Raw genomic sequence first — 55,514 nt, 5'->3', positions numbered from 1 at the left:
GCTGATGATGATGCTTCGTGGAGTTGAGCTTCGGCTGCTTCGCGCGCCCCTGTCCGCTCCCAACTTCCTCTGCCTGGTGTCGCCTACTCCTGCAGAAGGCCCGTATGCTCGCCGCGCCCAGCGTCTTCTTCTGCCCAGCTCTCCCGCTCCCGGAGGTTCTCCACCGCGTGCTCCACGTCTGTCCTGATCAGGTCGGCGTTGATGTCTTGCGCCACGAGCGCACCGTGCGCCGCCGCCCATCCGACTTGGGCGGAGAGATTCGCGCAGTTGCCCGCAGCCCAGACGCCGTGAACGGCCGTGCGACCGGCTGCGTCGGTTTCGATGAAGCGGCCGAGGGGGTGCGTTTCCCAATGCACTCCGAGGTCTTCGAGCATGTCGAGGTGCGCGTCGGAGCTCGGCGACACACCTAAGGCGTCACATTCGATTTCGCTGCCATCCTCGAGTCGCATCGATCGAATTCCCTCACTGTCGATAATTGCCTCTGCGAGGGCGTCATCAACAATCGAGATTCCCACTGCACGCAGGCGAAGGCGATCCTCAGCATCGACTGTTCGCCCGTTCGCGAGAAAAGTCACGTCGTCACTCCACTGGTGAAAGGTCAGTGCCTGCTTGATGGAGTCCTCACAGCTTGCGACGATACCGATGCGGCGACCTCGAACTTCCCAGCCGTGGCAGTAGGGGCAGTGGAGCACGTCGCGTCCCCATCGCTCCCGAAGACCGGGGATGTGTGGCAGCTGGTCGCTGATTCCAGTTGCGATGATGAGGCGTCGGGCTCTGAACTCTTCGGCGGTGTCCGTGGCAACGGTGAAGCTCTCGTCGTCCCGCCGTCCGATGTTCCTGGCACGACCGAAGATGATTTCGGCTCCGTGGGCCGTCACCTCCCGGCGGCCTCGCTCGAGGAATTCATGCGGGGCGATGTCTTCGAATCCGAGCATGCCGTGTATATGTTCGGCCGCAGCGTTGCGGGGTTCGCCGGCGTCAATCACGGTGGTACTTCGGCGTGCGCGCGCCAGGGTGAGCGCAGCGCTGAGTCCGGCTGGTCCTCCGCCGCTGATGATGACATCTTGGCAATCTTCGGCAGTGCTGAAAGCTGTGGTTCGCGGGTCAGGCTGCTGGGCTTCGGTCATGCAGCCGATCGTTTCAAGACGAGGAAGCCAATCACAATCCCTTGCGCGGGCTGGTTTTCAGACAATTCCGGCGTGAAGGTCGTGCTTTGGCTACTGCCACGCGGAGCACCGTAGCAGCCGACTCAGCGCCGTGTCGCCCGATAGGGGATCCCTCGCAGGGCATCTTGCGGCCACGTGTTTGTTCCGCCGTTTCGGCCAGAAATCACCCCGTTTCAGCGAGGCCGCTCGCGGGTCACCCTGACTCGCTCAACGGTCGTTTATGAGACAGCAGAATGATTGCCAGGGTTTCGCTGCGCAAAGCGTCTCATGACTCGTGTCTGAAATCTATGTTTCGTGAGCTGCGTTTGCGATACGATTCAGAAATGGAGCTTATCGGATATGCCCGAGTTTCGACTCGTGATCAAAATGCGGAGGGTCAAACCGATGCCCTTACGTCGGCTGGGTGTGAGAAGTTGTTCGTTGACCACGCTTCCGGAACGCTCGCGAAACGGCCAGCGCTTACAGACGCTCTCGAATATCTCCGTGCAGGCGACACTCTCATTGTGACGAAGCTTGATCGACTCGGCAGGTCGGTAAAGAACTTGAAAGAGATCTCCGACCAGTTACAAGAGCGGGGGATCGGCTTGAAAGCACTCTCGCAGGGCATCGACACCACCACTCCTGGGGGTCGCCTGTTCTTCCACATGCTCGCTGCGATCGCCGAGTTCGAGCACGACCTCATCGTCGAGCGCACTCAGGACGGGCTCGCCGCCGCCCGAGCTCGAGGCCGTAAAGGGGGTCGCCGCCCGAAAATGACGGACAACCGGATTAAGCAGGCGCGAGCGATGTACGACGCTGGCGGTCACACTGTGCAGGAAATCGCCGATACGTTTGGCGTCGGGCGAGCGACGATCTACCGTCACCTTGAGCGTCACGCATGAGTAAGGGCGGATGTTCCTTACTTCTTCGCTGATTCCCTCGGTGTAAGCGTCCAGAGGAATCCGCGCAGCTTCTCTTCGAGCGTCTCGCTTGATGACGATTCAGGGTAGAGCGCGCAGTGGATCCCTAATCCGTCAACGAAGACGGACAGATGGTGCGCGATCGTTTCGACGGGTATATCGCTGCGAAGTTCGCCAGCTTCCACTGCGAGGTGAACATACGAACGAACCCTTAGTTCGTATTCTCTATGGTCTTCGCTGAGGGCTGATGCGAGTTCAGGGCGATCAGCAAGCCGACCGACCAAGCCCAGAAAGATCCGAAAATCGAGAGAACTCACTTCGTCTATCGGGAGGGCGCGAAGTAAAAGAGAGATAAGGCGATCGGTGGGGGACTCGACTTGCGAGTAAAACACGACTTCGGCTTCGCGCTTCAATGCGAGCCGATATGCGAAGAGGAGCAGATCGTCGCGGTCGGCAAAATAGTGCTCGATAACTCCCCGGGTCCAACCAGCCTCAGCGGCGACACTGCGAATCGAAACCTGTTGCACCCCGTCCCGCGCTAGCACTCGTAGTAGCGCTTCGCCGATCTCTACGCGTCGCTGTTCGTGGTCGACGATTTTTGGCACAACGCCTCCCAATCTTTCCTCAACTTTAGTCGGTGGGACATCGAGGGTTTGCAGGATGCGACCGACTATGCTTAATTATGACAGTGTCACACATAGAGAGGCTTTGGGGTCAATGACGACAGCATTCACTGCGGATGAGCTCACGCAGATACCTTGGTTACCCCTGGAACGAGTTCCAGCAGGCACTAATGCGATTCGAAGTAATCGTGGTGTGGAAGTGATTTCGTACGAGACCTGCGCTTCGACGCTTCGCGATCTCGACTACTCCACAGGGCTTGTAGAACTCTTCGAGGAATCCGGCGTCGACGTTCAAGAGTTCAAAGAAATCGCTTCAAAAAGTGTGAATTACGTCGAGGGGCCAGACCATGCTCGTCTTCGATCAGCGCTGGGTACTTTTTTCACGCCTCAAAAGGTCCAGTCCATGCGGTCAGAGGTTCGCGAGTGGATAGAAGCAGCTCTCGATGCGACAGGGGAGCAGACTGAAATCGAACTCGTAGGGGACATGATCCGGGACATCCCAGCCCGCGTCTTCAGTGAGTTGCTGGGAGTGGATGCGGAGAAGCATGCCGCCTTCATTAGTCGCATCTCCGAAGAATCCGTGCGTATTTTCGAAATGGACCCAGAACTTGCGGGTCCGTCAACTGCAGCTTGGTCTGAACTCACTCGTTGGGTGGATGAACTCCTCGAAATCCACGAGCCGGGAACCCCAGACGCGAATGTACTTGATCACATGCTTGCCCAGAAGGCGATGGGCAAGATGTCGGACGAAGACATCCGCGTGTCTCTCGTAACACTGTTGGCGGCGAGCACTGACACCACCCAGATTCTGGCGGGGCTCATGTTCACCTCATTCTTAGATAATCCGGATCAGTGGCAGCGGCTACGAGAAGACCCGTCTCTCGTGCCGAGCGCAGTCACGGAGGCGGCTCGATATCGTCCAGGAGACGCGTGGATCTTCCGAGTCGCAACGGTCGACAAAGAAATAGCAGGAGTACCTGTTTACGCCGGAGACCACGTGTTCGCTCTCATCGGCGCCGCACACCGAGACCCTGCCGTTTTTACCAATCCAGAAATTTTCGACATCGGGCGAACCGGAGAACGACTTCCCCTGAACTGGGGTGTAGGACGCCATTTCTGCCTTGGGCGTATGTTCGCCGTCATGGAATTGGAGGAAATGCTCCGCGCCACCTCGGCACGTTGGGTCACCATAGAGCACTCAGACCCCGCCGCCGCGCGGGAAGCTTCCTATCTCGACGCGGGCACCAGCGTCCACATCCGCGTCACCCCCGCTAACTGACCGAAAGGAAAATCAGCATGTCAGTGCTCAGCACCAACGTTTCGGCCTGCATTGGAGCAGGAATTTGCGCAAACACCGCACCCGAGGTCTTCGAGCTCGATGCCAACGGTCTCGTCGTCATTAAGACTGTAGAAGTCGAAGCCGCACAGGTCGATTCGACAGACGCCGCCATCGCCATGTGTCCCGCAGCTGCCTTGGCCTGGGCGAATAAAGACGCCTAGAACAGATGAAAACCACTGTCATCGTCGGCGCCGGAGCCGCAGGCCTTGCCTGCGCTAAACGACTCCGAGAACTTGATCATCACCGCAAAATCGTCATCATCGATAAAGACTCTGACTCGCCTTACGAGCGTCCACCCCTGTCGAAAGCGCTGGTCGGGCCGAGCCTCTCCACCAGCGGAAGGGCTGATCTTGAGGCGGCCGACATTTGCCTCGTTACCGCCGAAGCGAAGGCCCTCGACACGGAAAAACGTCTCGTTGAGACCTCAAAGTTCAACATACATTTCGATGAGCTCGTCCTCGCGCCGGGATCAACTCCGCGAACGGCATCCTGGAGCAACCCAGACGTCTTCAACGTGCACAGCCTCAAAGATAACTCTCGACTTCGCACGGCACTCACTACTGCCTCATCAGCTCTCGTCATTGGCGGAGGGTTCATTGGCGCGGAAGTTGCAGCATCACTGAAAAAGGCAGGACTTGATGCCAAACTCTTGTTCCGAGACGAGCAACTGTTCCTAAAACGGCTTGGGCCAGAAGCTGCATCCGTTATCGAACAAGTGCACCGGGAAGCAGGAGTAGATCTCGTTCCTAATGCGCAAGTGCAGAGCGTGACCGCTACTGACTCTCAACAACTTGTTGCCCTCGAAAACGGGCAAAACTACAAAGCAGACCTAGTAGTTTCCGGAATCGGCTCGGCGCCGGACACAGCATGGCTACATATGAAAGTCGGGATCAATGCCTCCGGAATGGTCACCGCAGACAGCGCGCTTAGAACGAATCGCTCCGGAATCTGGGCTGCGGGAGACAGTGTCTCGTGGATAACGCCGGACGGAATCTCCGCCCAGTCGGGCCATTGGACGACCGCGAAAGATCAAGGAATTCACATCGCAGAGGACATAGTCCGCGGCTCTCATTCTCCCTTCATTGATGCTCCTTACTTCTGGTCCATGCAACACAACAATCTGCTGCAAGGAGTCGGTTCGTTCGACGCAGGCGCGTGCGAACGAGAAGTAGTCATCGCGGAGGGGCCACGAACAAACATTTTCGTCACGTATAAGCGACAGGGCGCCCTTCACGGCGCTTTTGGATTGAACAGCCCACAAGGCGTCCTCGCCGTCCGAAATGAACTGAATCAACCCGAGAACATCGCAAGCGTCGCGTAGCTGCAGCAACTTCCCCGCCCTTCCATACAAAGGAGTATGTCAATGACCATTACCGACCCACCCAACAAACCTGACGAACTCAAATCTGGAGTACTCGGCGCCGGCTCGATTGCGTTGATTGTCATCGCCGCCGCCGCACCTCTCGCCCTCATCGCGGGATACGGCCCTATTGGATTCCTCGTCGCGGGCATAGGTGCACCAGCCGGGTTCCTCATCGCTGGCATCGTAGTAGCACTTTTCATCGTGGGTGTCGTATCCATGACCCGGTACATTAAGCGTCCCGGTGCGTTCTACACATATATCGGACAGACGCTGGGGCGGCCCTCCGGGAACGCATCAGCGACTCTCGCTATTTCTGCCTATCTGTTGGTCCAAGTCGGTGGCATGGGCATCATTAGCGCAACCACCCAAAACCTCATACAAATACTGACCGGCATTTCGATCCCATGGTGGATTATCGGTGCCGTTCTCGTTCTACTGATCTGGCTCGTTTGTCGCCGAGGCATCGACGTAGGTGTGAAACTCATTCTCGTCCTGCTAACGGCGGAAGTAGCCCTCCTACTCCTTGTTGCAATCGCCGTCATCGCCAACATCGCTCCCGCGCAAGGGATCAGCGGGGCCTCATTCGCTCCTGAGAACGTATTCGTCCCAGGCATGGCAGCGGCCTCGCTCGTCTGGTTCGGGGCATTCTTCGGTATTGAATCCACGACGCTGTACCGTGCGGAATCCAAAGACCCCAAGCGCTCCGTGCCTCGCGCTACAGCGATCTCGCTAGTGTTCCTCGCACTGTTCTACTGCTTCGTCGCTTGGTCGATTGCACAGGCATTCACTGTTCCAGAACTTGCTGCACAGATTGCGGACGATCCAACAGCAATGCTCTATATCGTCAGCGAGTATTACGTCGGAACCTGGTCCGGCATTGTCGCGCAAATCCTGCTCGTGACCAGTTCCTTCAGCTCAGCGATCGCCTATTTCAACGCCATCAATAGGTATGGACACTCTATGGCCACTGAAGGGATTCTGCCGCGAGCTGCCGCACGCGTGCACCCGAAATACAAGTCGCCCTCATTTGGGAACTTCCAAGCACTTCTGACCGGAGCAATCGTCGTCCTTTTCGGTCTTATGGGTCTCGACCCGTACCGCCAACTGACTGTCTGGTTTAGCAGCCCTGGCACGATCGGGATTATGGCGCTTATGGCTCTCACTTCAGTCGCGGTGGTCGTATTCTTCGCTTCAAAGAAAGAGCATCCGCGGGGACCACGCATGGCGATCATCGGTGCTTCTACGCTCGCGACGCTCCTGATCATTGGCGCAATAGTGTCAATGATCGCCAACATTCAACTTCTCACCGACGCCGACGGCGTCATCAATCTCTTCGTGGTCCTGACTCCGGCAATCATTTTTCTAGCAGTATTCGTCACAAGCGCCTTTCGTAGGTCAAAATACCCAGATTCTGATCAGCGCAACCAGCTCACTGACATGGAACCGATGAAAGAAACGTCCTAATGCCAGCTTTTTCAAACGACGCCTTCGACCTTGCAATCACGGGTGAATATTGGACCCCAGGTCTAAAACACCCACAGTTCGCGACTATCGGCGTTCGGGATGGCGCGATCAGAGCGGTCGAGCAGGACCTCATTGCTGCACATGAAATTCGTACTCGAGCTCGTTCTCGAGTGGATGTCGACTCAGGGTTCATTCTGCCGGGACTTCACGATTCACATGTTCACCCCATATTTGCCGGACTCAATGCGCAAAGTTGCGACCTCAGCGCCGTCGAGACTACAGAAGAAGTACTTGCCGCGATCTTCGAGTACGCACAAGCCCACCCAGAACGCGACTGGATCACGGGTGGGGGATGGGGATTTCATACCTTCGGCCCGGAGGGCCCGCATCGAAAACAACTCGACGCCGTCTGCCCACATAGGCCGGCTGCGTTGGCCGTGCGAGACGTGCACGCACTCTGGGTCAATTCCGAAGCCCTGCGGCGCGCCGGGATCGACCGTGACACTCCCGATCCTGAAGGTGGTTACATACAGCGAGACCAAGACGGGCACGCGACGGGCGTTCTCCACGAAGCTGCAATGGCGCTGGTCTACGACGTGCAAGCAGCACCGTCAAGTGAGACACTCGACCGGGCGCTTCGAATCGGACAGGAACGACTCCACGCTTCCGGCATCACGTCGTGGCAGGACGCGCTCATCGGGTCCTTCGGCGGAAATCCCGACATTTTTGACACCTACATCCGTGCAGACGCCGCCGGAACACTTACGGGGCGGGTCAACGGCGCGTTGTTCTGGGATCCCAACAAAGGCTTCGACCAAATAGATGAACTGCAGCGTCGCCGCGCGCAAGCGAAGGGTCCTAAGTTTAGGGCGCACGCGATCAAGCTGATGCAGGATGGAATTCCCGAAAACCATACCGCTGCGCTTCACGAACCGTATTGCTCGGCAACTGGTGCGCCTTTAACAGAGAGAGGCGCCTCTCTTCTGGAACCGGCCGAACTTACCGAAGTGGTCCACCTCTTGCAGGATGCCCAGTTCGATATGCATTTCCACGCGATGGGGGATCGCGCAACAACAGAGATACTTGATGCCCTCTCCACCTGCGAACCAGTGCGGGGATTCACACCTCGTCACCAAATAGCGCATCTGCAGTCCGTCCTACCTGCAGATATTCCTCGCCTTGCGCAACTAGATGTGACCGCGAACATACAGGCTCTCTGGGCTGCACACGGGGAGCAAATGGACGACCTATGTATACCCCTCTTGGGGGCTGAACGGGCCGAGCAACAGTTCCCGTTCAAAGAAATCGTTGATGCTGGAGGTCGCTTGGCTGCGGGTAGTGACTGGCCTGTAAGCGGCGTTTCGCCATTCGAAGCGATGTTCGTTGCGATACATCGCCAAATGCCAGGCGCAGAAACAAACACACCCGTCTTTACCCCTCACCAACGAATCGATCTCATACACATTCTGGAGGCATACACGTCCGGTGGTGCTTGGGTAAATCGCCAGCCGCGCACCGGGCAAATCGCCGTAGGAAGTGCCGCTGACCTCACTGTCATTGATAGAAACCCGTTCGAAAACGACCGACAGACCTTCGCCCAATCGCAAACAACGGCAGTGTACGTGCAGGGACAAATTGTCTGGGAGTAGACACTGTGAAGAGAAGGAGTTGCGGGAAGAGAAGTGCTCATCCTTCTCGGAATGAGTGTGAGTGACGACGCTGTCGGATTCGCCCGAGTCGCTGGAACATTCTTCCTTGAAGCTACGCTCTGTTCTCGTTCCTGTGGTATTCGCGAACGCCTGCCACCCACGTCTCTTCGACTTCGATATCTCGAATGCGGCCGCGGCCGAAGGGGTCGCCTGCGAGCACAACAAAGTCCGCGAGCTTTCCTGCTTCGAGGCTGCCGACGGAATTCTCCCGATTGAGCGCACGTGCTCCATGCAACGTGTGCCCTTGAAGGGCAGCCTCCGGGGAAACTCGAAGGTCTTCCGATCCCAGCGTTAAACCTGATCGGGTTTCGCGCGTAACCGCCGCATCTATTGCTTGGAGCGGGTTTGGGTAGGCAACAGGAGCGTCGCTCGAGAGTGTGATCGGCAAATCAGCGCGCAAGAAATCTCCAAGGGGGTTGAAACGTTCGCCATCGTCGCCAATCGCTTCGACTACACCTTCACCCCAGTTATGGCCATGCATTGGCTGATTAACGGGAAGCATGCCCAGCGCTCTCATCTCACTGATCTGCTCCAGCGCAGGTAACCCGCAATGCTCCACGCGGTGTCGCTGCTGCACCCCATCTACTTGCTGCGCATTTCGCACGGCAGTGATCACCATGCCAACCGCGTCGGGAGACTGAGCATGGCTCGCCGTTTGCAGACCCGCGAGGTGTGCCCGCCGGACCAGGCCGTCGTACTCTGTCGGATCGTGATACAGCTGTCCCGTTCGACACGGATCTCCCGGATAGCCGTCAGGGAAGTACGCAGTCCAGCCGCCAAGGGAACCATCGACATACAGTTTGATACCCGCGACCTCAAGAATTTCATCTCCGAAGCCAGATTTCAGGCCCACCTCAAGAACACTGTCGAGCATGTGAGAGAGGAGATACAAAGAGAAGCGCGCACGAAGCTTCCCGCTCACGCGAAGTCTTTGATAAGTGCCAAATTCTCGAGATGACACCTGTGCATCCCCGATTGAAGTGACACCGTTGCGTAGGAAAACTGATTGGGCGGCCTCCAAGTAGCTGTTGAGGTGCTCGTCGGTTTCTGGCAGATGAAAATTCGGACCATGAGCCCCGACCTTTACTCCCATCGGCCCAGTGAGGACATTGCAGGCGGCATCTACGATCTCACCGGTCAGACGGCCGGCCTCGTCGCGAACGAATGCCCCACCATCAGGGTCTGGAGTTGTATCAGTGATGCCGTATTTCTCGAGAGCGTAGTGATTCACGATCACACTGTGACCAGAAGCATTCATCAGGTAGATTTCCTGACTGGTTGAAGCTTGATCGAGCTCGTCGCAGCTTGGATGGCGCTTCTCTCGAAGATTTCGCTGTTCATACCCGTAGCCGCGGATGGTGACGCCAGGCTCGGCACGACGGGCTGCTTCTGTGAGCAGACCGACCATCTCGTCTATGGAACCAGCTTGACCAGGTGAGCAGTCCACCCACGTGAGGAACTGGCCCATTGATACCGGGTGCGCATGTGGATCAACAAAACCCGGCACAACAGTTTGCCCTGGAAATGAGATCACTTCGGGGGCTTTCACGAAACGTTCAGCGCTCGCAGCTTCACATTCTTCGAGGGAGCCCACCATGAGAATTTCTCTTCCGCAGATGAGCATTCCCTGCGCTTCGGGCTGTAGCGGGTTCGCGGTCCGAATGATATCGGCCGTCACGATGATCGGCTCAGGAGACAAGTTGATCGCCATGGGTTGCACCTCTCGAGTTCTCAGTAATGACGGACATTCCGCTGCCTGCCAGCGCGGCGGACACCTGCATCTTTAAAGCTCGGCGCGTCGGAACCGACGTGCTGCGATCACGCTGACGAGTGAGAGCGCTGCGAGCAGGACCAGTAGCGACCCCGTCCACCACACCGATCCATCGCTTGCGTTCATCACGAGCGTGGCGATGAAAGGAATAAAACCGGCGACGGCCCCCGTAAGTCCGTAAGCCACCCCAATTGCGCTTTGGCGTACCTCCGTAGGGAAGATCTCATTTACGATCTGTCCGTACGCCGCGTAAGCGATTGACACCATCGACCCGCCGAGTACCATCGCCGAACCCACAGAGAATGCGGTGCCGATTCCCACGAGAGCGAACATCGGATACGCCAACACCAGCGAGATGATCGATCCGATTATTGCAACTTTGAATCCACCTAGCCGGTTCGCGAGGACACCCCAGAGTAAGAAGAGTGGAATGTTGAGTGCCGCCGTGATCAGAGAGGCATTCAACAAGGACGTGTAGTCGATACCCAGGGTCTGAGACCCGTAGTTGAGCATGAATGTATCGGCAAAGTAGTAACCAGCCGTGCCAAGAAGACCAGCGCCGAGTCCGAGGAGCACAGGCAGTTTGTATGAACGAAGGATCTGCACAATAGGCGCTGGCGCATTACGCGCACGGATTGCTTGGGTTTTTTTGAAGCTCGTCGATTCATCAATCGAGGAGCGAATCCACAACGCAATAAGTGCGAACGGAACGGCGAGCAAGAACGGAATGCGCCAAGCCCACGCAATGAACTCGTCCTCCGGCACAACGGAGCTGATGCCAGTGAACAGCAATACTCCAAGCAGAATGCCCAACGGGTTCCCCATTTGCGGGAGCATCGCGTAGAACCCTCGCCGCGTTGAATCGGCGTGTTCCGTGATGAGCGCCGAAGCGCCACTCCACTCGCCCCCCATCGCGAGTCCCTGGAACAATCGGAGGACTACCAAAATGATGGGTGCCCAAACGCCGATCTGTGTGTAATCAGGAAGAACACCGATCGTGCCCGTGACGACTCCCATCAGAATGACGGTCATGATCAAGCTGCGCTTGCGGCCCCAACGATCACCGATGTGCCCAAACAAAACAGCGCCTAGAGGTCGCACCACGAAGCCGACTGCAAAGGTAGCAAAGGCGGCAAGAGTGCCCGTGATGGGATCATCCGCGACAAAGAAGGTGTGACCGAAGACCAACGCTGCTGCCGTGCCGAACAAGTAATAGTCGTACCACTCGAGAGTGGTCCCCACGAAAGCTGCCGCCGCAACTCGCCGCATTGAGTGTGGCTTGGGCTTTCGCTCATGCAATGTCTTCGTTGTCATTATCCAACCTCCGTGTTGACTTTGACCAGTGTAAGTTCGACTGGACGCACACTTACGTGTGAAAAAAGCCCCCATTTTAGGGAAGAGATGTCGCCTAATGCACAACGATGACGAAACGCTTTGCGAAAGACATATCGCGGAAGTGTGCGCACAGATCCTGGCCGATCTTGAAGAGCTAGCTCACTCTGCGGCAGCGCGTCGGACGGACCTTCCGACGTATCGGACTGGAGTGCTGAGTGAATCTGCGCTCGAGGAGGCCGGCAGACAAAGCGTGGAGTACATCGTCCACTACATTCGATCGCGTTCGATTCCTTCGTCCCTCCAGAGTCTTGCTGCGCATCTCGGGAGGAGCCGTGCTGACATCGGAATCCCCTCTGGAGAATTGCACCGCGCCCTGAGCATCGATTTCGGAGTTGTCTGGGCAGCTGCAGCAGCGCACGCCAGCGGATATGGACCCGACGTTTTGCACGAGATTGGACTGAGGCTGTGGGAAGGGGTCGATTACTACACTCGACGAGTTCTCGCCAGCTATCTGTCACGAGAGCAAGAACTTGATCGCGCAAACGCGATTCGAACACAGGCCATTCTCGCGAGACTGCTCAACGAAGAGCCGCTGTCAGTCGCGGAAGTCACTCACATGTGCTCAGAAATCGGTTTCAACCCGTTCGAGCCGCTCGACGTGATCATCGCTCCGCTGTCAACTGAGATCATGACGCAGGTTGCAACGGCGTCACCGAAGGGTCGAGTGCAACATTTTCTAGGCCCATCATTCCAACTTATTCTCCATCAAGAAGGAACGGCGCCGCTCGTCGATCAACTCCTGCAAGGGTCAGTAATGGATTCCCGGGTCCATGTTCGCAATCTGCAGCAGTCGTGCCGTTTATTGTCAGAACTGTATTCAGCTTTAGGCTCCGAACACCGACCGACTCGACTGCGCGATCAGTGGCTCACGCTTGCGCGCTCCCGCATGGGCGAGCTGGGCGAGTATTTCGAAAGCACAGTGCTCGGCCCTGTTCTGGATCTTCCAGCGTCTCACCAGAGCGTACTTCTTACCACGATCGACGCGTACTCCGTTTCCGGAACGCTTCGTGGTGCTGCGGAACGCGTTTTCAGCCATCGCAACACGGTTAAGAACCGGCTTCAAATCGTCAAGGAGCTCACTGGATTTGATCCAGAAGTCCCCAAAGACCTCGCCGTCATTCTCCTCGCAATGAGCGCTCAAGCAGTGTCGGCGTCGGACGCGACGTGAAACGCCGAAACCGGAGCTTCCGGTTTGGCGTTCGCTCTTGCTCGGATGATTCCGCCGGGGTCTGCCTGATCAGAAGCGGCAGGCTCCGCTCTAGTCGCGTTTTTCGTTCGAAACAGGCTCTTCCCGTCCATGGTGGGCCGCTTGAGCGGCGTCGATCTCAGCACGCGACAATAGCGGAACTGTCATCTCTGCGAGTTTGAGGAGTTGAGCCTGGTTCTCTTCCGCAGTCCCTACGCTGCTTCTACGGAGGAACCCGTCAAAGAGCCAGAGCGATGCATATGCAACCGCGGCCATGATGCCGAAGACCACAATGTCCGTGAAACTGATCAGCGGAGCCCGATCGCGGAGGCGAGCGATGCGGCGGCGAGAGGGGAAAGTACCGCGATAATTCCGGCGGTGAGGGCAAGTTGACGACTACGGTTTTCGATGACCGGTTTCAGGCAGAGAAGCAACGCCATCAGCGCACTCAGAACTCCGAACGCGTACCCAAGCGTCGTAATGAGGATCGCGGCAGAGTCGCCACTTTCGGCACTTTCTGCGAGGCCCGAAGTCCCCGCCACTGTGCTCGCGAGAGCAGTAAACGTAACTGTTGCCGCGATGGCGAGTGCCATGCACAGCCACGCCCGTGGCCGCCGTGACGAAGCCTGCACGGCTTCGATGTCCTCAGTATGCGTCATGGTTGGTGTCCTTATCGGTTGATTTCATGAGCTTTTGTTCGCAACGTTCAGCATGAGTCCGCGATGAACAGCAGCCGAAATGAGATTCTGTTCATCGGCTGAAACCTCGCTGCGGACCAAAGCAAAGGCGGCACCGGGCCTCGCCCAGGCGGCATAGGCGGCTCTCAGGGCCGTAGACGGCGCGTTGTAAGTCCCCGTTGATCGCTGCGTCACGAACGATCGTTCTTCAACATGGCCACTGAGCCCGGTCTGAACGTCGAGAGTTTGGCTTCAGGCTTCGGAGAGCGCGAACAAGTGTTGCCGGAGCGCCTCGCGTTCGACGCTATCGAGGTACGCGGTCCCCAGGCAGGCGACTGCTCCCTCGGCAGCGAGCCGAACGGTCAGCCAGACGTGCGATTCAATGCCGTCTTGGTTGAAAGTGTTTCGCCACTGCTGTGCGTCTTCCTCGAAGACCTTCTGCGCCTCCTCGAAGTCGCGGTACACCGTCAGTGCCACGAAGTGCATGATTGCGGTCGCTGCCTCGGAATCCTCACCGAGGAGTGCACGGACGTATGCGCGGAGCAGACGTCCGGGTCGCTGGTCGGCGGGTGTGAGTTGGCGGATCACGCTCTCGCGCAATCGCACAGCGCTGTCTTCGCACATGGCGACGGCGAGGTCCTTCTGTGAGCGGAAGTGGTACAACAAGCCACCTTTGGACACTCCGGCGGCTTCGGCCACAGCGTCCATTGACGCTGGCCTGCCGTTCCTTGCGAGGAGTGTCACGGCCGCGCCGACGATCGTTCTCCGGGTTTGGTTGGAATCGCTCCGAATTGATTCGTCGTCTGATCGTCTCATGCGTCAACTATACCGTCTAGACGGTTATGCTATACCGTCTAGACGGTTGTTTCTTTCTGATTGGAGTATTCTTGCCTGAACTCAGCACACGCCACCGCTGGGTCATCCTGGTTCTGGTGTCGCTCGGCCTGCTGATGGTGGCTCTCGATAACTCCGTGCTGTACACGGCGTTGCCAAAGTTGACGGAGGACCTGAGAGCGTCCTCGTCCGAGGGCTTGTGGATCATCAACGCGTATCCGCTTGTAATGGCCGGCCTGCTGCTCGGAGCCGGCACGCTAGGTGATAAGTACGGCCATAAGCCGATGTTCATCTGGGGTCTTATCGTGTTTGGGATCGCCTCGCTGGTCGCTGCCTTCGCGCCGACCGCTGCGATCCTGATCACTGGGCGTGCGCTGCTTGCGGTTGGAGCGGCGATGATCATGCCGGCAACGTTGGCACTGATCAGACAGACGTTTGCCGACGCCCGCGAACGCAACATGGCTATCGGGGTTTGGGCGAGCGTGTCGCTCGTTGGGCCTCAGTCGGCCCGGTGGTCGCCGGCCTCTTGCTCGAGCACTTTCACTGGGGCGCGGTGTTCCTTATCAATATTCCAGTTGTCGTGACCGGGCTCATCGGCGGAGCACTCGTCGTACCCGCATCGACCGCTCACCAGGAAACCCCTTGGGACGCGCTGTCATCACTGCTCTCGCTCGCCGGGCTCGCCGCCCTAGTCTTCTGTATCAAGGAAGTCGCGAAAGCCGATCGCAACTGGGTGGTCGTCGCTGTGACGCTCGTAATAGCCGTCAGCAGTCTCGCCCTCTTCGCGCGACGGCAAGGCAAGCTTGCGCATCCGCTGCTCGACTTCACGATCTTCCGCTCACGCGCGCTCAGTAGCGGTGCACTGGCCGCAGGTCTTGCTATGTTTGCGATCGCCGGGCTTCAGCTCATTACGACGCAGCGCTTCCAGCTTGCCGAGGACTACACGCCCCTGCAGGCTGGCCTGCTCGTGACCTGCATTCTCATTGGCGCGTTGCCGGCAAGCCTCATCGGCGGCGCGGTCATGCACCGTACTGGCCCCACCCCTCTCATCGTGGGAGGACTCACCACCGGCACCCTCGGTCTGATCGGAGCACTTTTCGCGCTGCCGCACGGAGTTGTCATGTTCGGTAGTGCGCTCGGCGTCACCGGAATAGGCCTCGGCGCAGCAATGACCGCAGCTTCATCGGCAGTGATGGGCAACGTGAACGCGAACCGAGCTGGAATGGCGTCGTCGCTCGAGGAAGTTTCCTATGAATTCGGTTCCCTCACGGCGGTCGCAGTAGTCGGGAGTGTCTTCACGACTCTCACCGCCTTGATGGGCATGAGTGACGCATACAACGTTGCTGCCATCATCTGCTGCGCCGTGATCGGCGTTGGCGCGATCGTCACAGGTCTGCTGCTTCGCGGCGTTAATGTGAAGCAGGAGCGTTAGATGTACTGGTCGGGAACGTTGATCAATCGTGAGAATGGCGGTCGGTGGTCGCAAGATGTGTGAAGACGATGCTGATTGTGCCGGTGTTCGGGTTTCGAGCGGCGCACCGCTTAGTCTGGCTGTGAAAACAGCGAGATCTGCAGATCGCTCTTGGAGGATTTGCACGTAGCCCCGAAAAGGTCAATCTCCTTCTCGCGCTGCCAGGACGCCGACCTCATCATTGACACGTCACAGGGTGGGGTTGACCTGTACGGGCGTCTGCTGTGCCACCCCAGCACCGGCCCCGGAAATGTGTCCGAGCAGCTCCTGGAAACAAGGGCGGGAGGTAAGTGCACGTACTCGAAGCCCTGCAGTGTCTAGGCAGAGCACTGCAGCGCTGAGAGCACGACGCGTTGCTGGGGGAGCCCGCGCTTGACCAGTGAGGGCGGCTTGCTGTCAGTGATGCGTGTGGGTACGCGGGTTTTCGAACGACATCTATATGTTTCTGCAAGATGGAGCTCTCAGAGCAGGCACCGACTGCGGCTTCGCAGTTGACTATCGCAGCGAGGCAGCCATCTTCCAGACGGGCGGGCGCCCGGCACTTTCCGTGTTCTGGGTGATCCTGAAGCCGTGCCGTTCGTAGAGGCGCACGTTTCGCCGGTCGGAGGTTTCGAGCGCGATGATGGATCCGCCACGGGCTCGGACCGCGTCTAAGCCGAACGCGAGTAGCGCTGATGCTCGTCCCTGTCCTTGCTGCTCTGGCCTCACGCCCAGTGTTTCGAGTCGCCACGCGCCCGCAGGGGGCTCCGACTGAATGAGTCGGTCGAGGCGGTCACCGTGTAAGGCAATGATCTGCTCGACCGTGTGCTCTTCGGGTGCTGGCGCCGATGGTGGGATGAGCGCGATGACCCCGTCACCAGTAGCGGTCACTCCAACAATGCCGTGCTGATGGGCGTAGTCGAGGTACAACCGTTGGAGCGTGAGCAAACGCGCAGCGTAGTCGGTGGTTGGGATCACGTATCTCGTCCAGGCGTAGTCCTCGAACGCGGCAGCGAGGGTTTCTGACGCGGCCTCAAGGTCCCCCGCGCCCGCATGCAGGATCGGAATCTTCATGGCTTACTCCTTTGCGATCCACCGTCGTGTTGCTGACCGCCGGCCTCGATGATGGCTTGCAGGGTGGCTAAGTGTTGGGCGAATGCTGCTCGTCCAGCATCCGTGATGGCAACCCATGTTTTCGTGCGCCTACCGGATGGTTCTTTGCGCACCGTCACGAGGTGCGCGGCCTCAAGTGTGGTGAGGGTCTGGGAGAGCGTGGAATCGCTCACCTCGAGAAGATTCGCGAGATACCGAAAGTCCGCGTCTTCCAGCTTTGCCAGTGCTGCGAGCAACGAGAACCTTACGGGGGAGTGGATGAGCGCGTCGATGTCTTTTCGTGGGTGGCTCATCGTCGTGAGCTCGGGAGTAGGCACGCGAGCATGGGGGTGATTGCAATCATGCCGACCGCTACCCACCACCACGGTGAAGACAACCCGAAGAGTTGCAGCGCCGGGTCGAGCATCAAGGTGTACAGCGCGAACCAGGTGGCCAACGCGATCCCCATGTTGCGCAGCCCATTGCGGGGCACTGACTGGCGGTAGCGGAACGCGATCATCCATATCGAGATGGTCGCCACGGCGAGGGGGGCGAACGCTGGCCAGTAGGGCACTCCAGCAATATCGATCGACAGCGTGAAAGCCAGCGCATATGCAGCCTGAAGGAAAACGAAAACTCGGAACCAGAGCGTTGCTCGCCGCGCATCTCGTGCAGCCTTCTCGCTGGCGATCACCATCTTGCGTGCGTCATCTATAGAGATATGATTCGTGGACATGAAAACACTTTATCATACGTAAAGTTAAGCGCTGTCCCTCCGGTATTGCTCCCGCGTTGGCGGTCCAGATTGCATTGAACGAGGGCGCTTCGCGCGAGCTGAGTGCTGGATGCAAGGCGGTCCCCTGGTGGGAAGTGGCTTCTCTGCTCACGTTTGAGCGAAATAACACGTGGTCCCGCGGGAGGTCAATCTCCTTCATGCACTGCATCGAATGTTCCAGAATTCTGGTGTCGTCCCGGCCCACCGTGTACCCCATACATAAGCCTGGGAACGACGAAGCCGCCCCTCTCAGAACTTCGGGAGGGGCGGCCTGTTTTGCCGTTTAGATCAAGTCGGGGTTGTTCTTCGCGAACCGCTCCGCGATCTGGAGTATCTGCAGCGTTTCCCGCTGTCACGACGTGGGGTGCAGTGTTGCGAACTCTCTCACTCCGGCACGCTGGGGTCCTTACATGCTCGACTCGATGCCCGAGATGAACGGCAATAGTGTGCGTTCGATGAGCGGCCGGCGTTCTGATTGGGGCAGCATGAGGCATTGCACCGTGACTCCGTCGATCATTGCGAAGAGCTGCGACGCCGCATGGTCTGAGAGGCTACGGCTGATGAACCATCGCCGAAGTTCTTCATCGAGTTCAGCCGAGGCGGCAGCGAGCTCCGGGTCGGCAGCTGAGATCGCGGCGTAGGCGAGCCAGACTCGAGCGCGGCGCTCGCGTCGATCGTCCAGGGGGAGCCACTGCTGCACGAAGTCCATGAGTGTGACGGGCTGCGCGGCGACCACGTCCGCGAGAAACTGCTCTCCCGCGTAATCGAAACCGGCCCGCACCAATTCGCTTTTCGTTCGGTAGTAATACTGCACTTGTGCTGGGGATACACCCGCCGCCGCGGCAACCGTACGGACGCTGAGGGCTCCGACGCCTTGCTCGGCGAGCACAGTCAGCACGCCGTCGAGTAAGTGGGGGACTGTCATCAGTCTCGTGTTCGTCGCGACCCGACCATCGACCACGTGGTCGCCACGATCTCGATCAAGCCGAGCACTGCGAGTACCAGGCCGACTTGTCGCAAGCCGATGACAGGGGTTTCGACGTCAAGAAAAGCGAAGAACATCACCAGCCCCCCGACGATCATGACTACACCGACAACGAATGCCCACGTGTGCTTGCTCATAACTTCCCTCATCTCAATACGAATGTACAATACGACCGTATAGGCCGGCCTGATGCCCTGTCAAGGCAGGGCCAACGGACACTCGGAGTAACCCACGCGTGCGGTGTAGGACGCCGGCGATCGCACCGTCCGAGAAGTCGCCGACACCTTCGGCGTCAGCCGCGCAACGATCTACCGTCACCTCGGGGCAGAACCGAGCAGAAAAGACGGTACGAAACCGCTGAGCTAATCGAGCCAGGCAACTTCCTCGACGCAGAACTTCTCAGGGAGATGGCACGTCGTATCCGCGTGAATCACGAGAGCAACGTAGGCGGCCGCCACGACCATGCCGATCGCGATCAGCACGCTGAACAACCTCTTCACGTTCACCTATTTATTGATCGGAGCGCACATCGTGCGCCTTGAGGAGCCGGCACAGAGGCCGGCTCTTTTCTTCTCGGGCTACGCCCGTTTTTTTTGCAGTGAAGCCTTCGGCAGCATACGGCCACTTCGCGTTCCACCCAACCGGCCGCACCCCCGCTTCGCGGCGTTGCTTGACGGTACACCCTCGCGTGTCTGCGCCACGCAGGGTTGCCCCTCCGGTCAGGCTGCACGCTGCGCGCCTCCGCAGGCACATACGTGCCTTCACGGCAAAAAAACGTGAGGGAGGAAATCACGAACAGCGCGGGGTGCCGCGTCTCGGTCACAGGAGGCACGCCATGAACACCATCACTGTGTACACGAAGCCCAGCTGCGTGCAGTGCACCGCGACCTATCGCGCTCTCGACAGCAAAGGGATCGTCTACGACGTCGTGGATCTCTCGGCCGACGAAGCCGCACTCCAGACCGTCAAGGAAATGGGATACATGCAAGCCCCAGTCGTGGTTACCGACGACGACAACTGGAGTGGGTTTCGACCCGACAAAATCGCCGGACTTGTCGGCTGATTGAATCATGACATGTGCCCCCGCAGCGGGTAGCTCACCTGAAGAGCAAAGGACAGCGATATGAAACGTCAGACAGACAAGCCAGGCGTGTGGATCGCGCAAGCGAGCGACGAATTCGAGGGCCGCATTTTGGGAGTTTTCGCCACAGATGAGGAAGGGTACGAGCTCGGCGACCTCGACCTCTTCCCAGATACTGGGATGGCGTTCGTCCCGATTGGATATCGCGCGGGATACCGCAGCTCATCCAGTTCGGTGCGGCCCCCTCAAGTTCGCTGAGCAGTAGGTAGCACGAGGGCAGGACCCGACTGGTTCCTGCCCTCAATTGTTCGGCACCCCGTTCAGTCGAGGAGTTCAGCGAGCAGCGTCTCAATGCGGTGCTTGATGTCGTTGCGGATCGGGCGCACGGCGTCCAAACCCTGCCCGGCGGGGTCGTCGAGCTTCCAGTCCTCGTACCGCTTGCCGGGGAAGATTGGGCAGGCGTCGCCACAGCCCATCGTGATCACCACATCGGAGTTCTGCACGGCCTCCGATGTGAGGATCTTGGGCTGCTCGGCGGTGATATCAATGCCCTCCTCTGCCATGGCTTCGACGGCAACCGGGTTGATCTGCTCTGCGGGCATGGACCCGGCCGAGCGCACCTCGACCCGACCTCCTGCGAGATGGCGGAGGTAGCCCGCGGCGATCTGGGAACGGCCAGCGTTGTGCACGCAGACGAATAGCACGGAGGGCTTCTGATCAGGCATGTTCAGTTCGCTTCTTTCGTTCCGATGGTGAGGGTCGTGAGTAGTGCGCGGACGCGGGCTTCGATGTCGTCGCGGATCGCCGCGACCCCCTCCGGGGAGGCAAGGGCAGGGTCGCCCACGGCCCAGTCCTCGTAGCGGACGCCCGGGATGATCGGGCACACGTCCCCGCACCCCATCGTGATCACCACATCGGCGGCACGCACAGCGTCGTCGGTGAGCGGCTTCGGGAACGCCGCCCCAGCCTCCGGCTCGCCCTCGATCTCGGTCAGCAGAGACCGCACATGCGGGTGCACGTCGGCCGCGGGGGACGACCCGGCGGAGCGTGCGATCACGGTGCCGGCAGCGAACTGGTTGACCAGGGCGGCGGCGAGCTGGGAGCGGCCGGCGTTCTGAACGCATACGAACAACACCTGCGGTGTTCCCGCCGCGCGGTCCCGGGTGAGATCGGCCAGCCGCTGTCTCGCGAACCGCTCGGTGAGCGGGATCATGTGCCGGGTCACTTTCGCGGAGCGGACGAGGCCGGCGTAGGACTCGCGGACGATCGCGACCACCAGGTCCCGGTTCAGACCGGTGAGCTCGTCCGCGAGTTCCTCGGCGAGGCGGGTGACGCGAGCGTCCATATCGCGCAGCGCCTCTGCACGCCCGGCGTCCTCGTGATCGGGGGTGCCGAGGACGGTGGCTGGGGCGAAGGCGTCGAGCAGCGCGGTGACGGCGGCACGGCGGGTGGGGACGATGCGGTACCAGACCCAGGTGCCGCGCCTGTCGGCGGTGAGCAGCCCGGTGTCTTTGAGGACTTTGAGATGGTGGGAGACGGTGGGCTGGGACACGTCGGCGAGTTCGGCGAGGTCGCACACGCACGACTCGCCGCGCGGGTCGGACGCGATCGCGGAGAGCATCCGCAGCCGCAGCGGATCGGCCAGCGCCTTCAACGCGCCAGCCACTGCGGCGGCTGCTTCGGTCCCGATCGCGTGCGTCACCGACGGCGCGCACGCCTCCGTCTCATTCAGCAGCAGGGTGTCGGTCATGAGGTCCTCGATCCAGTCGGCACAGCGGTCGACGTGTAGGGGTCGGTGTGGAACCAGGCGCGCGCGGCCCAGAGGGAGACGTAGACGAGACCGACGAGCACGGGCACCTCGATTAGTGGGCCGACGACACCTGCGAGGGCCTGCCCGCTCGCGGCGCCGAAGGTGCCGATCGCGACCGCGATAGCGAGCTCGAAGTTGTTGCCCGCCGCCGTGAACGCCAGCGTCGTCGACCGCGCGTAGCCCAGGCCCAGGGCCCTACCGAGCAGGAGGCCGGCGAACCACATCAAGCCAAAGTAGATGAGCAGGGGCAGCGCGATCCGGGCCACATCAAGCGGATTCGACGCGATCGCGTCGCCCTGGAGGGCGAACAGCAGCACGATCGTGAACAGCAGCCCGTATAGCGCCCACGGCCCAACCCTTGGAAGGAATGTCTCCTCGTACCATTCCCGACCTCGGCGCTTCTCACCGATCCAGCGGGACGCGAACCCGGCGATGAGCGGGACGCCGAGGAACACGAGCACGTTGAGCGCGATCTGCCACACCGAGATCTCCAGCCCCTGGGTGTCGAGGCCCAGCCAGCCGGGCAGGACCGTGAGGTAGAACCAGCCCAGCACGGAGAACATCACGACCTGGAACACGGAGTTGACCGCGACGAGCACCGCGGTCGCTTCGCGGTCGCCGCAGGCGAGGTCGTTCCAGATCACGACCATCGCGATGCACCGGGCCAAGCCGACGATGATCAGGCCGGTGCGGTACTCGGGGAGGTCGGGCAGGAAGATCCAGGCGAGGGCGAACATGACCGCGGGGCCCGCGACCCAGTTCAGCAGCAACGAGGAGACGAGCAGGCGCTTGTCTCCGGTGACGGCCGCGACCTTGTCGTAGCGGACCTTCGCGAGCACTGGGTACATCATCACCAACAGGCCCAGTCCGATCGGCACGGAGATCCCGCCGACCTCCATCGCGGACAGTGCGTCGGAGAGCGCGGGAACGAAACGGCCCAGCAGCAGGCCCGCGACCATCGCGAGCCCGATCCACGCCGGCAGCCACTTGTCCAGCGTGGACAGCCGCCTCGGGGCCGCCGTGACGGGGGCAGTGTGCGTCTGGGTCATGCGAGCAGCTCCTCGATCTTCGCAGCGTAAACGGGCTTCGGGTGCGCGCCGATGAGCACGTCCACCCGTTCCCCGGCCCGGTAGAACTCGAGCGTCGGGATCGAGGTGACCCCGGCCGCGGTCACGGCCTCCGGGTTCTGGTCGGCGTCGATCTTCACGATCTTCACCCGGCCCGCGTACTCCTCGGCGAGTTGGTCGAGGATCGGGGCGATAGCCTTGCACGGCCCGCACCACGCCGCCCAGATATCCACCACGACCGGCAGCTCGGACTCGATCACCTCGCTCTGGAACGTCGCGTCGGCGACAGGGGTGACAGTGTTCATGCGGAGACCTCCAGAACGGGCGCCGGCTGAGCGGCGGGGGCGAGATGGGAGAGATAGTGCTGGGCGTCCTGCGCGGCTGCACATCCGGTGCCCGCGGCCGTGATCGCCTGCCGGTACGTGTGATCGACCAGATCACCGGCCGCGAACACGCCCGGCAGGTTCGTCGCCGTCGACGGATGCGCGACCCGCACATACCCGTCCGGATCGGTGTCGACCTGCCCGGTGATGAGCTCGGAGCGCGGGTCATGCCCGATCGCGACGAACACCCCGGCCGCCTCCAGCACCCGTTCGGCACCGGTGACCGTATCGCGTAGCCGCAGCCCGGCCACCCGGTCGTCACCGAGTATCTGGGCGACCTCGCTGTTCCAGGCGATCTCGATCTTCGGATCGGCCAGAACCCGCTCGGCCATGATCTTCGACGCCCGGAACACATCGCGACGGTGCACGAGCGTGACCTTCGACGCGAACCGCGTCAGGAACAGGGCCTCCTCCATCGCGGAATCCCCACCGCCGACCACAGCGATCTCCTGGTCGCGGAAGAAGAACCCGTCACACGTCGCGCACCACGAGACCCCGTGCCCCGACAAGCGCTCCTCCTCGGGAAGGCCGAGCTTGCGGTACGCGGACCCCATCGTCAAGACCACCGCTTCCGCCCGGTAGGTATCACCGCTGCCGGTCGTGATCGTCTTCACCGGGCCGGTCAGGTCCAGACCGGTCGCGTCATCCATCAGGATGCGCGCGCCGAACCGCTCTGCCTGTGCCCGCATCGACGCCATCAACTCCGGCCCCTGCACACCATCGATGAAGCCGGGGAAGTTCTCCACCTCCGTCGTCGTCATCAACGCTCCACCGGCGGTCACCGACCCCGCCACCACGACCGGGGCCAGCCCCGCCCGCGCCGCGTAGATCGCCGCCGTGTACCCCGCAGGGCCAGACCCGACGATCACCAACTCCAGCACTTGCATCGACATGTCTCTATATTGACATCCATCGAAACAGGCGCGCAAGGCCGGAGCAGGTGTCGGAGCGAGTGTTCATCCGCTGTTCAATCGCGGTGTGCGCTCGGGGTGCGCGGTTGGAGGCGACTCGCCGCGATCGGCGGTTCGACCGGACGGGGTGATTCGAGGGTCGTGGCCGAGTAGCGCAGCATGGTCTCAATGGTCGATGCCGAAGAGGGCGCAAATGCCTGACGTCGCCACGGGCCTGTTCGACTTCGTAGAGAATCCGGTCGGTGCTCGGCGCCTGCGCGGTCACTCCGGCTTTCTTCCGGGGGAAAGTCCGGGCCGGGTGGTGAGAGCCTGGGCGCGATCTGGATGGTGACGAGGGGTAGGGGTACTTCGTTTCTGGCCATCGCCTGGTCCGGTTGTCGACCGCGCGCTGCACCCCACGAAGTGAGCACGCTGAGCGGTGACTCGACTGGCATGTGAACTGTGCGAGCTGTGCTGAATAGCTCGAGGCGGATCGTGATGGGGAAGTGCGCTGAGTGCTGCGTCTCGGTGTGAGCCCCGAGATCCCATGCAGCGGATCATCACCGGGGGAGTACCACCAGCAAGGAGACGCAGATGCCCGAAAACGTGAACGCCTATGACTCCGGTTACCGGCTCGAACCCAAGCCCTGGTCGACCGGCGACGGCGCCGCCTCGGACGACTACGGCAAAGTCGATTTCACCAACGAATCCGGTGAGACGGTCTTCACCGGATGGATGCAGAAAACCGAGGCCGGCTACATCCTCCGCGTCGACGAGCACCAGGACGTCAAACTCGGCTTCGAGACCAGCAGCCAACGGCACGCGCGCGAGGCGGCGATGATGCTGCTTACTGAAGAGCTTCAGGTCATCACCGCGCGGCACGAGAAAGCCGTCTGAATGTACGAAGATGATCCCGAGACATTCGGCGCCGGCCGCTACATCATCGAGAACACCGCGGGGGATCGCTGCCTTGCCGTGACTGAACATTACCTCGGTACTGATTCCTCAGACCCTGATCGCATCCCGAATTCGTGGGAAGTCGACCACCACACCCGGCCTCACACTGATGCCCGGTGGGAGCTGCGTGGGACGCGCACCTACGAAACGGACGAAGTCGAAGCACTCATCGAATTCACGGCCGACTGGGTGAAACGTCGTGCCCGCGAACAGTCCACCCACGATGCACTCCACGCCCCCGCGCAGGCATCGCAGCACCAGCAGCAAGCGCATTCGGCTAGGCCGACGTGCTGAGAACAGCGAAAGCCCCACTTCAGAGCACCCCGGCACGGTTTCCACCGTGCCGGGGTGCTCTGATCTACGTAGGACCGTCTATTGCGAGGGTCTTTCACCTCAACCCAGCTGAGTCCTGAGTGCTTGTCGTATTCGCGAGTATCTTTTCCTCGCAGCATCAGGCTTGAGGCCGAGTGTGGAGCCCGCGTCCGCAATGCTGAACCCCTCCCATGCGACCAGAAGCAGTAGCTCTTGATCCTTCGCACCCAGACGTCCGATCGCGTCAGCGAGCAGTGGGTCTTCAGGTATTGCAGCGTACTGTTCAGAGGCCCCGAGCTCGGCCTTCAAACGATCAGCGATCTCGTTGTGCCGGATCCTGCCGCGCCGACTGCGCGCCAGGACATGACGCGCAATTCCGAAAACGTACTGCCGAAATCGCACGGGATCAGAAGGGACTTTCCGCGGAGATCGAAGAACCTCTACGAGCGTGTCTCCTGCAGCGTCCGATGCATCGTCGAGATTACCCAACCGTCGATTGAAGTACCCCACGAGTTCGGGCACCATCTTCGACAGCGAGTCTTTCAGGATGTCAGTCGTCGAAACGTCCTGGAATGTGGCGCGCCTCACTCATCGCCTGCTTCCGGAGCGGCCACACGTGCACCTGACAGTATTTCTCCGCTGACGTCTGAGTAGTCTTTGCCATCTGAGAAGTCACTCCACTCGTGGTAAATGGCGTACGCCTGAGCGGCTTCGTAGTCCCCAGCTGCAATGAGGCGTCCCCACTCGTGCATCTGCTCCAGATAGGCCCCTCGCGTACTTGCCGCTTCAGCGGGCCAATCAGCTGACTGGCCGAGCACCAGTCCCGCTTCGCTCATCATCGCCTCATCCTCGCGGTCATACGCCTCGAACCAGGCTGTAAGCCATTCTCGTCGTGCCTGGTTCTCGAGCATGATGTCGACGACGAGACTTTCAGCCGCGACTTGCCCGCTGCCGCCCAGATCGTTTGAGGCGATGTACGCGTCCTGATCGAACCTGCTGAAGAAGTTGGCGAGTGCGTCATCCCACGTGACACCGTCTGGAAGGGGGATATCTCGGGGCGCGCGGGACGCGATGTACTGGTCGAGGTCGCTGGCCCCCATGTCGATCCACTCTGCCCCCGGTGCTCCTTCACTGCCGGGGTCGAAGACGCCTAGGTCGGAATCGTTTTCCGTCTCATCAACGGGGGATGAGGCTCGCTGTTCCTCGCTCGCGTTGAATCGTCCTGTCTGTGCCTGAAACACGACGTTCGCGACAGCCGCGGACGGGACCCCGAGTGCAATCACTGCAGCCAGCGACCCGATGAGCCCAATGCGGATCCGCTTCTGACGAGCCCGCGCTTCAACCTCGGCACGGTTCACGAGCTGCCTGCAAGTGCTCTCACTCATTTCTGGGGTGAGGCGCGCTTGACGCCGCAATCGGGCATCAATATCCGCATCCAGCTGTTCGTTCATGACTCACTCCCATCGCCTTGTTATTTACTACCTGTACCGACAGGGCAGAAACGTGACAAAAGAATCGAGACTTCGATATTTGTCTTGATACAAAACGCCGAGACCTGCTGTGGGGTTGGGCCATCCAGCATCCGTACGCTCACATCGAGCGACGTTTCATGGGATCAGGCATACAACGGATGAGACTCTCCCAGAGGGCTGATCTATGGTCGGGAGAAAGCGCAGCTTCACTACCTGATTAGAAAGTGGCACGAGTCATTTCGCAAACCTCTAGCTCGACTGGTTCCGTTGGCGGAGGGTCCACAGCAGTCATCTGGTTGCTATCCGGACTCTCCGCCATCGCGGCAGTAATTTCCCCGTTCTGGCTTGTAATGAACGGGGATTTCGCTATCTATAACTGGCAGATCATTGAGCTGCCAACGACGGATGAGGCGGAACAAGCTATCAGTCTCATCGGTGCCGTCGTTGCGCTGACGATGTCTGTGATCGCATGTGCAATCGCCGCAATACGCACCATACTTCTGCATCCGATTTTGCTCATTGCAGTACCAATTTTTGCGATACTTGCTGGATTACTGCTCGGGACGATCCTTAGCCGAACCACGACATGCCAGCCGTACTTTGCGATCACAGAATGCCAGCCCTGAACGGGAACGCAACTTCGTAGGCAGGTGTCCGCATGGGTGAACGTACGCGCCCGCGAAGAGTTTACCCACGATGCGCTGCACGCCCCCCACCGCTCAGGTCTCGCAGCACCAGCAGTAGGCGCCATCGGCGGATCCGACGTACTGAGATCAGCACTCGTCAATTTCGCAGAGCGCCCCGGCACGATTGGCACCGTGCCGGGGTGCTCTGGTTTGCGTGGGGGATCCTCCTACCGTCCCCTCCGTACGCGTCCTTCGTCCCACACGGGGACGTCGGACTCGGTGACTTCGCCGTCCTGCCCGAAGATGAGGAATCGGTCGAAGTCACGGGCGAACCAGCGGTCGTGGGTCACGGCGAGCACGGTGCCGTCAAACGCGCGGAGTGCGCGCTGAAGAGCCTCCGCCGAAACGAGATCGAGGTTGTCGGTCGGCTCGTCCAAGAGCAGGAGGGTGGCCCCGCTCAGCTCAAGGAGCAGGATCTGGAGCCGCGCTTGCTGCCCGCCGGATAGCGCTTCGAACGTCTGCTCCGAGGCCTCGGCGAGCTCGTAGCGGGCGAGCGCCCGCGCCGCCTGCTCGCGGGGGAGCCCCTGTCGGTGATCATCGCCGCGGTGGAGGATGTCGAGGAGCGTGCGTCCGGCCAGGTCCGGCCGTCCTTGGGTCTGCGCGAACCAGCCAGGGCGCACACGGGCCCCGAGTTTCGCGGTGCCCTCGTGGAGCACCGGTTCGATCACCACATCGTTTCCGGGCAGATGCTCCGTTTCGGGGTCGCTGCCGCCCGCGGCGAGCAGTCGAAGGAGGTGGGACTTGCCAGACCCGTTGGAACCCAGGACGGCGACCCGGTCGCCGTACCAGACCCCGAGATCGAACGGGAGCATCAGCCCCGTCAGCTCGAGCTCGCGGCACACGATGGCTTTCTTGCCCGTGCGCCCGCCCATGAGTCGCATCACGAGATCCTGTTCACGGGGTCGCTCCTCTGGCGGCCCTGCCGCTTCAAACCGGGCGAGACGTGTGTGTGCGGCCCGGTACCGGCTCGCCATATCGGCGTTGTAGGCAGCCTTGTCCTTGTACATCTGCACGAGGGTCTTGAGCTTCTGGTGTTCCTCGTCCCAGCGCTTCCGAAGCTCTTCGAGTCGGGCAAAGCGGGCGTCCCGAGCCGTGTGGTAGCTCGCAAACGAGCCGGGATGCGTCCACGCCGTATTGCCTGCGGCGCCCAGCTCCAGCGTGACGATGCCGGTAGCGCTGCGCGCGAGCAATTCGCGGTCGTGGCTGATGAACAGCACGCTCTTGTCTGAGGTGCGGAGGCGGTCCTCCAACCAGCGCTTTCCGGGCACGTCGAGATAGTTGTCCGGTTCGTCGAGGATGAGCACGTCATCGCCGCCGCGCAGCAGCGCCTCGAGAGCGAGCCGTTTCTGCTCGCCTCCCGACAGTGAGGTCAGCGCTCGATCACGGCATCGATCGAAGGGGATGCCGAGCGCTGCGATCGTGCAGACATCCCACAGCACCTCCATCTCGTAGCCGCCCGCGTCGCCCCATTCGGAGAGCACGCGAGCGTAGCTCATCTGGACGGCCTCCTCACGAAGTGGATCGGTGTTCTCGAGCAGCGCGTCTTCTGCACGCTGCACCTGCTTCGCCGCCGTCCGAACGATTGCGGGCGCGAACGAGAGCAAGAGCCCATGCACAGTGCCCGACGCGAAGAACTGCCGCATCACGCCGACGGTGCCGCCGCGGGAGACGACGCCCTCGTCGGGGGTCACATCGCCGACGATGATGCGGAGGAGCGTGGATTTCCCCGCGCCGTTCGCGCCGATCAGGCCGACTTTCGCGCCGTTGCCAACACGGAATCCGACGTCGCTCAGGAGTGGCCGGCCATCGGGCAGCGTATAGCTGATGCCGGTGAGTTCGAGGTGGGACATGTGGGTACTGCTTTCTTCCCCGGAATGGAGGGGACGAGGGGTCCGGTGGGAATGACTTGCGTGCAGAAGGCACCGTTCCGCTCGTTGGGTCGCGTGCGCGTGCGGCGGGCTGATCCCGAATCGTCCGGGATCGCCGAGCATGCGGCAAGAAGAGGGTGGCCACGAGGCCTCCTGTACGGCGAGTTCCGAGCGATGCGAGCGATCGGAGGTGGTCTGACGGGGTCAGGAAGGGTCAGAGAAGACACCCTCCGGGGAGAACCCTGCGCGGATGAGACGCAGGCCCGTTAACCAGACGACAGGCGGTACACAGAACGACCATATCGCGAACGTCGGTTCGATCGCGAGGCGCCATGTCCACTTTGGGAACGACGGTCGGGTCGCTTCCGGCTGCAGCCGCCGAGTGATCCGTCGCGGCGGAGAACATTCATTATCGTGTTGTGTGACCAATTGACAAGCTGGCATCGCGGTCGCTCCTCGCACTTCGTGGTGACGAGGCGCATCGTCGAAGCGACCCTGCCAGACACCAGAGCGCCCTGCCACGGTTATTACCGCGGCAGGGCGCTCTCTCAGGGACGAGAGTGTCCCAGTTCCTTCTAGAACGGGTTCTCCGTGCCGATGTTCTGATCACCTGGGTCAGCGAGATCCCGGAGGATATCGTCGACGGACGATTCCTGGTGCTCGATCCAGAACTTCGCCCGATTGATCCTGCGCGCGAGCGTCGTGACTTTCTCGTCGCACTCGTCCTCAGTCATCCGTTCTGACTGCACGAGCTCCTCGTACAAGAGCCGCAGTGCGTCGTAGCGCAGTTCGGTGCCGTAAGGGATCTGCTCCTCAGAGCCCTGCAGCGGCGGCATGTTCATTCGCTGCGCATCATCGAGGGCGGTTCGCAGACGAGCCGCGCGCGGCCTTCCCTTCCGCGGAAACGGGCTTTGCCCGCTGCCGAGCGGCGGACGATGGCGTTGCATGGCCTGCAAAAGGAGCCAGTAGTTCGCGCCGGAGTGCATCCCGAGGGTCTCAGCAAGAATCCCCGGGGGCTTGGAGGGCGTAGACGTGATCTCGGAAGCGAGTTCGACGTGACCCTCGGCTACCTGATCGGCAAACAGCGGACCGAGATGTCTCGACCTCTTCAAGTAAACGCTCCCACCGCGAACGCGATGGGAGCCGAAGGAGTAGGGCGTGCGGGACTTGAACCCGCGACCGATGGATTATGAGTCCAGTGCTCTAACCGACTGAGCTAACGCCCCCTGGGCAACCGTTTCATCTTAGCCGCGGCGCGCATCGATTTCGAGCTCGGCGGCCGCCTGCGGATTCTGCACGGGTGCAGGGATCTCACCGGGGTCGTAGCCCGCCCCGATGAGGGAGGCGGCGCGCTCCGTGTGCTGACTGAAGTCGAGCATGTCCGTGCGAAGTCCGAGGTCTCGGTCGACGTGCAGGGCCATGGAGTGCGCCGCGTTGCGCACGTCTCGCGCTTCGATCGCTCGGAGTACGGCGCCGTGGTCGAGATGCATGGTTTCGATCGTGGTGCCCAGGATCACCCGGCCCTGCGTGCGCGCGCGCTGCAGAACGGAGATGACGCCGAGATACAGGTCGAGCAGCAGTTTGCTGCCGCTCGCCTCGACGACCAGCAGGTGGAATGAGCCCGGGGTCGTGCTTTGCTCGCACGTGATGACTTCGTCTCGTTCCGCATGCTCATCGCGGAGGGCCGCGGCGCGCAGCGCCTCGAGCTGCGTTTCGCTCCGGTGCACAGCAGCGTGCTGAGCGGCCTCGATCTCGAGGGAGCGCCGGTAGACGAGCACCTCTTCGAGGTCGTGGTCTCCGAGGAATTCGGTGAGCAGCGTGCTCACGGGAGTTCGCGAACGCACGAACGTGCCGACGCCGGGCACGGTCTCCAGCATTCCAAAGGCGGCGAGCGAGCGAACCGCTTCGCGCACGGTCGACTTGCCGACGCCGATGAGCTCCATCAGCTCGGGCTCTCTGGGGATGAGGTCGCCGACGGCCCACGCGCTCGACGAGATTTTCTCGCGCAAGTAGTCGAGGGTGTCTCGCGCCTTCTGCGAGCCCCGCACGGGAGTGGTCATAGCGAACCTCTGGAACCAGGGGATGGATGGTGGGTCAATGCTATCGGACGCGGAATGGGAGAGGAGTGCGTCGATATGCGTGGCGGTGGAACGTTTCGCGCTTCGACGGACGGGTGGCCACATCAGATGTACAGGGCGCGGAGTGATAGCGTGCTGCTGATACCGCGCGTCCAGGCCTCGCGCCTGGCGTTCGGCGGAAGCGATCAGGAGTACGAGCACTGCGTGCTCACGTCAGAAGGGAAGCCGCATGAACGAGGGAGCCCGGCCGCAGGTCGACCACCGGCACGTCGCCGAGGAGATCAATGCGGCGACGAACTTCACGATGTACGCCGTGTTCAAGGAGCACCGCACCCATGCAGACGGGCGGGTTTCAGGGAGCACGGGGGCAGCGCCGGGCAGCGTGCCGGAGGTGCTGGCTGCCCTTGAACGCATCGACGGGCTCGTCACCCGCGGCTGGTACGACATCTCCGGCTTCCGGGCCGACGCCGACCTGCTCGTCTGGTGGTATGCGCCGACGACGGACGCGCTGCAACTCGCGTACCGAACGCTCTGGGAGTGGAGCCGGGGGCGCCTCTCTCCTGTGTGGTCGAACATCGGCGTGCACCGAGCAGCAGAGTTCAATCGCGGCCACGTGCCGGCGTTCCTCGCCGGTGACGCGCCGAAGGAGTTCTTGTGCGTGTACCCCTTCGTGCGCGGCCGCGACTGGTATCTCCTTCCCGACGCCGATCGTGGCAAGATGCTCCGGGAGCACGGCATGGCAGCACGGGATTACGGCGACGTGCTCGCCAATACGGTCGCGTCGTTCGCTCTGGGCGATTACGAGTGGTTGCTCGCGTTCGAGGCGGATGACCTCGTGCGCATCGTCGACTTGATGCGCGAGCTGCGTGCCACCGAGGCGCGGCGTCACGTGATCGAGGAGACGCCGTTCTTCACCGGCCCGCGCCGATCCGCGGAGCTGCTGCTCGGCCGCGTCATCGGCTGACAATCCCGCGCTTCATCTGGGAAATCCGGGCGTATTAAGGGAGCCTTGCCTTCCTTGCGCACGTGAGAAATCGGCGTAATGTGAAGGGTAATCAGTCACACGAACGAAAGGGATCCACTCGATGTCTACTAAGCAGATCACTGTTCCCGCAGCTCAGGGCGACCTCCACCGTCCCTCCGGTGTGGCTCAGTACCTGACCCCCGTCGTGCACGACCTCATCGCGCTCGCCGTGAATGGCAAGCAGGCTCACTGGCACGTTCGAGGCGAGAACTTCATCGGCGTGCACGAGTACCTCGACACCGTGGTGTCGAATGCGCAGAACGCGGCGGACACCGTCGCTGAGCGCATCGTCGCTCTGGGCCTCCCCGTCGACGCACGCCTCGGCACGGTCGCGGCGCGCGCGACCACCCCCGAGTTGAGCGACGGTTTCCAGCAGTCGAAGGTCACCGTGCGCGAGGTCGTCGCCCAGATCGATGCGACGCTCGCAACGGTGTACGCCGCGGTGAAGGGGCTCGACGACGTCGACCTCGTGAGCCAGGATGTGGTGATCGCGATCGCGCAGGAACTCGACAAGGATCGCTGGTTCCTGTCGTCGCACTTCGCAGAGTAGTTCGCGGGCGCCGGTTGCGGCGTCCTCTAGGAGCGGGCGTGGTCCTTTGGGGATCACGCCCGTTTTTCGTGTCATCACATCAGATGAATGTGTGGTAAATTCCCCGTGTAAGGGGAGCCTTACTCAAGTCCTATCTTTGAGAAAGGTTCGTAGCCGATGGTCGGAACGTTGATGATCGGGCTCCGTGAGGGGCTCGAAGCGGCGCTCGTCGTCAGCGTGCTGCTCGCATACGTCACGCAGCTCGGTCGGCGGGATGTCGCCCGCAAGATCTGGTGGGGAGTCGCTGCGGCGATCCTGCTGTCCTTGATCGTCGGCGGTGTGCTGACGTTCGGTGCCTATGGTCTGTCGTTCCAGGCGCAGGAGATCATCGGGGGATCGCTCTCGATCCTCGCTGTCGTCATGGTCACCTGGATGGTGTTCTGGATGTTGCGGGCCGCGCGCGGCCTGAGCGCGGAGCTCCGTGGGCAGCTGGATCGCGCCATTGTCGGGGGAGGCTGGAGCGTCGCAGTGCTCGCCTTCGTCTCCGTCGGCCGCGAGGGCCTGGAGACTGCGTTGTTCATCTGGGCCACGACTCGCGCGAGTCAGCTCACACCGCTGCTGGGATTCGCGATCGCCGTCTCCGGAATCGTCGTCGCCGTAGTACTCGGCTGGGCGCTGTTCCGGGGGATGATCCGGATCAATCTCACGAGGTTCTTCAGATGGTCCGGAATCCTGCTCATCGTGTTCGCGGCCGGCGTGCTCGCGTACGGAGTGCACGACTTGCAGGAGGCCGGCGTGCTGCCCGGGCCGTTCGCGGAGGCGCCTCCGGGAGCCGGTGCGTTCGCCGCCGCATGGTTCGGCGATGCCGCGTGGGCTTTCCGCATTCCGCACATCATCGCTCCCGACGGTTTCCTCGGCGCGCTGCTCAAGGGGATCTTCGGATTCTCGCCCGAGATGACCAAACTCGAGGTGATCGCTTGGTTCGCGTACCTCGTTCCGACACTCACGCTCTTCCTGCGCGCGTCCTTCGCCCAGGATCGCCATTCCCGTCAGCTTCGCGCGGCCGCCGCAACGGCGCCTGTGCTCTCGAAAGGAACTCCGTGACACACGTTCTCACCCTCCGACGCGCCTCCGGCGGACTGCTCGCCGTCGCAGCCGGCGCTCTCCTGCTCACGGGCTGCGTGCCGAACGCCGCGCCGAGTGCCGACGCGATCGCCGTTACGGCGAGCGACTCCGGTTGCAGTGTCGATGCAGCCGAAGCGGCCAGCGGGACGGTCACCTTCAGCGTGCAGAACGACGGATCGAAGGTCAACGAGTTCTACGTGCTGGGCAGCAACCAGCTCACGATCGTCGGAGAGGTCGAGAACATCGCCCCCGGATCGAGTCGCGATCTCACGGTGCAGGTGGGTCCGGGCGACTACTACACCAGTTGCAAGCCCGGGATGATCGGCGCTGGCGTTGGGCAGGCCGCGTTCACGGTCACGGGGGACGCCCTCGAGACGACGCCGGAGAACGAGGCCGTCGTCGCGCAGTACGTGGGGTACGTCAAAGCTCAGAGCGAAGAGCTGCTGCCCCAGGTGCAAGCCTTCGTCGATGCGTACGCTGCGGGGAACGATGCGGAGGCGAAGCGTCTCTTCCCGCTGGCGCGCATCAACTACGAACGCATCGAACCGACCGCCGAGCAGTTCGGCGACCTGGACCCCAAGATCGACTACCGCAAGCCAGGCGCCGACGAGGAGGGAATCGAGTTCACCGGCTTCCACCGCATCGAGATGGACCTCTGGAATGATGCCGCTGTGGCGAACGGCGACTACCCGGGCGACCCCGACTTGACGCCGCTCACCCCCGAGGAACGCGCGGAGCTGGGCGAGAAGCTCGTGGCCGACGTCACGGAGCTGAAGGAGAAGGTCTCGTCACCCGACTTCACGTTGACCATCGCCGATATCACCGAGGGCGCCAAAGGTCTGCTCGACGAGATCGCGGCGCCTGATGGCAAACTGCCCGGTGAAGAGAACGAGTTCTCGCATACCGACCTCTACGACTTCACGGCGAACGTCGAGGGCGCGCAGGTCGCTTTCGATACCGTGCGCGAGACGGCGGTGGCCAATGGTCATTCCGACCTCGTCGACGAACTGGACCAGCGCTTCGAGGATATGTTCGCCCTGCTCGCCACCTATGGCGACTACGACGACGGCTTCGTCTTCTACGACACGGTGCCGCAGTCGGAGCGCAATGAGCTCGCCGCGCAGCTGAACGCGCTCAGCGAGCCCCTCTCGCAGCTCACCGCGGCGGTCGTGGCGAGTTGACACGATGACTGAAGCATCGCCCGGTGCGGAGCCCCTCCGCCCGTCCCGCCGAAACCTCCTCGGGTTCGTCGGGGCGGGCGTCGCCGGGCTCGCCGCGGGGGCTGCCGCAGGTGGGGTCGCCGCGTCGATCGCGCATACCGGCGGAGGCGGGGCAGGCGGAGGCGGGAGCGTCGTCCCGTTCTTCGGGGCGCACCAAGCTGGCATCACCACTCCAGCTCAGGATCGCCTGCACTTCGCGGCCTTCCGCATGCTCTCGGGCACCACGAGGGACGACCTCGTCGCGCTGCTGCAGGAGTGGACGACGGCCGCTGCGTCGCTCACGAGCGGGCGCTCGATCGGGACTGGGAGCGAACCAGACAATGCGCTGCTGCCTCCTGATGATACCGGCGAGGCCGAGGGGCTGCATGCGGCGCATCTGACGCTCACCTTCGGTGTGGGGCGCGCGCTCTTCGACCCGCGCGACGGGATCGACGATCCGTACGGTATCCGTGCACGGCTGCCGCAGGCGTTCGAGCCGCTGCCGTCCTTCGCCTTCGACTTGCTCGAGCCGGACCAGAGTGACGGTGATCTGTGCGTGCAGGCCTGCGCAGACGACCCGCAAGTCGCCGTACACGCGATTCGCAACCTCGCCCGCATCGCAGCGGGCAGTGCGCACCTGGTCTGGAGTCAACTCGGGTTCGGGCGAACGTCGTCGACCACCCGAGCGCAAGACACCCCGCGCAATCTGTTCGGCTTCAAAGACGGCACGGCGAACGTCATGTCGGAGGAGCGGGAGGCGCTCGACGAGTTCGTCTGGGCGGGGAGCGAAGCGCCCGCGTGGATGCGCGGCGGGAGCTACCTCGTTGCACGGAAGATCCAGATGACGATCGAGACCTGGGACCGAGCGTCGCTGGGGGAGCAGGAGCGGATCATCGGCCGCACCAAGCTCGCTGGAGGCCCGCTCTCTGGCGGCGATGAATTTGCCGCAGCCGACTTCACCGCTGCGGATGCGGTGGATACCGCGTCTCCCGCCATCGACATGGCCTCGCACCTGCGCCTGGCGCATCCGACGAACAATGCCGGGGTGCGCTTGCTGCGTCGCGGATACAACTACGTCGACGGATCGAACACTCTCGGACAGTTGGGTGCCGGGCTCTTCTTCATTTCCTACCAGCGCGATCCTGCAGCGTTCGTGCGCGTCCAGCGGTCGCTGAAGTCCGATCTCCTGAACGAGTACATCAGGCACATCGGCTCGGGTCTCTGGGCGGTGCCGAGAGGTGTACGGCGGGGTGAGTACCTGGCTCAGGCGCTCTTCGAATAGGTCGGTGCGCCAGCAGGGGGTTCGGGTGGCGTCGCCCCGCGATGCCCCCGACGGGAGTCCAGATACTCCTCGACGAACCGGCCGAGCACCATGTGCGACGCGCGAACGTCCGCGGCCTCAGCGGTCGCGATGATGGTGTCGACCTCGGACGGTTCGAAATAGCCGTGCCCGGCGTACGAGCGCACCCGCGAGGTGAACGCGGCGGTGTCGAGTTCGGGGTGGAACTGCGTCGCATACACGTTCTCGCCCACTCGAAACGCCTGTACGGGGCAGGTCGGCGAACTGGCCAGGACCGTGATGCTCGGAGGCACCTCGCTGATGGCCTCCTTATGCCCGACGAAGGCATCGAACGAGGGCGGGAGCTCGTGCAGAAGCGCGTCGGTGCGTCCTGCCGCCGTCAGGCTGATGCGGACCGCTTGGGAGGGTTCGCCATACGTCCGGTCGACGCGGGCTCCCTGGTGGGACCCGATGGTGCCGACGCCGTAGCAGACTCCGAGGAACGGGAAATCGCGACGGACGACGTCGTCGAGCAGGGCGGCCAGCTCGCGTTCGACGCGTCGTTCCGTCGCCGACTTGCGATCTTCCGGCTCGCTGACGGTGAACGGGCTCCCCGCGAGGATGATGCCGGAGTACCGCGCGAACTCGATCGTGCCGATCGGCGCGCGATCGGCACGAATCCATTCGAGCTCATCGGGCAGCAGGCCGGTCAACCGGCAGTACGCGGCGTGCTCATGCGCAGCGACGTCGTCCTCGCCGCGCGTGGTGATGAGCAGGAACGGCTTCATCCTTCTACCGTACCGCGCGCGAGGCGGACGCCGTCCACGCCGCGTCATCCGCGGTCACGGGCGACCTCGCCCCCGGTCCTACTCGTACGAGCGGATCGCGAGGACCGCGTTGTGACCGCCGAAGCCGAACGAATTCGAGATCGCGAGCTGCGGCCCGTCGCCGAGCGACTGCTGGTCGCTCGAGACGGTGAGCGGGATCTCAGGATCCTTCGATACGAGGTTGATCGTGGGCGGGGCGATGCGGTGCTGCACCGCGAGCACCGTGAAGATCGCCTCGAGCGCACCCGTGCCGCCGAGCAGGTGGCCGGTCGCGGCTTTCGTCGCCGATACCGGGATCTCGTTCACGCGGTCGCCGAAGACGTTGCGCAATGCGGTGTACTCCGCGATGTCACCCACCGGCGTCGACGTTGCGTGCGCGTTGATGTGCGTGACGTCGTCAGCGGTCGCGCCCGCCTGCTCCAAGGCGAGCTCGACGGCGCGGCTCGCACCTTTGCCTTCCGGGTCGTTCGCGGTGATGTGGTACGAATCCGCGGTCACTCCGCCGCCGGCGATCTCCGCGTAGATCTTCGCGCCGCGTGCGAGCGCGTGCTCTTCGGTCTCGAGCACGAGCGCGCCAGCGCCCTCACCCATGACGAAGCCGTCGCGATCGGTGTTGTACGGGCGCGACGCCGTAGCGGGGGAGTCGTTGCGCTTCGACAGCGCCTGCGCCGAGTTGAAGGAAGCGAGCGTGATGGGGTGGATCGCGGCTTCAGCCCCGCCAGCGATCACGACATCGGCGAGCCCGAGCTGGAGATGCTCGTATGCGTTCGCGATCGACTCGGTGCTCGATGCGCAGGCCGAGGCGACCGTGCGCGCGTATGCACGAGCCTCGAGGTGCATGGATACGGCTGCGGCGGGAGCGTTCGGCATGAGCATCGGAACCGTGAGCGGCATGACGCGGCGCGGGCCCTTCTCACGCAGGGTGTCCCAGGCGTCGAGGAGGGTCCACAGGCCGCCGATGCCGGTCGCCCAGTCCACGCCCAGGCGCTCCGACTCGACGCTCGGGCTGCCCGCGTCGGCCCACGCCTCGAGCGCGGCGACGAGAGCGAAACGACTCGACGGGTCCAGGCGCTTTGCGACGGGACGCTCGAGCACCTCAGCCGGGTCGACCTTCGCCGTGCCGGCGAAACCGACTGCGAGGCCGTACTGCTCGACCCAGTCGTTCTCAAGCGTGCGAACTCCGGATTCTCCGGCGAGCAGGGCTCGCCAGCTCTCGGGAGCCGTTCCGCCGAGGGGTGAGGAGGCTCCGATGCCGGTGACAACGATCTTCTTCGTCATGATGTTCGTGCTCCGCGTTCTGAGTGGGGCTGAAGTCGAGGGAAAGTTGAGGGAGGAGCGAGCGCGGCGGGCCCTGTCGGGTGGACGTGTCCGTTGACCGCCGCGCTCCGCTCGATACCGCGTGCTTAGGCCTGAGCCTTCACGATGAAGTCGACGGCGTCGCCGACGGTCTTGAGGTTCTTGACTTCCTCGTCGGGGATCTTGACGTCGAACTTCTCCTCTGCGTTGACGACGATCGTCATCATCGAGATCGAGTCGATGTCGAGGTCGTCCGTGAACGACTTGTCGAGTGCGACGACGTCCGCCGCGATGCCGGTCTCATCGTTGACGAGCTCGGCCAGACCTGCGAGGACCTCTTCATTGCTGAATGCCATTGTGTGTTTCTCCTTGATCGGGGTTTCGGTCGGTGAAAAGTGTATGTCGCGCAGCGGGGTGCGCGGGTTCGACGCGCGAGGGGAGCGCGTCGTGGCGGTGTCAGGGAATCTCGATGACCTGGGCGCCGTAGACGAGGCCTGCACCGAATCCGATGGTCAGTGCGAGCCCTCCGGAGAGCTCGGGCCGTTCCTGCAGTAGCGCGTCCAGCGCGAGCGGAATCGATGCTGCTGAGGTGTTCCCCTGCATCTCGATGTCACGGGCGATGGCCACCGACTCCGGCAGCTTCAGCTGCTTGGCGAACTCGTCGACGATCCGCATGTTGGCCTGATGGGGGATGAAGGCGGCCAGATCGGAGGCCTCGATACCGGAGGCCTCGAGCGTTTCGCGCGCGACCTTCGCCATCTCCCACACGGCCCACCGGAACACGGTCTGGCCGTCCTGACGGAGTGTCGGCCACGCGACGACTCCGGGGTTGCTGCGGTACTCCTCGAAGGTGGACGTCACGCGAATGGCGTCCCACTTCTCGCCGTCGGATCCCCAGATGGTCGGGCCGATGCCGGTGTGGTCGCTCGGGCCGACGACCACAGCGCCGGCGCCGTCGGCGAGCAGGAAGGAGATGCTGCGGTCCGTCGGATCGACGATGTCCGAGAGCTTCTCGGCGCCGATGACCAGCACGTTGCGGCACACGCCCGAACGCACGAGTGCGTCTGCCTGCGCCACGCCGTAGACGTACCCGGCGCACGCGGCTGAGATGTCGAAGGCCGCCGCCGGTGTGAGGCCGAGACGGTGAGCGGCGAGAGATGCCATCGAGGGAGTCACCGCGACGTTCGAGATGGTCGCGATGATGACTCCGTCGATCTCTGCGCGATCGAGACCCGACCTCTGAATCGCGGATTCCGCCGCCTCGACGGCGAGGTCGACGGCTCCGATCGAACGGCTCGCGCGTCGCCGTTGCACGATGCCGGTGCGCTGGCGGATCCACTCATCGGAGGAGTCGATCGGGCCGACGAGATCGTCGTTCGGGATATCGAGGTCGCCGCGTGCGGCGCCGATGGAGAGGATGCGGGAATGAGCAGGGCCCGAGGGCTGCACGAGAGCAGGCATGTGCACGGTTCCGTTTCGGTCAGGCAGCGGGGCCGGTGACGAGTGCCACGGCCGCGTCGAGATCATCAGGGGTCTTGATGGCGACAGCCGGCGTGCCCTTGAGCGCACGCTTCGCGATGCCGGTCAGAGCGCCGGCGGGTGCGAGTTCGACGAGGCCGGTGATGCCGGCCTCGTCGAAGCCCGCCATGCAGGCGTCCCAGCGCACTGGGTTCGCGATCTGAGACACGAGGAGGTCGACGAAACGACCCCCGTCGGTGACGCGCGAGCCGTCGGCGTTGGTCCAGAGCGGATGACGAGGATCGGTCGGCGTCACGCCTTCCGCGGCCTCGCGCAGCAGGGGGATGGCGGACGCCATCGCATCGGTATGGAACGCACCCGCGACCTGGAGAGCGATCACGCGCGCTCCGCGCGGCGCATCGGCGGCGAGGGCGTCCAGGGATGAGCGGCTTCCGGCTGCGACGATCTGTCCTCCGCCGTTGCGATTCGCGGGGGTGAGGCCGTGCTCGTCGATCTTGGCGAGCACATCGGCTTCGACGCCGCCCACGACGGCCGCCATACCGGTGTCGGCGCGGGCGGCGGCATCGGCCATCGCGCGCCCGCGGACCGCGACGAGACGCAGCGCCTCGGCCTCGGTCAATACGCCGGCAGCTGCCGCTGCGGCGAACTCGCCCACCGAGTGGCCGGAGATCCCGGCATCTGCGATGGAGACGCGAGCTGACAGTTCCCGCCAGGCGAGGAGGCTCGCAGCGACGATCAGCGGCTGCGCGATCGCGGTGTCGCGAATCGTGTCGGCGTCGCTCTGCGTGCCGTGGGCGATCAGATCGACGCCCGCGTGCTCCGAGGCCTCTCCGAGGAAGTCGCGGGCGCCCGGCAGCTCGAGCCAGGGTGCGAGGAAGCCGGGGGTCTGGGAGCCCTGTCCAGGGCAGGCGATAACAATCACGTGTTCCAGTTTCTCAGATCATGGCCGTGCAGCCTGCATATTTCCGACCACACTTTGCGGATTTCTTTGTGGAATCTCGTCAGAGGCGTCGCCGTCATCGGCCACGAGGGCTCGCTAGCGCGACCCTTCCCGCTTCGGAGCCGGGGCGCGGCGGCCGTGTTGCGCGATCGACCCGGCGATGAGCGCGGACTGCAGAATGAGGGCTTCGCGCGCACCGGTGGCATTCCACCCGATGACGTCGGAGACCTTTTTCAGGCGGTAGCGCACCGTATTCGGATGAACGAACAGCTCTCGTGCGGTCGCCTCCAGCGACCTTCCGTTGTCGAGGTAGCACCAGAGCGTCTCGAGGAGCTCGCCAGAGTGCGCGGCGAGCGGTTCGTAGATCTGCTCGATGAGGGTGCGTCGTGCGAGTCCGTCTCCCGCGAGCGCGCGCTCGGGAAGGAGATCGTCGGCCGCCACCGGGCGGGGTGCGTGACGCCACGAGCGTGCGACGGCGACCCCGGCGAGTGCCGCTCGAGCGCTGCGCGATGCATCCACCAGATTCTCGACGGTGGGGCCCAGCACGAGCGGCCCATCCGAGAACCCGTCGGCGAGCCGTTGCGCGATCTCGAGGAATGACAGCCGCTCGGCAGCACCATTGGCCCCCGGCTCGGGGAGGGGCGCGTCGAGGCGTCCGAGCACGAGCACGAGACGTGTGCCCTGCAGGCCGATCAGCACATCTGCGCCCGCGTGGCGAGCCGAGCGTCGCAACTGGTCGACGTCCACATAGCGTTCTGCGGTGCCGACGAGAACGGCGGCCTCTCCATCGCCGTGCCAACCGAGCGCCGCGATTCGACTGGGCAGCTCGTCATCGCTCTCGCCCGTCAGAATCGAGTCGACGACGAGCGCTTCGAGGCGGGCGTCCCAGAGCCCGCGCGCCTCCGCTGCTCGCGCATAGACGTCGGCGGCCGCGAAGGCCACGTCGCGCGAGTAGTGGAGCACGGCCTCCCGCAGCGCCTCGCTCTTCGGCGCCACGCGATCCTCCACCACCGAGACCACGACCCGGATCAACTGCAGGGTCTCCTGCAGACTGATCGATCTGAGCAGCTCGCGCGGAGCGGCGCTGAAGACGTCGGACGCGATCCAGGGCGTCGACGTCGGGTCTTCGTACCACTGGATGAACGAACTGATGCCGGTCTGGGCGACCAGCCCGATCGCCGATCGCCGGCTCGGCGGCATATTCCCGTACCAGGGGAGTGTGTCGTCGAGCCGGGTGATCGTGCGGGTCGAGAGCTCACCGGTGATCGTGCGGAGCCACGCGAGCTCCTGCGCTTTCGTTCGATCCATGGGCGTGGCGTCGGGCTGCATCGGGGCGTCCGTCAGGACTCCCCGCCTGCGCCGCCCGTCGAGCCGGCGTTCACGTCGCCGAGGCGATACTGCTCGGCAGCGCGGCGAGGCACGTCGGCGTCGATCTTGCCCTGCAGCGCGAGACGCTGCAGCACCTTCACGACGACCGATTCCCGGTCGATGCCGAAGTAGCGACGCGCCGCTGCGCGAGTGTCGGAGAACCCGAAGCCGTCGGCGCCCAGCACCGAGTAGTCGTTCGGAACGAACGCGCGGATCTGCTCGGGCACCTGGGTGGCCCAGTCGCTCACGGCGACGACGGGTCCGTCGGAACCTCGCAGCTTCTCGGTCAGGTACGGCACCCGCGGCTCGTCGCCGAAGTTGCGGAAGTTGTGATCCTCCGCTGCGACGCCGTCACGACCGAGCTCGGTCCAACTCGTGACGCTCCACACATCAGCGGCGACGTCCCAGTCGCGGGCGAGGATCTGCTGCGCCTGGAGCGCCCACGGCACGGCCACGCCGGACGCGAAGATCTGCGCACTGTGCGTGCCGGACTCCGCGGCGCGAACCTTGTGGATGCCGCGGACGATTCCCTCGACGTCGACGTTCTCGGGCTCAGCAGGGTGCACGATCGGCTCGTTGTAGACCGTCAGGTAGTACATGACGTTCGGATCCGGGTGCTCTCCGCCGTACATGCGCTCGATACCCGAACGCATGATGTGCCCGAGTTCGTAGCCGTACGCCGCGTCGTACGAGACGACCGCGGGGTTGGTCGCGGCGAGTGCGATCGAATGGCCGTCGGCGTGCTGCAGCCCCTCGCCGGTGAGCGTGGTGCGGCCGGCGGTGGCGCCGATCACGAAGCCGCGCGCCATCTGATCGCCGGCAGCCCAGAATGCGTCGCCCGTTCTCTGGAACCCGAACATCGAGTAGAAGATGTAGACGGGGATGAGGGGCTCGCCCTGCGTCGAGTACGAGGTGCCGACCGCGGTGAACGCGGCGGCGGCGCCCGCCTCGTTGATGCCGACGTGGATCAGCACGCCCTGCGGGCTCTCCTTGTACGCGAGCAGCAGCTCGCGGTCGACGGAGACGTAGTTCTGCCCGTTGGGGTTGTAGATCTTCGACGTGGGGAAGTACGAATCCATGCCGAAGGTACGGGCCTCATCGGGGATGATCGGCACGATGCGCGGGCCGAACGACTTGTCGCGCATCAGGTCCTTGAGGAGGCGGACGAAGACCATCGTCGTCGCGGCCTCCTGCGTGCCGGATCCCTTCGCGGCGATGGCGTACGTCTTCTTCTCGGGCAGCGCCAGCTCGGTGTGCTTCGTGCGGCGCTCGGGAAGGTATCCGCCGAGCTCGCGACGGCGCTCATGGATGTACTGGATCGCCTCGTCATCGTTGCCCGGGAAGTAGTACGGCGGGCGGTACGGATCGGCTTCGAGCTGCGCATCGGAGATCGGAATGCGCATGGTGTCGCGGAACGTCTTGATGTCGTCCAGCGTCATCTTCTTCATCTGATGCGTCGCATTGCGACCCTCGAAGTGCGGGCCGAGCCCGTAGCCCTTGACCGTCTTCGCGAGAATGACCGTCGGGCGACCCTTGTGCGCGAGCGCTGCGGCGTACGCCGCGTAGACCTTGCGGTAGTCGTGACCGCCGCGGCGGAGCTGCCAGATCTGATCGTCGCTGTAGTCGTCGACGAGATGCATGGCGCGCTCGTCCTTGCCGAAGAAGTGGTTGCGGATGTACGCGCCGTTCTCGGCCTTGTACGTCTGGTAGTCGCCGTCGGGCGTCGTGTTCATGATGTTGAGCAGCGCGCCGTCGACGTCGCGCTCAAGCAGATCGTCCCACTCGCGACCCCAGATGACCTTGATGACGTTCCAGCCGGCGCCGCGGAAGTAGCTCTCGAGCTCCTGGATGATCTTGCCGTTGCCGCGGACCGGACCGTCGAGGCGCTGCAGGTTGCAGTTGATGACGAAGGTCAGGTTGTCGAGGCCCTCGTTCGCTGCGACCTGGAGCTGGCCGCGGCTCTCGACCTCGTCCATCTCGCCATCGCCGAGGAAGGCCCAGACGTGCTGGTCAGAGGCATCTTTGATGCCGCGGTTCGTGAGGTACTTGTTGAGCTGCGCCTGGTAGATGGCGTTGATCGGACCGAGTCCCATCGACACCGTGGGGAACTGCCAGAACTCGGGCGCCAGGCGCGGATGCGGGTAGCTGGGAAGGCCGCCGCCCGCGTGCGACTTCTCCTGACGGAACCCGTCGAGCTGGTCGGCGGTGAGCCGCCCCTCGAGGAAGGCCCGTGCGTACATGCCGGGGGAGGCGTGCCCCTGCGCGAAGATCTGGTCGCCGCCGCCCGGGTGATCCTGACCGCGGAAGAAATGGTTGAACCCGACCTCGTAGAGAGAGGCGGCCGACGCGTACGACGAGATGTGACCGCCGACGCCGATGCCGGGGGCCTGCGCGCGGTGCACGGTCATCGCCGCGTTCCAACGGATCCACGAGCGGTACTTGCGCTCGAGCTCCTCGTTGCCCGGGAAGTCGGGCTCGTCGTCGGAGGCGATCGTATTGACGTAATCGGTGGTCGGCACCTGGGGCACGTTGAGGTGCAGCTGCCGCGAGCGGTCGAGCAGGCTCGTCATGATCTCGCGGCCGCGCCCTGCGCCCCGCTCTTCGACGACCGCGTCGAGGGACTCGCGCCATTCGGCGGTCTCCTGCGGATCCTGATCTTCGTTCCCGCTTGCGTAGGGATCCTGCGTGTTGACGGCCAAGATTGTGCTCCATTCACCATGAGGCGTGCAGGAGCCAGAACCGCTGGTTGGTGCGTCGGCGCGCTGCACGAAAGGCGCCCGCTGGATTCGCGGGTGTGGCTCCAGACTATCGAATTTGTACGAAGGATCATTCAGCCGACGCCCATCGTGTGTGATTTCAGCACAATCCGCACGGTGTTCGGTGTTTGGCTACAGTTGGTCGCACTGCATCGCGATCGGGTCGATCGGCCGGAATAGGAGTCCTCATGGTGCTCGCTGCGGGTGCGCTGGCGCCCGATTTCACGCTGTCGGATCAGTTCGGCGCGGAGGTCGCTCTGTCTGAGCTGCTGCTCGATGGTCCCGTCGCGCTGGTCTTCGTGCCGTTCGCCTTCTCGCGCATCTGCACCGCGGAGTTCGCCGAGCTGTCTGCGAGCCGGGGCCTGTTCGCAGAGCACTCGGTGCGATTGATCGGCGTCACGGTCGATTCGGTGTGGGCGCTGAGAGCCTGGGCCGAGCACGAAGGATTCGAGTTTCCGATTCTCTCTGATTTCTGGCCGCACGGCGCTGTCTCGCGCGCGTACGGCGCCTTCGTCGAACGCACGGGCGCAGCCTCGCGTGCGAGCGTTTTGATCGGTCGCGACGGACTCGTCGCCGCGTCCTTCGAATCACCGGTGGGCGAAGCTCGCCCGCTCGCCGACTACGGCGACGCGCTTCGAGCCCTCGCTGCGGAATGACGAGCGCCAAGTGCGCCGTGAGCCTCCCGATTTCTCGGCGGGCCGGGGATTCCCCTAAGCTATGGGGTGCCGCAACGCGGCATCGGGCCTGTAGCTCAGTTGGTTAGAGCATCTCGTTTACACCGAGAGGGTCGGGGGTTCGAGTCCCTCCGGGCCCACCAGATTCATCAGATGCCGTGCGTACACCGTGCACCTCGTGTTGCGCTGCCGTACCGAGGAATTCGGCTCGCAGGCAGCGATCGATATTCTCGATCCATGGCTTCTCCCTCACAGAGCGTTCTGTTCCTGCACGGCATCGGCGCCGGCCCTGAATCCTGGGACGCTCAGATCGATGCTCTTCCGTCTGAGTTCAGCGGATTCGCTCCTCGGGTCGCGGGTCTGACCGGCGACGGCAGCGCGGATTTCTCCCTGACTGACGCTGCCGGAGACGTGGCCGCCGAACTCGATCGTCGCGGAATCGAACGAGCGCATATCTGCGGGTTGTCGCTCGGCGCGATGATCGCGATACGGTTTGCGATCGACTATCCGAACCGTGTGTCCTCGTTGGTGCTTTCGGGTGCGCAGGTTCGCCCGAACCCGGCGCTGATGGCACTGCAGAGCGCGATCATGCGAGTACTGCCGAGCCGATTGGTCGCTCCTCCGGGAATGAGCAAACCCCGCATGCGCGCAGTACTCCGATCGATCGCTCGCGCGGACCTCCGGGAAGAGCTTTCACGAATCACAGCGCCGACACTCGTTCTCTGCGGCCTCCGAGACCGCCCGAACCTTCCCGCGGCGCGAGAGCTCGCTGCAGGAATCACCGATGCGAAACTCCAGCTCGTACCCGACGCCGGGCACGAATGGAACATCAGTCGGCCCGAAGCGTTCAGTAAGCGCCTCAATGCTTTTTACGCGCATCAAACCGAGGGCCGGGCATTTCAGTGACCGGAGAGGGCTGGCGTCGAGTCTGACTCGAGCACGGCATCGCGCCGTTTCCCTCCGGGCCCACCATCACCTACCTCGGCAGTGCCGCTTCGATCGCCGACACGATCGAGGGGTCATCGGGTTCGACGGTGGGGCGGAAGCGCGCGACCGACCCGTCGGGAGCGACCAAGAACTTCTCGAAGTTCCACTTCACCCGCCCGGCCTTGCCGTCAGCATCCGGGATCTCGCGGAGCTGCTCGTACAGGGGGTGCTTGCGACGCCCGTTCACTTTCACCTTCTCCATGAGGGGGAAGGTGACGCCGTACGACGTGGAGCAGAACGTCTTGATCTCCTCGCCGTCACCGGGCTCCTGATTCATGAACTGGTTGCACGGGAATCCGAGTACGGTGAACCCGCGATCGCCGTACTGCCGCTGCAGGGCCTCGAGCTTCTCGTACTGCGGCGTCAGCCCGCACTTCGACGCGACGTTGACGACGAGCACCGCCCGGTCGGCGTAGTCGGCGAGGGAGACCGGGTCGCCGTCGATGGTCGTGAATGAGATATCGCGAAGCTGCATGTCCACAGCCTAGGCCAGCGGCGCGACGGAATGAACCGGCCGCACGATACGTTGGAATCGGTGTCGGGGTGCGTTCGCATTCCGTTGAGTCTGAGAGAGGCACGGTGCGCATGAGTTCGGCCCCGGAGAATGCAACGGTGGGATTCGACGCGAGCGGGGTGACCGGCGCGGATGCGCTGAAACAGGCCTTCAGGGAACACCCCGCCGGCGTCGCGCTCATCACCGCGATGACGGAGGATGGGCCGGTGGGGCTGACCGCCTCCAGCGTCGCCTCCGTTGGGATCGATCCGCCGGCGATCGCCTTCTCCGTCACGCGCGCCACGGGCAGCGCCGGCGGCGTGCTGAGCGCCGACACGCATCTCGTGCATCTCCTCGACTCGCGTCACGCGGAGGTCGCGCAGGCGTTCGCCGTGTCGGGCGCTGAGCGCTTCACCGCCGCGCAGGGGTGGTCGTCTCTCGCCACAGGCGAGCCGTACCTGCCTGCCTCGCGAGTCGCGCTGCGCTGCCGCCCGCTCCACACGCTCGGCGTCGGATCCTCGGTGGTCGTGGTCGCCGAGGTGCTCGGAGCCGTGTTCGGGGATGCCGCTGATCCGATGGTGTACGTGGATCGCCGCTTCCACACGCTGCCCTCAGCCGAACGCCCCTAGCATCGACAGCACGACCAGAGGAGAACCGATGAGCGCATCGTCCGAATCATCCGAATCGTCCATGGGAAGCTACGTGACCGGAGGCGCCTTCGAGCGCGACACTCAGTACATCGAGGATCGCATCGTCGCCGACCCGGAGGCCGTGGCCGCGATGCCGGCCCCGCCGGAGTCGAAGATCGGCTCGCTCGGCTTCGGACTCTCAGAGGGGGCGGAAGCGTGGCCGGTCGAGCCGGGACGGTACCGCCTCATCGCGGCCGCGGCTTGCCCGTGGGCGAATCGCACGCTCATCGTGCGGCGATTGCTCGGACTCGAAGACGTCATCTCGCTCGGGCAGCCGGGGCCGGTGCACGATGCGCGGTCCTGGACCTTCGATCTCGACCCCGATGGCCGCGACCCCGTGCTCGGCAGCGAGCGATTGCAGGAGCACTACTTCAGGCGGTTCCCCGGGTACCCGCGCGGGATCACCGTGCCGGCGATCGTCGATGTGCCGAGCGGTGGCGTCGTGACGAACAACTATCCGCAGATGACGCTCGACTTCTCGACCGAATGGCGCGAGTTCCACCGGCCCGGGGCTCCCGACCTGCTGCCCGTCAAGCTCGTCGACGAGATGTGGCCGGTGATGGAGCGGATCTTCACGGAGGTGAACAACGGCGTCTATCGCTGCGGCTTCGCGGGCAGCCAGGAGGCGTACGACGCCGCTTACGAGCGGCTGTGGACGGCGATGGACTGGCTCGAGGAGCGTCTCTCCACGCGCCGGTTCGTGATGGGCGACACCATCACGGAGGCCGACGTGCGCCTCTTCACGACGCTGGCGCGCTTCGATCCGGTGTATCACGGGCATTTCAAGGCGAATCGCAACAAACTCAGCGAGATGGAGCACCTCTGGGGGTACGCACGAGATCTCTTCCAGACGCCCGGCTTCGGCGACACCATCGATTTCACGCAGATCAAGCAGCACTACTACGCCACGCACTCCGACATCAACCCGACGCGGATCGTGCCACTCGGACCCGACCTCTCGAACTGGGAGACCCCTCACGGGCGCGAGCGTCTGGGCGGAGAGCCGTTCGGCGACGGCACGCCGCCCGCTCCGCGGCGCTAGCGCGGAACCGCGACGCCGACGGTGTCGAGGTTTCGCGCCTTGTCACGACGTTCGACGGCGATCCCGGCGAGTGCGAGCGCCATGCCGATGACGCCGAGCACGACGCCGACCCAGCCGGGTGCGAGATAGCCGAGGCCCCCGGCGATGGCGAGTCCTCCGAGCCATGCGCCCAGGCTGTTGCCGACGTTGAACGCGGCATGGTTGATGGCGGCGCCGAAAAGCGCCGCTTCCCCTGAGACGCGGATGAGGCGCGACTGGATGGACGGCATGAGAACCGACGACGTCACACCGAGGAGGAACGTCGTCACGATGAGCCCAACGGGATGCCAGGCGACGAGGGCGTACGCGATGAGCACGGCGATGAACGAGCTGAAGCCGAAGACGATCGTGCGGGTGAGATCTTTGTCGCTCGCCCAGCCGCCCGCGAGATTGCCGATGGTCATCCCGAGGCCCAGACCGGCCAGCACCCACGGCACCGCCGCCTCCGGAAGCCCCGTGAGCCGCGTCGTGACCTCGGCGATGTACGAGTACACGGCGAAGAACCCGCCGAACCCGATGGCACCGACACCGATCATGATCCACAGTCGGTAGTTGCGGAGTGCCGAGAGCTCGCGCATGGCACTGCGCGACGGGTTTCCGGGGAAGCGTGGGAGAAAGGCGACACACAGCAGGAGCGTCGCGGTGAAGATCACCGCGACGAGCACGTACGCCCAGCGCCATCCGGCGACCTGGCCGATCCATGTGGCGATCGGAACGCCGACGACGTTGGCGACAGTCAGGCCCGAGAGGGCGAGCGCGATCCCTCTGCCCTGCATTCCCGGGCCCATGATGCGAGCGGCGAGAAGCGACGCGACGCCGAAGTAGGCGCCGTGCGGCAGCGCAGCGATGAAGCGCGCGATCGCGAGCGATCCGAACGTCGGCATGAAGACGGAGGCGATCGTGCCGAGGATGAAGAGCCCCAAGAGGAGGAAGGCGAGCTTCGTCTGCGACATGCGGGCGGCCAGCACCGCGAAGGTGGGTGCGCCGACCACCACGCCGAGCGCATAGGCGGTGATCAGCCAACCCGCTCGCGCGATGACCGTGTCGGGCGACTCGGCGAAACCCGGCAGGAGGTCGTGGGCGATCTCCGGGAGGAACCCCATCGTCGCGAACTCCGTCACGCCGATCCCGAAACCGCCGAGAGCGAGTGCGAAGAGCGCGAATCCGCGGCGAAGCGGCGTGAGGTGGGTCATCGAGAGACGCCTTCCCGGAAGTGTGCGGAGCGACGTGCGCGACGCCGAAGAACTGCCGCGTCACGGCGACCCAGCAAGACTACCGGGTGGATCTCACCAGCCGCGCGCCAGCCAGTTCTCGAGGGCGGGCTGCTCCGATGCGATCGTGGTCCCTGCTCCATGGCCGGGCCGCACGGATGTCTCGCCGGGGAGCGGGAACAACCGTGTGCGGATCGAATCGATGATCTCGGGAAAGCTCGAGTACTCCCACCGGGTCGCGCCGGGACCGCCCTGGAAGAGCGTGTCCCCGGAGAAGACCGTCTCGAGCGAGGGCGCGGCGAAGCAGACGGAGCCGGGCGTGTGACCCGGGGTGTGGAGCGTCGTCAGCTCCACACCCGAGACCATGAACGAAGCGGCGTGGGCGAGCTCGATGTCGGGAAGCCGGTCGCCGTGCGTCTCGCTCCAGAGGAACAGGTCATCCGGATGCAGGTGGATCAGGGCGTCGAGGCGCTCGGCGAGTTCGACCGCAGCATTGACGTGATCATTGTGACCATGCGTGAGGAGGATGCCGAGGGTCTCGCGATCGCCGACAGCTTCGGCGATCGCGCCGGCGTCATGGCTCGCGTCGATGATGACGACCTGTTCGTCGTCCCCGACGATCCATACGTTGTTCTCGATGGGAAACGCCTCCGGCTCAGCACCGCCGCGATCGACGAGGATCGTGCCCTGAGTCGTCACGCACTCGACCCGTACTTCGTTCATCGGTGCTGGCTCCTGTTCCTGAGACGGTGCGCTATCCACGGGTGATGACGACCGGGCACGGCAGCGCCTGGAGCACGCCGTGGCTCACCGAGCCCAGCAGCAGTCGTGAAATCCCGCCGCGGCCGCGGCTTCCGACCACGAGCAGCTCCGCGTGCTCGGCTGCCTGCACCAGGGCTGCGACCGGCGAGGACTGGATGATCTCGCGGCGCACCTCGAGATCCGGGTATCGATGTGCGATGCCGGCGACACCGATGGCGATCGCCTCCTCCGCCGCGGCGCGCTGAGCTTCGACCAGCTCTTCGCTCCAGAGGTACTCGAGTCCCGGGGTGAGCGGGGGCATCCACGCGTACACGGCGACGAGCGGAACCTCTCGCAGGGACGCCTGCTCGGACGCGAAAGCGATCGCCCGCTTGGAGGCCTCCGACCCGTCGACGCCGACCACCACGGGCGCGTTCGGTCGCGTCTCGGTCTGGGGGATGACGGCGACAGGGCAGTGGGCGGTAGCAGCCACCTTCACCGCGCGCGTGCCGAAGAACGAACCCGAGAAGCGCCCGCCCTGGTGCGCGCCGAGCACCACCAGGTCTGCCCGCTTCGACGCCGCCTCGATCTCGGCGATCGGGTGCCCGACGACGGCGGTTCCCGTGATGGTGCCGGTGAAGCCGAGCTCGCGGGCGTAGACCGTCTCGGCCTGCAGCATCTGCTCAGAGGCCTGCTGCGCTTCCGATAGAAACGCGACGCTCTCGGACAGGAACGAGTCGTCCGCCACATGTATGAGCTCCACGGCGGCGCCGCGCTCCGTGGCTCGCGCGAGGCCCCAGGCGAGCGCGACCCTGCTCTGCTCGGATCCATCGACTCCGATGAGGTACTTCTCAGACATGATCTGTCCTTTCTCTCCGTTGATGTTCGAGTGAGCAGGGCCGCGAGCGACTCAGCTCTCGAGTACCGGAAGGTGGACCGGGTGGCCACCCGCGAGGTGCTCGATGATGCGCACGACCTGGCAGCTGTAGCCGTACTCGTTGTCGTACCAGACGTAGACGACCGCGCTGTCTCCAGTCGCGATGGTCGCGAGGCCATCGACGATGCCGGCGCGGTTGGAGCCGACGAAATCGGTCGAGACGATCTCGTCCGACTCGACGTAATCGATCTGCGTGCGCAGCGCTCCGGTCAGCGAGACCTCTTCCAGGGCGGAGTTGATCTCTTCACGGCTGGTCTCCCGCTCGAGCTGCAGGTTGAGCACAGCCATCGACACGTCGGGCGTCGGCACTCGGATCGCGTTGCCGGTCAGCTTGCCGGCGAACTCGGGGAGCGCCTTCGCGACGGCTTTCGCAGCACCGGTCTCGGCCAGCACCATGTTGAGGGCTGCCGAGCGACCACGTCGAGCGCCCTTGTGGAAGTTGTCGGTGAGGTTCTGGTCGTTCGTGTACGAGTGCACGGTCTCCACGTGCCCCCGCGTGACGCCGAAGCGGTCGTTGAGCACCTTGAGCACGGGGGTGATCGCGTTCGTCGTGCACGAAGCGGCGCTGAGGATCCGCTGGTCATCGCTGATGGCTCCGTGATTGACGCCGTAGACCACGTTCAGCAGCTCGCCCTTGCCCGGTGCGGTGAGCAGCACGCGCGCGATGCCGGGGTTCTCCAGGTGCTGCGCGAGTCCGTCGGCGTCGCGCCAGCGGCCCGTGTTGTCGACGAGGATCGCGTTCTCGATGCCGTACTGGCCGTAGTCGACGCTCGCCGGGTCGTCCGAGTAGATCACCTGGATCCGCACGCCGTTCGCCAGGATGACGTTCTCGTCTTCGAGCACCTTGATGGTGCCGTTGAAGGGGCCGTGGACCGAGTCGCGCTTCAGCAGGTTCGCGCGCTTCTCGAGGTCGTTCTCGGCGCCGCGGCGCACGACGATCGCCCGAAGATTCAGGCCGTTGCCGCTGCCCGTGTGCTCGATGATGATGCGGGCGAGCAAGCGGCCGATCCGGCCGAAACCGTAGAGAACGACGTCGGTGCCGCTCCCGCCTGCAGCGGCATCCGCGGCGGGCAGGGTCTCGCGCAGATACGCGTCGAGATCGTCGCTGCCCGAATCCCGGAACGCCTTGGCGAGGAGCGCGAGGTCGACGGAGGCGGGACCGGGCTGAATGCGCGCCAGAGCCGTCACGATGGCCGAAGTCTCGAAGAGCGGCAGTTCGACGTCATCGATCTTCCGGGCGAAGCTGTGGGCCCGGATGATGTCGATGGGCGATCGGCCGACGAGGCTGCGACCGTGCACGGACATGACGACGTCGTGGTCCCGGTACAGCTGGCCGATGAGCGGGATCATGCGCTCTGCGAGCTCCTGCTTCGCCTTCCACGCTTCGAGGTGATCGTCAGCACGCTGGTTCATGTGAACGGAGGGTTCCTTCCTGAGGAGTACACGAGGGATCGGCCTGCCCGCCGGAGACGTTCGACGTCTCGCCTCCAGTATCCCACGGGCGTGCGGCGAACGCGCCCGGCGCGCGCATGACGCTGTGTGACAGGCGGATTTCGGAGCCCGGCGTCCGTCGCACATCCTGGGATGCGACCCCGCGGGCTGACGGCCCGCATCCCCAATCCCTACATTGAGGAACACTATGACGTTCACGAAGCGCGGCACTCTCGCCGCCTCGCTCACGGCGTGCGCTCTCGCCGCCGCCACCGTTCTCGCCGGGTGCTCGACCGGCGCGTCCGACGATGCTGCCGACTCCGGCGAAGGCTCCGAGACGGTCAAGATCGGCGTCGTCGGCGCAAGCGATCCGTACTGGCAGACCTTCACGGATGCCGCCGCCGACGAGGGCATCACCGTCGAGCTGATCGACTTCACCGACTACAACCAGCCCAACCCGGCGCTGGCCGAAGGCGAACTCGATCTGAATCAGTTCCAGCACATCCAGTACCTCGCCGACTACAACGTGTCGAACGACGACGACCTCGTATCCGTCGGCGCGACCGCGATCTACCCCCTCGCGGTGTTCTCGACGAAGCACGATGCGCTCGAGGACATTCCGGAAGGCGGCACCGTCGCAGTCCCGTCGGATCCGAGCAACCGCGCCCGTGCGTTGAACGTGCTGCAGTCGGCCGAGCTCATCGAGCTCTCCGATGGCGGCACACTCTTCTCGACGCCCGACGACGTGGACGCGGCGAAGTCCAAGGTCGAGGTCACGGAGATGGATGCATCCTTCACGGCGACGTCGCTCGCCGATGTCGATGCCGCGGTCGTGAACAACGACTTCGTCACCGACGCCGGCCTCGAGTTCTCCGAGGCCCTCTACCAGGACGATCCGAGCGACGAGGGAGCGAAGTACTTCATCAACATCTTCGCTGCGCGCGCCGACGACGCCGACAACGAGACGTTCAAGAAGCTGATCGAGATCTACCAGACCAACGAAGAGGTGCAGGCCGGCGTCGCTGAGAACTCGGGCGACTCCGCGATCCTGCTCGACACCCCGGCTGCTGAGCTGCAGGAGATCCAGGACGACGCAGAGGCGCAGATCGCCGAGAGCAAGGGCTGAATCGGCTCGCTGTTTCCGCATAGGATCGGGGCGTTCGGTTTTCCGAGCGCCCCGTTGCTATGAGACCCGAAAGGAGACGCAATGACCCGCGTCCAGATGATCGGCGTGTCCAAGCGCTACCCGGGGCGGGGCGCCAACGCCGCGCCCGTCGTCGCCGTCGACGATGTGACGATCGACGTCGCCTCCGGCGAGATCCACGCCATCATCGGGTACTCCGGTGCGGGTAAGAGCACGCTGCTGCGCCTGGTGAACGGGCTGGAGCACGCGAGCGACGGGCGGATCCTCGTCGGCGACGACGAGATCACCTCGCTTCGCGAGTCGAAACTGCGCGAGGTGCGCGGCCGCATCGGCATGATCTTCCAGCAGTTCAATCTGTTCCATTCGAAGCGCGTCGCGAAGAACGTCGAGTATCCGCTGGTGGTGGCCGGCGTGCCGGCTGCGGAGCGGAAGCGCAGAGTCGCGGAACTGCTCGAGTTCGTCGGCCTGTCAGAGAAGAGCGGCGCGTTCACCGACCAGCTCTCCGGCGGCCAGAAGCAGCGCGTCGGCATCGCCCGCGCCCTCGCGACCAATCCGGGCGTGCTGCTCGCCGACGAGGCCACGAGCGCCCTGGACCCCCAGACATCGCGGGAGGTGCTCGCGCTGCTCAAACGGGTGAACGCCGAGTTCGGCATCACCATCATTCTGATCACGCACGAGATGGAGGTCGTGCGGGAGATCGCCGACCGCGTCACCGTCATGGACAGCGGCAGCGCGGTGGAGCAGGGCGACGTCTTCGACGTGTTCTCCGACCCGCAGTCGCAGACCACGAAGCGGTTCGTCGCGACGGCGCTGCCGACCGAGCCGCGGGCCGAACGGCTCGACGAGTTGCGAGAACGGCATCGCGGCAGGCTCATCGCGCTCACGTTCCGAGATGGCGATGTCGATCAGCCCGTCGTGTTCCGCACTCTCGCCGAACGCGGCGTCGGGGTGAGCATCGTGCACGGCGGCATC

General features: G+C 63.4%; 58 protein-coding genes, 2 tRNA genes and 1 pseudogene (1 of these 61 running past the window's edge). 26 read left to right on the top strand and 35 right to left on the bottom strand.

Going from position 1 to position 55,514, the window contains the following annotated elements; all coding sequences use genetic code 11:
* Window positions 1-83: 83 nt before the first annotated feature.
* A complete protein-coding gene (locus JE033_RS01620; RefSeq protein ID WP_200329032.1) occupies window positions 84-1,127 on the bottom strand; it encodes an NAD(P)/FAD-dependent oxidoreductase in 1,044 nt (347 codons plus the stop codon).
* 362 nt (window positions 1,128-1,489) lie between these two features.
* On the opposite strand from JE033_RS01620, the gene JE033_RS01615 reads away from it, so the two are divergent.
* Window positions 1,490-2,047: a recombinase family protein gene (locus tag JE033_RS01615; protein WP_200329030.1), complete on the top strand. Its 558-nt coding sequence runs from the start codon at window positions 1,490-1,492 to the stop codon at window positions 2,045-2,047.
* A 17-nt stretch (window positions 2,048-2,064) separates the two neighbouring features.
* Here the strand turns inward: JE033_RS01615 and JE033_RS01610 are convergent, their stop codons facing one another.
* Window positions 2,065-2,670, bottom strand: a complete 606-nt coding sequence (locus JE033_RS01610) for a TetR family transcriptional regulator C-terminal domain-containing protein (protein WP_200329028.1) — start codon at window positions 2,668-2,670, stop codon at window positions 2,065-2,067.
* A gap of 112 nt (window positions 2,671-2,782) precedes the next feature.
* On the opposite strand from JE033_RS01610, the gene JE033_RS01605 reads away from it, so the two are divergent.
* Genes JE033_RS01605 through JE033_RS01585 form a run of 5 tightly spaced genes read left to right on the top strand, consistent with a single transcriptional unit; the run spans window position 2,783 to window position 8,503 of the window.
* Window positions 2,783-3,967, top strand: coding sequence for a cytochrome P450 (locus JE033_RS01605; RefSeq protein ID WP_200329026.1), 1,185 nt, complete (start codon window positions 2,783-2,785; stop codon window positions 3,965-3,967).
* A 17-nt stretch (window positions 3,968-3,984) separates the two neighbouring features.
* Window positions 3,985-4,188, top strand: coding sequence for a ferredoxin (locus JE033_RS01600; RefSeq protein WP_200329024.1), 204 nt, complete (start codon window positions 3,985-3,987; stop codon window positions 4,186-4,188).
* Window positions 4,189-4,193: 5 nt separating this feature from the next.
* Window positions 4,194-5,348 carry an NAD(P)/FAD-dependent oxidoreductase gene (locus tag JE033_RS01595; RefSeq protein WP_200329021.1) on the top strand — a complete coding sequence of 385 codons (1,155 nt, stop codon included), beginning with the start codon at window positions 4,194-4,196 and terminating at the stop codon, window positions 5,346-5,348.
* Window positions 5,349-5,390: 42 nt separating this feature from the next.
* The gene (locus JE033_RS01590; protein ID WP_200329019.1) at window positions 5,391-6,854 is read left to right on the top strand and encodes an APC family permease; all 1,464 of its coding nucleotides are present in this window, start codon (window positions 5,391-5,393) and stop codon (window positions 6,852-6,854) included.
* Window positions 6,854-8,503, top strand: a complete 1,650-nt coding sequence (locus tag JE033_RS01585; RefSeq protein ID WP_200329017.1) for an amidohydrolase — start codon at window positions 6,854-6,856, stop codon at window positions 8,501-8,503. Before JE033_RS01590 ends, JE033_RS01585 begins: the two co-directional genes overlap by 1 nt.
* A 112-nt stretch (window positions 8,504-8,615) precedes the next feature.
* On the opposite strand, the gene JE033_RS01580 is transcribed toward JE033_RS01585, so the two are convergent.
* Together JE033_RS01580 and JE033_RS01575 are read right to left on the bottom strand one after the other, a co-directional pair.
* Window positions 8,616-10,274: an amidohydrolase gene (locus JE033_RS01580; RefSeq protein ID WP_200329015.1), complete on the bottom strand. Its 1,659-nt coding sequence runs from the start codon at window positions 10,272-10,274 to the stop codon at window positions 8,616-8,618.
* Between the two features lie 72 nt (window positions 10,275-10,346).
* Complete coding sequence (locus tag JE033_RS01575; RefSeq protein WP_200329013.1) at window positions 10,347-11,648, bottom strand: MFS transporter; 1,302 nt, start codon at window positions 11,646-11,648, stop codon at window positions 10,347-10,349.
* 97 nt (window positions 11,649-11,745) lie between these two features.
* Between JE033_RS01575 and JE033_RS01570 the strand changes: the two genes are divergently transcribed.
* Entirely contained in the window at window positions 11,746-12,897 is a 1,152-nt protein-coding gene (locus JE033_RS01570; protein WP_200329011.1) for a helix-turn-helix domain-containing protein, read from the top strand.
* 326 nt (window positions 12,898-13,223) lie between these two features.
* Here the strand turns inward: JE033_RS01570 and JE033_RS01565 are convergent, their stop codons facing one another.
* Both JE033_RS01565 and JE033_RS01560 read right to left on the bottom strand, forming a co-directional pair.
* Window positions 13,224-13,574, bottom strand: a complete 351-nt coding sequence (locus JE033_RS01565) for a hypothetical protein (protein WP_200329009.1) — start codon at window positions 13,572-13,574, stop codon at window positions 13,224-13,226.
* A 270-nt stretch (window positions 13,575-13,844) separates the two neighbouring features.
* Entirely contained in the window at window positions 13,845-14,408 is a 564-nt protein-coding gene (locus JE033_RS01560) for a TetR/AcrR family transcriptional regulator (RefSeq protein WP_200329007.1), read from the bottom strand.
* A gap of 71 nt (window positions 14,409-14,479) precedes the next feature.
* On the opposite strand from JE033_RS01560, the gene JE033_RS14580 reads away from it, so the two are divergent.
* Window positions 14,480-15,010: an MFS transporter gene (locus JE033_RS14580; protein WP_234037047.1), complete on the top strand. Its 531-nt coding sequence runs from the start codon at window positions 14,480-14,482 to the stop codon at window positions 15,008-15,010.
* A complete protein-coding gene (locus tag JE033_RS14575) occupies window positions 14,980-15,858 on the top strand; it encodes a hypothetical protein (protein ID WP_234037046.1) in 879 nt (292 codons plus the stop codon). Before JE033_RS14580 ends, JE033_RS14575 begins: the two co-directional genes overlap by 31 nt.
* Before the next feature lie 534 nt (window positions 15,859-16,392).
* On the opposite strand, the gene JE033_RS01550 is transcribed toward JE033_RS14575, so the two are convergent.
* The 5 genes from JE033_RS01550 to JE033_RS01530 all read right to left on the bottom strand — a co-directional run bounded on the left by JE033_RS01550 (window position 16,393) and on the right by JE033_RS01530 (window position 18,865).
* Entirely contained in the window at window positions 16,393-16,950 is a 558-nt protein-coding gene (locus JE033_RS01550) for an N-acetyltransferase (RefSeq protein ID WP_200329005.1), read from the bottom strand.
* Window positions 16,947-17,225: a transcriptional regulator gene (locus JE033_RS01545; RefSeq protein WP_234037045.1), complete on the bottom strand. Its 279-nt coding sequence runs from the start codon at window positions 17,223-17,225 to the stop codon at window positions 16,947-16,949. The genes JE033_RS01550 and JE033_RS01545 overlap by 4 nt, the downstream gene beginning before the upstream one ends.
* Window positions 17,226-17,278: 53 nt before the next feature.
* Complete coding sequence (locus JE033_RS01540; RefSeq protein ID WP_200329001.1) at window positions 17,279-17,704, bottom strand: hypothetical protein; 426 nt, start codon at window positions 17,702-17,704, stop codon at window positions 17,279-17,281.
* Window positions 17,705-18,149: 445 nt separating this feature from the next.
* Window positions 18,150-18,668, bottom strand: a complete 519-nt coding sequence (locus tag JE033_RS01535; RefSeq protein ID WP_200328999.1) for a TetR/AcrR family transcriptional regulator — start codon at window positions 18,666-18,668, stop codon at window positions 18,150-18,152.
* Window positions 18,668-18,865 (bottom strand): hypothetical protein, encoded by a 198-nt coding sequence (locus JE033_RS01530; RefSeq protein ID WP_200328996.1) that lies wholly within the window; start codon window positions 18,863-18,865, stop codon window positions 18,668-18,670. Before JE033_RS01530 ends, JE033_RS01535 begins: the two co-directional genes overlap by 1 nt.
* 118 nt (window positions 18,866-18,983) lie before the next feature.
* Here JE033_RS01530 and JE033_RS14845 point away from each other — a divergent pair.
* Window positions 18,984-19,094 (top strand): annotated as a pseudogene (locus JE033_RS14845) (hypothetical protein); the annotation flags it as partial.
* Here JE033_RS14845 and JE033_RS01525 read toward each other — a convergent pair.
* Complete coding sequence (locus JE033_RS01525) at window positions 19,091-19,234, bottom strand: hypothetical protein (RefSeq protein WP_200328994.1); 144 nt, start codon at window positions 19,232-19,234, stop codon at window positions 19,091-19,093. The pseudogene JE033_RS14845 and the gene JE033_RS01525 overlap by 4 nt on opposite strands.
* A 329-nt stretch (window positions 19,235-19,563) precedes the next feature.
* Between JE033_RS01525 and nrdH the strand changes: the two genes are divergently transcribed.
* Window positions 19,564-19,791 carry a glutaredoxin-like protein NrdH gene (gene nrdH, locus JE033_RS01520; protein WP_200328991.1) on the top strand — a complete coding sequence of 76 codons (228 nt, stop codon included), beginning with the start codon at window positions 19,564-19,566 and terminating at the stop codon, window positions 19,789-19,791.
* 60 nt (window positions 19,792-19,851) lie between these two features.
* The gene (locus JE033_RS01515; protein ID WP_200328989.1) at window positions 19,852-20,067 is read left to right on the top strand and encodes a hypothetical protein; all 216 of its coding nucleotides are present in this window, start codon (window positions 19,852-19,854) and stop codon (window positions 20,065-20,067) included.
* A 62-nt stretch (window positions 20,068-20,129) separates the two neighbouring features.
* Here JE033_RS01515 and JE033_RS01510 read toward each other — a convergent pair whose 3' ends face one another.
* Genes JE033_RS01510 through trxB form a run of 5 tightly spaced genes read right to left on the bottom strand, consistent with a single transcriptional unit; the run spans window position 20,130 to window position 23,962 of the window.
* A complete protein-coding gene (locus tag JE033_RS01510) occupies window positions 20,130-20,534 on the bottom strand; it encodes an arsenate reductase ArsC (RefSeq protein ID WP_200328986.1) in 405 nt (134 codons plus the stop codon).
* A 2-nt stretch (window positions 20,535-20,536) separates the two neighbouring features.
* Window positions 20,537-21,559, bottom strand: a complete 1,023-nt coding sequence (locus JE033_RS01505) for a metalloregulator ArsR/SmtB family transcription factor (RefSeq protein ID WP_200328984.1) — start codon at window positions 21,557-21,559, stop codon at window positions 20,537-20,539.
* The gene (gene arsB, locus JE033_RS01500) at window positions 21,556-22,668 is read right to left on the bottom strand and encodes an ACR3 family arsenite efflux transporter (RefSeq protein ID WP_200328982.1); all 1,113 of its coding nucleotides are present in this window, start codon (window positions 22,666-22,668) and stop codon (window positions 21,556-21,558) included. The genes JE033_RS01505 and arsB overlap by 4 nt, the downstream gene beginning before the upstream one ends.
* Window positions 22,665-22,991, bottom strand: coding sequence for a thioredoxin (gene trxA / locus JE033_RS01495; protein WP_200328980.1), 327 nt, complete (start codon window positions 22,989-22,991; stop codon window positions 22,665-22,667). The genes arsB and trxA overlap by 4 nt, the downstream gene beginning before the upstream one ends.
* Window positions 22,988-23,962: a thioredoxin-disulfide reductase gene (gene trxB / locus JE033_RS01490; RefSeq protein ID WP_200328978.1), complete on the bottom strand. Its 975-nt coding sequence runs from the start codon at window positions 23,960-23,962 to the stop codon at window positions 22,988-22,990. Before trxB ends, trxA begins: the two co-directional genes overlap by 4 nt.
* Window positions 23,963-24,553: 591 nt before the next feature.
* Here trxB and JE033_RS14570 point away from each other — a divergent pair.
* Both JE033_RS14570 and JE033_RS14565 read left to right on the top strand, forming a co-directional pair.
* Window positions 24,554-24,856, top strand: coding sequence for a hypothetical protein (locus tag JE033_RS14570; protein WP_234037044.1), 303 nt, complete (start codon window positions 24,554-24,556; stop codon window positions 24,854-24,856).
* Complete coding sequence (locus JE033_RS14565; RefSeq protein ID WP_234037043.1) at window positions 24,857-25,210, top strand: hypothetical protein; 354 nt, start codon at window positions 24,857-24,859, stop codon at window positions 25,208-25,210.
* Between the two features lie 99 nt (window positions 25,211-25,309).
* Here JE033_RS14565 and JE033_RS14860 read toward each other — a convergent pair whose 3' ends face one another.
* The 6 genes from JE033_RS14860 to JE033_RS01455 all read right to left on the bottom strand — a co-directional run bounded on the left by JE033_RS14860 (window position 25,310) and on the right by JE033_RS01455 (window position 31,314).
* Entirely contained in the window at window positions 25,310-25,753 is a 444-nt protein-coding gene (locus JE033_RS14860) for an RNA polymerase sigma factor (protein WP_370567932.1), read from the bottom strand.
* Between the two features lie 59 nt (window positions 25,754-25,812).
* Window positions 25,813-26,679, bottom strand: a complete 867-nt coding sequence (locus JE033_RS01475) for a hypothetical protein (RefSeq protein ID WP_200328974.1) — start codon at window positions 26,677-26,679, stop codon at window positions 25,813-25,815.
* Between the two features lie 874 nt (window positions 26,680-27,553).
* On the bottom strand, window positions 27,554-29,236 hold the full coding sequence (locus JE033_RS01470; RefSeq protein WP_200328971.1) for an ABC-F family ATP-binding cassette domain-containing protein: 1,683 nt from the start codon (window positions 29,234-29,236) through the stop codon (window positions 27,554-27,556).
* A 593-nt stretch (window positions 29,237-29,829) separates the two neighbouring features.
* Window positions 29,830-30,240, bottom strand: coding sequence for a hypothetical protein (locus tag JE033_RS01465; protein WP_200328969.1), 411 nt, complete (start codon window positions 30,238-30,240; stop codon window positions 29,830-29,832).
* A 166-nt stretch (window positions 30,241-30,406) separates the two neighbouring features.
* Window positions 30,407-30,480, bottom strand: a tRNA-Ile gene (locus tag JE033_RS01460).
* Window positions 30,481-30,498: 18 nt separating this feature from the next.
* Entirely contained in the window at window positions 30,499-31,314 is an 816-nt protein-coding gene (locus JE033_RS01455; RefSeq protein WP_090148712.1) for a FadR/GntR family transcriptional regulator, read from the bottom strand.
* 247 nt (window positions 31,315-31,561) lie between these two features.
* Between JE033_RS01455 and hemQ the strand changes: the two genes are divergently transcribed.
* The 5 genes from hemQ (at window position 31,562) to efeB (ending at window position 36,491) form a co-directional block, all read left to right on the top strand.
* Window positions 31,562-32,296, top strand: coding sequence for a hydrogen peroxide-dependent heme synthase (gene hemQ / locus JE033_RS01450; protein WP_090148715.1), 735 nt, complete (start codon window positions 31,562-31,564; stop codon window positions 32,294-32,296).
* 121 nt (window positions 32,297-32,417) lie between these two features.
* Window positions 32,418-32,906: a Dps family protein gene (locus JE033_RS01445; RefSeq protein WP_090148718.1), complete on the top strand. Its 489-nt coding sequence runs from the start codon at window positions 32,418-32,420 to the stop codon at window positions 32,904-32,906.
* Between the two features lie 156 nt (window positions 32,907-33,062).
* Complete coding sequence (efeU, locus tag JE033_RS14560; RefSeq protein WP_234037042.1) at window positions 33,063-33,989, top strand: iron uptake transporter permease EfeU; 927 nt, start codon at window positions 33,063-33,065, stop codon at window positions 33,987-33,989.
* Entirely contained in the window at window positions 33,986-35,191 is a 1,206-nt protein-coding gene (gene efeO, locus JE033_RS01440; protein ID WP_370567881.1) for an iron uptake system protein EfeO, read from the top strand. Before efeU ends, efeO begins: the two co-directional genes overlap by 4 nt.
* 4 nt (window positions 35,192-35,195) lie before the next feature.
* Window positions 35,196-36,491, top strand: coding sequence for an iron uptake transporter deferrochelatase/peroxidase subunit (gene efeB / locus JE033_RS01435; RefSeq protein WP_200328964.1), 1,296 nt, complete (start codon window positions 35,196-35,198; stop codon window positions 36,489-36,491).
* Here the strand turns inward: efeB and JE033_RS01430 are convergent.
* The 7 genes from JE033_RS01430 to aceE form a co-directional block, all read right to left on the bottom strand.
* Entirely contained in the window at window positions 36,473-37,276 is an 804-nt protein-coding gene (locus tag JE033_RS01430) for a glutamine amidotransferase (protein ID WP_234037041.1), read from the bottom strand. The two genes, efeB and JE033_RS01430, sit on opposite strands and share 19 nt — an antisense overlap.
* Window positions 37,277-37,354: 78 nt before the next feature.
* A complete protein-coding gene (locus tag JE033_RS01425; protein ID WP_200328962.1) occupies window positions 37,355-38,593 on the bottom strand; it encodes a beta-ketoacyl synthase in 1,239 nt (412 codons plus the stop codon).
* Window positions 38,594-38,718: 125 nt separating this feature from the next.
* Complete coding sequence (locus JE033_RS01420) at window positions 38,719-38,967, bottom strand: acyl carrier protein (protein ID WP_010157098.1); 249 nt, start codon at window positions 38,965-38,967, stop codon at window positions 38,719-38,721.
* Window positions 38,968-39,067: 100 nt separating this feature from the next.
* A complete protein-coding gene (locus JE033_RS01415; RefSeq protein ID WP_200328960.1) occupies window positions 39,068-40,072 on the bottom strand; it encodes a beta-ketoacyl-ACP synthase III in 1,005 nt (334 codons plus the stop codon).
* Between the two features lie 19 nt (window positions 40,073-40,091).
* Complete coding sequence (locus JE033_RS01410; protein ID WP_200328958.1) at window positions 40,092-41,012, bottom strand: ACP S-malonyltransferase; 921 nt, start codon at window positions 41,010-41,012, stop codon at window positions 40,092-40,094.
* A gap of 114 nt (window positions 41,013-41,126) precedes the next feature.
* Window positions 41,127-42,338, bottom strand: coding sequence for a CdaR family transcriptional regulator (locus tag JE033_RS01405; RefSeq protein WP_200328956.1), 1,212 nt, complete (start codon window positions 42,336-42,338; stop codon window positions 41,127-41,129).
* A 32-nt stretch (window positions 42,339-42,370) separates the two neighbouring features.
* Window positions 42,371-45,097, bottom strand: a complete 2,727-nt coding sequence (gene aceE / locus JE033_RS01400) for a pyruvate dehydrogenase (acetyl-transferring), homodimeric type (protein ID WP_200328953.1) — start codon at window positions 45,095-45,097, stop codon at window positions 42,371-42,373.
* Between the two features lie 245 nt (window positions 45,098-45,342).
* On the opposite strand from aceE, the gene JE033_RS01395 reads away from it, so the two are divergent.
* From JE033_RS01395 to JE033_RS01385, 3 genes are all read left to right on the top strand, one after another.
* The gene (locus tag JE033_RS01395) at window positions 45,343-45,810 is read left to right on the top strand and encodes a redoxin domain-containing protein (RefSeq protein ID WP_200328951.1); all 468 of its coding nucleotides are present in this window, start codon (window positions 45,343-45,345) and stop codon (window positions 45,808-45,810) included.
* 84 nt (window positions 45,811-45,894) lie between these two features.
* A tRNA-Val gene (locus JE033_RS01390) sits at window positions 45,895-45,971 on the top strand.
* A gap of 94 nt (window positions 45,972-46,065) precedes the next feature.
* Window positions 46,066-46,734, top strand: a complete 669-nt coding sequence (locus tag JE033_RS01385; RefSeq protein WP_200328949.1) for an alpha/beta fold hydrolase — start codon at window positions 46,066-46,068, stop codon at window positions 46,732-46,734.
* Between the two features lie 70 nt (window positions 46,735-46,804).
* Here the strand turns inward: JE033_RS01385 and JE033_RS01380 are convergent, their stop codons facing one another.
* Window positions 46,805-47,290 (bottom strand): glutathione peroxidase, encoded by a 486-nt coding sequence (locus tag JE033_RS01380; protein ID WP_200328947.1) that lies wholly within the window; start codon window positions 47,288-47,290, stop codon window positions 46,805-46,807.
* Window positions 47,291-47,400: 110 nt separating this feature from the next.
* Here JE033_RS01380 and JE033_RS01375 point away from each other — a divergent pair, with 110 nt between their 5' ends.
* Both JE033_RS01375 and JE033_RS01370 read left to right on the top strand, forming a co-directional pair.
* The gene (locus tag JE033_RS01375; RefSeq protein ID WP_200328945.1) at window positions 47,401-47,937 is read left to right on the top strand and encodes a flavin reductase family protein; all 537 of its coding nucleotides are present in this window, start codon (window positions 47,401-47,403) and stop codon (window positions 47,935-47,937) included.
* A gap of 28 nt (window positions 47,938-47,965) precedes the next feature.
* Window positions 47,966-49,039: a glutathione S-transferase family protein gene (locus JE033_RS01370; RefSeq protein ID WP_200328943.1), complete on the top strand. Its 1,074-nt coding sequence runs from the start codon at window positions 47,966-47,968 to the stop codon at window positions 49,037-49,039.
* Here JE033_RS01370 and JE033_RS01365 read toward each other — a convergent pair.
* The 4 genes from JE033_RS01365 to JE033_RS01350 form a co-directional block, all read right to left on the bottom strand.
* Entirely contained in the window at window positions 49,036-50,271 is a 1,236-nt protein-coding gene (locus tag JE033_RS01365) for an MFS transporter (protein WP_090148747.1), read from the bottom strand. The genes JE033_RS01370 and JE033_RS01365 overlap by 4 nt on opposite strands.
* Window positions 50,272-50,364: 93 nt before the next feature.
* The gene (locus tag JE033_RS01360; RefSeq protein WP_200328941.1) at window positions 50,365-51,012 is read right to left on the bottom strand and encodes an MBL fold metallo-hydrolase; all 648 of its coding nucleotides are present in this window, start codon (window positions 51,010-51,012) and stop codon (window positions 50,365-50,367) included.
* 31 nt (window positions 51,013-51,043) lie between these two features.
* A complete protein-coding gene (locus tag JE033_RS01355; protein ID WP_090148752.1) occupies window positions 51,044-51,889 on the bottom strand; it encodes a universal stress protein in 846 nt (281 codons plus the stop codon).
* A gap of 51 nt (window positions 51,890-51,940) precedes the next feature.
* Window positions 51,941-53,380, bottom strand: coding sequence for a glyceraldehyde-3-phosphate dehydrogenase (locus tag JE033_RS01350; protein ID WP_200328939.1), 1,440 nt, complete (start codon window positions 53,378-53,380; stop codon window positions 51,941-51,943).
* Between the two features lie 226 nt (window positions 53,381-53,606).
* Here JE033_RS01350 and JE033_RS01345 point away from each other — a divergent pair, with 226 nt between their 5' ends.
* A complete protein-coding gene (locus JE033_RS01345; protein ID WP_090148757.1) occupies window positions 53,607-54,524 on the top strand; it encodes a MetQ/NlpA family ABC transporter substrate-binding protein in 918 nt (305 codons plus the stop codon).
* An 81-nt stretch (window positions 54,525-54,605) separates the two neighbouring features.
* Window positions 54,606-55,514, top strand: the 5' portion of a protein-coding gene (locus JE033_RS01340; RefSeq protein ID WP_283242013.1) for a methionine ABC transporter ATP-binding protein. It continues 120 nt past the right edge of the window; only the first 909 of its 1,029 coding nucleotides appear in the window; its start codon is at window positions 54,606-54,608; its stop codon lies beyond the right edge, outside the window.

It is taken from the genome of Leucobacter sp. L43, assembly GCF_016597785.1.
Classification (GTDB): Bacteria; Actinomycetota; Actinomycetes; order Actinomycetales; family Microbacteriaceae; genus Leucobacter; species Leucobacter alluvii.
Note: the sequence above shows the minus strand (reverse complement) of the source record. Positions and strands in the feature narration are given on the sequence as shown.

Coding starts and splice junctions, on each gene's coding strand:
- JE033_RS01530 (WP_200328996.1), bottom strand. CDS start 18,865: ATGAGCAAGCACACGTGGGCATTCGTTGTCGGTGTAGTCATGATCGTC.
- efeB (WP_200328964.1), top strand. CDS start 35,196: ATGACTGAAGCATCGCCCGGTGCGGAGCCCCTCCGCCCGTCCCGCCGA.
- nrdH (WP_200328991.1), top strand. CDS start 19,564: ATGAACACCATCACTGTGTACACGAAGCCCAGCTGCGTGCAGTGCACC.
- JE033_RS01605 (WP_200329026.1), top strand. CDS start 2,783: ATGACGACAGCATTCACTGCGGATGAGCTCACGCAGATACCTTGGTTA.
- JE033_RS01465 (WP_200328969.1), bottom strand. CDS start 30,240: ATGCACTCCGGCGCGAACTACTGGCTCCTTTTGCAGGCCATGCAACGC.
- JE033_RS01455 (WP_090148712.1), bottom strand. CDS start 31,314: ATGACCACTCCCGTGCGGGGCTCGCAGAAGGCGCGAGACACCCTCGAC.
- JE033_RS01585 (WP_200329017.1), top strand. CDS start 6,854: ATGCCAGCTTTTTCAAACGACGCCTTCGACCTTGCAATCACGGGTGAA.
- JE033_RS01540 (WP_200329001.1), bottom strand. CDS start 17,704: ATGTCCACGAATCATATCTCTATAGATGACGCACGCAAGATGGTGATC.
- JE033_RS01615 (WP_200329030.1), top strand. CDS start 1,490: ATGGAGCTTATCGGATATGCCCGAGTTTCGACTCGTGATCAAAATGCG.
- JE033_RS01510 (WP_200328986.1), bottom strand. CDS start 20,534: ATGCCTGATCAGAAGCCCTCCGTGCTATTCGTCTGCGTGCACAACGCT.
- JE033_RS01595 (WP_200329021.1), top strand. CDS start 4,194: ATGAAAACCACTGTCATCGTCGGCGCCGGAGCCGCAGGCCTTGCCTGC.
- efeU (WP_234037042.1), top strand. CDS start 33,063: ATGGTCGGAACGTTGATGATCGGGCTCCGTGAGGGGCTCGAAGCGGCG.
- hemQ (WP_090148715.1), top strand. CDS start 31,562: ATGAACGAGGGAGCCCGGCCGCAGGTCGACCACCGGCACGTCGCCGAG.
- trxB (WP_200328978.1), bottom strand. CDS start 23,962: ATGTCGATGCAAGTGCTGGAGTTGGTGATCGTCGGGTCTGGCCCTGCG.
- JE033_RS01505 (WP_200328984.1), bottom strand. CDS start 21,559: ATGACCGACACCCTGCTGCTGAATGAGACGGAGGCGTGCGCGCCGTCG.
- JE033_RS01560 (WP_200329007.1), bottom strand. CDS start 14,408: ATGAGACGATCAGACGACGAATCAATTCGGAGCGATTCCAACCAAACC.
- JE033_RS01470 (WP_200328971.1), bottom strand. CDS start 29,236: ATGTCCCACCTCGAACTCACCGGCATCAGCTATACGCTGCCCGATGGC.
- JE033_RS14860 (WP_370567932.1), bottom strand. CDS start 25,753: ATGGTGCCCGAACTCGTGGGGTACTTCAATCGACGGTTGGGTAATCTC.
- JE033_RS01445 (WP_090148718.1), top strand. CDS start 32,418: ATGTCTACTAAGCAGATCACTGTTCCCGCAGCTCAGGGCGACCTCCAC.
- JE033_RS01405 (WP_200328956.1), bottom strand. CDS start 42,338: ATGGATCGAACGAAAGCGCAGGAGCTCGCGTGGCTCCGCACGATCACC.
- JE033_RS01420 (WP_010157098.1), bottom strand. CDS start 38,967: ATGGCATTCAGCAATGAAGAGGTCCTCGCAGGTCTGGCCGAGCTCGTC.
- JE033_RS01565 (WP_200329009.1), bottom strand. CDS start 13,574: ATGACGCATACTGAGGACATCGAAGCCGTGCAGGCTTCGTCACGGCGG.
- JE033_RS14565 (WP_234037043.1), top strand. CDS start 24,857: ATGTACGAAGATGATCCCGAGACATTCGGCGCCGGCCGCTACATCATC.
- JE033_RS01380 (WP_200328947.1), bottom strand. CDS start 47,290: ATGCAGCTTCGCGATATCTCATTCACGACCATCGACGGCGACCCGGTC.
- JE033_RS01375 (WP_200328945.1), top strand. CDS start 47,401: ATGAGTTCGGCCCCGGAGAATGCAACGGTGGGATTCGACGCGAGCGGG.
- JE033_RS01575 (WP_200329013.1), bottom strand. CDS start 11,648: ATGACAACGAAGACATTGCATGAGCGAAAGCCCAAGCCACACTCAATG.
- JE033_RS01425 (WP_200328962.1), bottom strand. CDS start 38,593: ATGACGAAGAAGATCGTTGTCACCGGCATCGGAGCCTCCTCACCCCTC.
- JE033_RS01350 (WP_200328939.1), bottom strand. CDS start 53,380: ATGAACCAGCGTGCTGACGATCACCTCGAAGCGTGGAAGGCGAAGCAG.
- JE033_RS01370 (WP_200328943.1), top strand. CDS start 47,966: ATGAGCGCATCGTCCGAATCATCCGAATCGTCCATGGGAAGCTACGTG.
- JE033_RS01590 (WP_200329019.1), top strand. CDS start 5,391: ATGACCATTACCGACCCACCCAACAAACCTGACGAACTCAAATCTGGA.
- JE033_RS01430 (WP_234037041.1), bottom strand. CDS start 37,276: ATGAAGCCGTTCCTGCTCATCACCACGCGCGGCGAGGACGACGTCGCT.
- JE033_RS01475 (WP_200328974.1), bottom strand. CDS start 26,679: ATGAACGAACAGCTGGATGCGGATATTGATGCCCGATTGCGGCGTCAA.
- JE033_RS14570 (WP_234037044.1), top strand. CDS start 24,554: ATGCCCGAAAACGTGAACGCCTATGACTCCGGTTACCGGCTCGAACCC.
- JE033_RS01385 (WP_200328949.1), top strand. CDS start 46,066: ATGGCTTCTCCCTCACAGAGCGTTCTGTTCCTGCACGGCATCGGCGCC.
- JE033_RS01365 (WP_090148747.1), bottom strand. CDS start 50,271: ATGACCCACCTCACGCCGCTTCGCCGCGGATTCGCGCTCTTCGCACTC.
- JE033_RS01360 (WP_200328941.1), bottom strand. CDS start 51,012: ATGAACGAAGTACGGGTCGAGTGCGTGACGACTCAGGGCACGATCCTC.
- JE033_RS01395 (WP_200328951.1), top strand. CDS start 45,343: ATGGTGCTCGCTGCGGGTGCGCTGGCGCCCGATTTCACGCTGTCGGAT.
- JE033_RS01345 (WP_090148757.1), top strand. CDS start 53,607: ATGACGTTCACGAAGCGCGGCACTCTCGCCGCCTCGCTCACGGCGTGC.
- JE033_RS01620 (WP_200329032.1), bottom strand. CDS start 1,127: ATGACCGAAGCCCAGCAGCCTGACCCGCGAACCACAGCTTTCAGCACT.
- JE033_RS01550 (WP_200329005.1), bottom strand. CDS start 16,950: ATGAAGATTCCGATCCTGCATGCGGGCGCGGGGGACCTTGAGGCCGCG.
- trxA (WP_200328980.1), bottom strand. CDS start 22,991: ATGAACACTGTCACCCCTGTCGCCGACGCGACGTTCCAGAGCGAGGTG.
- JE033_RS01570 (WP_200329011.1), top strand. CDS start 11,746: ATGCACAACGATGACGAAACGCTTTGCGAAAGACATATCGCGGAAGTG.
- JE033_RS01355 (WP_090148752.1), bottom strand. CDS start 51,889: ATGTCTGAGAAGTACCTCATCGGAGTCGATGGATCCGAGCAGAGCAGG.
- JE033_RS01515 (WP_200328989.1), top strand. CDS start 19,852: ATGAAACGTCAGACAGACAAGCCAGGCGTGTGGATCGCGCAAGCGAGC.
- JE033_RS01600 (WP_200329024.1), top strand. CDS start 3,985: ATGTCAGTGCTCAGCACCAACGTTTCGGCCTGCATTGGAGCAGGAATT.
- arsB (WP_200328982.1), bottom strand. CDS start 22,668: ATGACCCAGACGCACACTGCCCCCGTCACGGCGGCCCCGAGGCGGCTG.
- JE033_RS01535 (WP_200328999.1), bottom strand. CDS start 18,668: ATGACAGTCCCCCACTTACTCGACGGCGTGCTGACTGTGCTCGCCGAG.
- JE033_RS01580 (WP_200329015.1), bottom strand. CDS start 10,274: ATGGCGATCAACTTGTCTCCTGAGCCGATCATCGTGACGGCCGATATC.
- JE033_RS01415 (WP_200328960.1), bottom strand. CDS start 40,072: ATGCCTGCTCTCGTGCAGCCCTCGGGCCCTGCTCATTCCCGCATCCTC.